This is a genomic window from Pseudorhodoferax sp. Leaf274 (genome assembly GCF_001422445.1).
Classification (GTDB): Bacteria; Pseudomonadota; Gammaproteobacteria; order Burkholderiales; family Burkholderiaceae_C; genus Pseudorhodoferax.
In genome coordinates this window covers 55061-112731 of record NZ_LMNA01000004.1, presented here as the reverse complement: position 1 = coordinate 112731, position 57671 = coordinate 55061, and the positions used below count along the sequence as shown (strand labels likewise).

Below are 57671 nucleotides of genomic sequence, written 5' to 3'. Positions count from 1 at the left end.
TCGTGGCTGCGCGGCGGTCTTGCGCGTGGCCGGTGGGCGTTTGGCCGCCTGTTCCAAGGCTTCCACACGCGCGGCGAGCTGCTCCAGTTCCTCCAGGCGCGGCACGCCCAGTTTGCGCAGCGCCTTGGCCACGCGTTCCTCGAAGATGCCTTCCAGCTTGTCCCACTGGCCGGCGGCGCGCGCACCGAATTCGCTGGCCATGCTGCCCATGCGGGCGCCGGTTTCGTGCAGCCCCTGCTGTGCGGCGTCCTGGGTCTTGCGCTGCATGCCCGCGCCTTCCTTGACGAGGCCTTCGAACACCTTGCTGCCCTCGGCCTGCGCCTTGGCGAAGGCCCCGAGCCCTGCCAGCCAGATCTGCTGGGCTGAGGCGCGGACCGACTCGGCGAACTGCGCGGCCGACGCATCGTCGCCGAAGGGATTGAAGGGATTCGGTTTCTTGGCCATGGCGGGAATCCTCGAATGGATGGATGCAGCCAACTGTAAGCGCCGACTGGCCCGAATCCTGCCTGCGATAATCGCCGGCTCGTTTTGCGGATACCTCCCCATGATCCTTGTCACCGGCGGCGCCGGCTTCATCGGCACCAACTTCGTCCTGGACTGGATTGCCACGGCGGGCGAACCAGTCATCAACCTGGACAAGCTCACCTACGCCGGCAACCTCGACAACCTCTCCAGCCTGGCCGGCGATGCGCGGCACCAGTTCGTGCAGGGCGACATCGGCGACTCGGCGCTGGTCGGCCGGCTGTTGGCCGAGCACCAGGTGCGCGCTGTCGTCAACTTCGCGGCGGAATCGCATGTCGACCGCTCCATCCATGGGCCGGCCGCTTTCATCGAGACCAACGTGGTCGGTACCTTCGGCCTGCTGGAGGCTGTGCGGGCCTATTGGGGTGCGCTGCCGACCGACCGCAAGGCGGCCTTCCGCTTCCTGCATGTGTCCACCGACGAGGTCTATGGCTCTCTCGAGGCGCAGGCGCCCGCGTTCACCGAGCAGCACCGTTACGAGCCCAACAGCCCTTATTCGGCCAGCAAGGCGGCCAGCGACCACTTGGTACGCGCTTACCACCACACCTACGGCTTGCCTGCTGTTACAACCAATTGCAGCAATAATTACGGCCCGTTTCACTTTCCCGAGAAGCTGATCCCGCTGATGATCGTCAACGCCCTGGCCGGCAAGCCGCTGCCGGTGTATGGCGACGGCCAGCAGATCCGCGACTGGCTCTATGTCGGCGACCACTGCAGCGCCATCCGCCGCGTGCTGGAAGCCGGCCAGCTTGGCGAGACCTACAACGTGGGCGGCTGGAATGAGAAGCCCAACCTGGAGATCGTGCACACGGTCTGCGCGCTGCTGGACGAGAAGCGGCCGCGCGCCGATGGCACGTCCTACGCGGAGCAGATCGCTTACGTGACCGATCGCCCTGGGCACGACCGCCGCTATGCCATCGACGCCCGCAAGCTCGAGCGAGAACTCGGTTGGAAGCCGGCCGAGACCTTCGACACGGGCATCCGCAAGACCGTGGATTGGTATCTGGAGCACGCCGACTGGGTCGCGCGCGTGCAGAGCGGCGCCTACCGCGAGTGGGTGTCGACCAACTACGGCGAGCGCGTGACGGCATGAAGATCCTGGTGTTGGGCAAGGGCGGGCAGGTCGGCTGGGAACTGCAGCGCAGCCTTGCGCCGCTGGGCGAGTTGGTGGCGCTGGACTTCGACAGCACTGACCTGTGTGGTGATTTGAGCCGCCCCGAGGAACTGGCCGCGACCGTGCGCAGCGTGGCGCCCAACGTCATCGTGAATGCCGCCGCCCACACGGCGGTGGACAAGGCGGAGAGCGAACCCGAGTTCGCGCGCGCGTTGAACGCGCTGGGCGTGGGCACGCTGGCGCGTGAGGCGCAGGCGTTGGGCGCATGGATGGTCCATTACTCCACCGACTACGTGTTCGACGGCAGCGGCAGCGTGCCTTGGACCGAGAGCAGCCCGACTGGCCCGCTGTCCGTCTATGGCCGCACCAAGCTCGAAGGCGAGCAACTGTTGCAGCAGCATTGCGCCCGCCACCTGATCTTTCGCACGAGCTGGGTTTATGCCGCGCGCGGACAGAACTTTGCCAAGACCATGTTGCGGTTGGCGGCAGAGCGCGAACGCCTGACGGTGGTGGACGACCAGTTCGGTGCGCCGACCGGCGCGGAGTTGCTGGCCGATGTGACGGCCCTGGTGCTGCGCCGTGCGCAAGCGGAGAGTGGCGACGCGCTGGCTGGCCTGTACCACCTTGCGGCCGCAGGCGAAACCTCCTGGCATGGCTACGCGCGCTTTGTGATCGACTTCGCTCAGCAACGTGGGCTGGCACTGAAGGCCACCGGCGAGGCCGTGCAGGCCGTTGCCTCCAGCGCCTTCAAGGTGGCAGCCCCACGACCCGGCAACAGTCGCCTGGACACGCGCAAGCTCCGCGAGACCTTCGGCCTCGTACTGCCGCATTGGCAAACGGGCGTGGCCCGCATGCTCACCGAAACCATGGAGCGCTCCGCATGACGACACAACGCAAGGGCATCATCCTCGCAGGCGGCTCCGGCACCCGACTGCATCCGGCCACGTTGGCGATCAGCAAGCAGCTGCTGCCGGTGTATGACAAGCCGATGATCTATTACCCGCTGAGCACTCTGATGCTGGCAGGTATCCGCGACATCCTGGTGATCAGCACGCCGCAGGACACGCCGCGGTTCCAGCAGTTGCTGGGGGATGGAAGCCAGTGGGGGTTGAACCTGCAGTATGCGGTGCAGCCGAGTCCGGATGGGTTGGCGCAGGCTTTCTTGATCGGAGAGGCGTTTCTTGCAGGCGCAGCCAGTGCCTTGGTCCTGGGTGACAACATTTTCTATGGTCACGACTTGGCCCACCTGCTTGCCGCGGCCAGTGCGGAGAAGCATGGCTCTACGGTGTTCGCGTACCACGTCAACGATCCGGAGCGCTATGGAGTGGTGGCCTTTGACAAGGCAGGCCGGGCCAGCAGCATCGAGGAAAAGCCGGCGCAGCCCAAGAGCAGCTATGCCGTGACAGGCCTGTATTTCTATGACGAACAGGTCGTGGAAATTGCCAAGGCCGTGAAACCCAGCGCACGCGGCGAACTTGAGATCACTGCGGTGAACCAGATTTACCTGGAACGAGGCCAACTCAACGTGCAGGTGATGCAGCGTGGCTACGCTTGGTTGGACACGGGCACGCACGAAAGCCTGCTGGAAGCGGGGCAGTTCATCGCAACGCTGGAAAATCGACAGGGGCTGAAGATTGCTTGCCCCGAAGAGATTGCATGGCGGGCTGGGTGGATCGACGATGTTCAGATCTCTCGACTTGCCGACACCGTGCGCAAGAATGGCTACGGTCAGTACCTGCTGCGATTGGTCAAGGAAGGACGCGCTCGATGAAGATCGTGCCAACAGAAATTCCCGATGTGGTCGTCATCGAACCCAAGGTGTTCGGCGATGCGCGGGGGTTCTTCTTTGAAAGCTTCAATAGCGCTCAATTCGCGGCTGCCGTTGGGCGGCGTGTCGACTTCGTGCAGGACAACCATTCCCGGTCTGCAAAAGGCGTGCTGCGCGGCCTGCACTATCAGATCCATCGCCCGCAGGGCAAGCTGGTGCGCGTCGTTCGCGGCGCCGTGTTCGACGTCGCCGTCGATTTGCGGAGGTCGTCTCCGACCTTCGGGCGTTGGGTGGGCGTGGAGCTCACCGAAGGCAACCAGCGCCAGCTATGGATTCCAGAAGGTTTCGCCCACGGATTCCTGGTCCTGAGCGACACAGCCGACTTCCTGTACAAGACCTCTGAGTACTACGCGCCGGAATACGAGCGCTGTATTGCATGGAACGATCCAGCCATCGGGATCGATTGGCCGCTTGAAGGTCTACCCAACTTGTCGGCCAAGGATCAGCAGGGCCTTCCCCTCGCGGACGCGGACCAGTTCCCATGACGACTTCGTCCGTCGTGGCGGATCCCCACGCGGCGCCTCCCACCTCTCTTTTGGCACTGGTACGCGGAGTCCGCAGGCATCGCCATCTTGTGTTCCAGTTGGCCAAGCGCGAGGTCGTGGGGCGCTACAAAGGCTCGTTCCTTGGCATGGCCTGGTCCTTCTTCAATCCTGTGCTGATGTTGGCGGTCTACACCTTCGTCTTCTCCGTGGCGTTCAAGGCGCGCTGGAGCGTGGGCGCCGAGGAAGGCAAGGCTCAGTTCGCGATCGTGCTGTTCGTGGGCCTGATGGTGCATGGATTGCTGTCTGAAGTGCTCAATCGGGCGCCGGCCCTTGTGCTCGCCAATGCCAATCTGGTCAAGAAGGTGGTTTTTCCTTTGGAGATCCTGCCGCTTGTCAGCGTGCTTGCGGCGCTGTTTCATTGCATGGTGAGCCTGGGAGTCCTGCTGGTGGCGATTCTGTTCTTCACCGGATACCTGCACTGGTCAGCGATCCTGGCCCCCCTGGTGTTCCTGCCGCTGCTGGTGTTGACGACGGGGTTGGCTTGGATCCTGGCCTCGCTGGGCGTCTATCTACGAGACGTCAGCCAGACCGTGGGCATCATCACGTCGGCCATGATGTTTCTGGCGCCGGTGTTCTATCCGGTGACCGCACTGCCGCAAAGCATGCAGGCGTGGCTCTTTCTCAATCCACTGACTTTCATCATCGAGCAGGCGCGCAGCGTCCTGATCTGGGGCAAGGCGCCAGATTGGCTGGGGCTTGGTGTTTACATGCTTGTCGCTGTCTTCGTGGCCTGGGCTGGATATGCCTGGTTCCAGAAGACGCGCAAAGGTTTCGCGGATGTCCTCTGAGTTTTCGGTCCAAGTCGACGGGCTTGGGAAGTGTTATCAGGTCTACGAACTTCCGCGTGATCGCCTGAAGCAGTTCATCGTGCCGCGGCTGCGACGCATGTTGGGTCGCCCATCCGCATCGCCTTACTACCGTGAGTTCTGGGCATTGAAGAACGCTTCGTTTGCTGTCCAAAAGGGTGAAACGGTCGGCATCATCGGGCGCAACGGATCGGGCAAGTCAACCTTGCTCCAGATGATCTGCGGCACTCTGACGCCGTCGCGCGGGTCAGTGCGCACATCTGGTCGTATCGCGGCGCTGCTGGAGTTGGGGTCGGGTTTCAATCCAGAGTTCACTGGCCGAGAGAACGTCTACCTCAACGGCGCCGTGCTTGGTCTTCGCAAGGACGAGATCGATGCCCGTTTCGACGACATCGTGGCATTTGCCGACATTGGTGAGTTCATCTCTCAGCCCGTCAAGAACTATTCGAGCGGCATGGTTGTCCGTCTGGCCTTTGCAGTGCAGGCGCAGTCCAACCCTGACATCCTGATCGTGGACGAGGCACTTGCCGTCGGTGATGCCAAGTTCCAGGCCAAGTGCTTTGCCCACCTCAAGAAGCTCAAGGCGCAAGGTACGTCCATCCTGCTCGTATCGCATTCGACCGAGCAGATCGCCACCCATTGCGACAGGGCCGTGTTCCTGAAATCAGGTGACGTGGTGGCCATTGGCAAGCCGCGTGACGTCATCAACCTGTATCTGGACGACATGTTCGGTGTGGAGCGAGTGGGGGACGTCGAGGCCGCCGCCCTGCCAACTGAGGACGTTGCTGAACAGAGCTATGGGCTGTCGGTCACCGACGACCGCTTCCATCTGCATCCTACGTACAACGCCCATGAATACAGGTGGGGCGATGGTGGCGCCTTGCTGTTGGACCATTGCATGCAAGAGGGTGGACGAGCCGATGTCGGCGCCGTGCATTCCGGGGCCGGGGTCCAACTGAGGCTGTCCATCCGGTTTATCTCGCACATCGTGCGGCCCATCGTGGGGTTCACCATCAAGACGAAAGAGGGCGTGACCCTGTACAACACCAATTCGGAGCTGCAGCGTTGCGGCAGTATCGGCGGTTCCGGCGACGCGGGCCATGCTCTAGGGGTCGCGATCTCCTTCTTGGCATCTTTCGCGCCGGGCGACTATTTCATCTCGATAGGCGTGGCATCTCGCCAGCCCAATGGCGATGTGGTGCCGCACGACCGCCGCTATGACTCCATCCTGCTCACCGTGCTCGCGGCAGAGCACCAGGCTTTCAGCGGCATTTTCGATGTCGGCGCGCAGATGCAGTCGGAGTTCCATGGCGCTGCAGCGGGCGGTGTGGTTGCCAAGGGGGGCGCCGATGCGGCTGCCTGAAGACTATTCGTTCGATGCCCGGACTGGCGTTTGGCGCCGCCCGGAACTCCACGCGTTCGCCTACAGCGACGGCGATGCTGTGGAGCAGCGGATTCTGGGCATCGTGCGTGGGTGCGCAGACCCAAGCATATTTTCTGAAGAGCTTGCAGAGGCGATCAATGACTGGCCGAGTCATTACCACCTCGGGCGCGGTCGCATCAACCTGCTGCGGCCGTTCCGTAGCCTGCTGGCAGGTTCCGTGCTTGAGATCGGCTGCGGCTGTGGCGCCATCACGCGGGCATTGGGTGAGTTTGGTGCAGATGTGGTGGCACTCGAGGGCAGCATCGTCCGCGCGGAGATTGCCGCCGCACGTTGCCGCGGACTTGGCAACGTCTCGGTCGTCTGCGACAGCTTCGACAGCTTCGAGCCTGCAGAACGCTTCGATGTCGTCACGTTGATCGGTGTGCTCGAGTACGCGCGCAAGTATTTCGCAGCGGAGCCAGGACGGGATCCCATCGCGGCGACCCTGGCCCGCGCTCGCACCATGTTGAAGCCGGGCGGAGTCTTGCTGCTGGCAATCGAGAACCAGCTCGGTCTCAAGTACTTCGCAGGCCGACCGGAAGACCACAACGGTGTGCCCATGTACGGCATCGAGGACCTCTATGGCAACTCCGACGCCGTAACGTTCGGTGAGCATGAACTGCGTAGCCTTCTTGGTGCTGCGGGCTGGGACCACCAGCGCTGGTGGTATCCGTTTCCCGACTACAAGTTTCCGATCAGCATCCTGTCTGAGTCCGGCGTGCATGCCTCGGTCGATCTGGCGCCGCTGTTGCAGAACTCGGTGCTTGCCGATCCCCAGCGCGGTGCCACCAGTTTCTCGCTCGAAAGCGCATGGGCGCCCGTGTTCCGCAATCGCTTGGCTGGCGCGTTGGCGAATTCATTTGCGGTCGTGGCCTCCGATCGACCACTCCCAGAGCCGCAGGCACTTGCCTTTCACTACGCCAGTGCGCGTCGCCAGTCTTTCGCGAAAGAGGTTGCCTTTACGCAAGACGCGGCGGACAACATCCTGGTCCAGCACCGCCCACTGGTCGGACCTGAAGGGTTCTGGGAACAGACGGCGGACGGCTTGGCTGTCGAATTCGAGGAGGTCGAATTCGTTTCTGGCCAGCACTGGCAGAAGGAGCTGGTGCGCATCCTGAATCGTCCGGGCTGGTCCATGGAACAGCTGCTGCCTTGGGCCGCGACATGGTTCAGGGCATTCGTCCGGCATGCGGATCTGGCTGCAGATGCCGCACTGGACAAGAACACGCCCATCGACGGCAACCACTTCGATGCCGTGCCGCGCAACTTGATCGTGCGCTCGCCCGACGATGCTGTGTTTTTCGATCAGGAATGGCATTTGAGCGAGCCATGCTCGCTTGGCTTCCTCGTCTTCCGCAGTCTGGGTTTGAGCTTCTTCGGTGTGACATCGGTGGCTCAGGCTGCGCCGGAATGCAGTGTTGCTTTGCAGGACATCCTGCTCGGTTTGGCGAGCGGTATCGGCGTTCCGGTGTCCGAGGACGACCTGGCGGTCTACGTGGCCCAGGAAAATTCCATCCAAGGCCGGGTCGGCATGCGGCCGGCCGCCGCGCTGACGGTCGAGCTTGTCGCCCAGTGGCGTTTGAACGTGCGGGTCGCCAGCTGGAACCCGGAAAACCTCTATCGCCTGGAAGCGGAAGTGGCCCGCAAGGATGGAGATCTGGCGCGACTCGGTGAGGAGATTCACCGGCTTGAGGCTGTTGTGTTGTTGAAGGATGAGCGGCTCAAAGATGTTGGCCTAGAGTTGCAGGCGCTCCACCAAGTTAAGGATGCCCGATCGCCTGAGGTCGCCGATCTGACTGCGGTGATTGCAGCGAAGGATCTGCGACTTTCCGAGGTCGGGCATGAGGTCGCGCGCCTGGAAGCCGAGATCCGTGACAAGCACGAACGCCTTCAAGCGCTCGGGACGGAATTGAACGGCCTGCACGTGTTGATGGGAACCACGGTGGAGGCGAAGGACCAGCGGTTGCAGGAGATCGGCCAGCAATTGGAGGGTGCCCATGAGGTGCTATCGCGTAAGGAAGAGGATCTTGCCCGCCAAGCCTCGGAGATTGCACGACTCGAGGCTGCTGTGCACGAGAAGCAAGAACGGCTCCACGCACTGGGCCTGGAGTTGAACAGCATGCAGGCCGAACATGTTCTGCAGCTGGACATGGTCCATCGGAACGCCTTGCGGGAATCCGAGACATTGCGTGAAAGCCTGGCCGCGCTGCCTGTGCGGATCCATGCGCTTGAACAGGAGATCGCGGCGCAGGCTCAGCGCACTGACGAGGAGCGCCACTACTTCTATGCCGAGGTAGCCAAGCGCGACAAATTGCTGGCCGACGGCCAAGCACGCTACAACGAAGTGAAGGCAGAACAGCAAACCACTGCCGCAGCGCTGCAGGCCCTGAAGCTGACGCGCTGGTTCCGGTTGCGCGACATTCTGCTTACCCATCCTTTTGGTTTCCGCAAGCTGTTGTTGCTTGTCGCCACCGTCGGCGGCGGGCTGCTGCCGCGCCGTTGGCGTTCCAGCCTCGTGCCGCGACTGCAGCGCCTGTTCGGCCTCACCCCCGTAGTGCCCGCTACCAACAACAGCGATTCGAGCGCTTACCAGGTGAAGGTGCCACCAGCCGCCCCCGCTGATGCGCCCAAGATCGTCCATGCGATCGCCAACTTCATGACGGGGGGCTCGTCGCGCCTGGTGATCGACCTGGTCGAGTATTTGGGAAGCCAGTACCGGCAGACCGTGCTGACGAGCTTTAATCCGGACCCGCCTGCCTACGTGGGAGTGGATATCGAAGAGTGCCGTTTTCCTCAGGACATCGGACCGCTCGTCGCGTACTTCCAGCGCACGCGGCCGGACATGGTGCACGTGCATTACTGGGGCGACTGCGACGAGCCTTGGTATGCCACGGTCATCGAGGCGGCGAAACACCTCGGCTTGCCGGTGATCGAAAACGTCAACACGCCAATCGCGCCACACCGATCTGAGGCTGTCGCCCGCTACGTCTACGTGAGTGACTACGTGCGCAACGTCTTTGGCTCACCCGATGCGGAGCACGTGACCGTCTATCCGGGTTCGGATTTCGATCTCTTCACGCGCGGCCCTGCCGAACACGCACCGGCTGATTGCGTGGGCATGGTCTACCGCCTCGAGCGCGACAAGCTCAATGAAGACGCCATCCTGCCTTTCATCCGCATCGCGCAGTTGCGACCACAGACGCGCATCCTGATCGTTGGCGGCGGCAGTCTGTACGAGCCGTACCGGGATGCAGTGCAGGCCGCGGGGGTCGCAGACAACTTCGAGTTCACGGGTTATGTCAGCTACGACCAACTGCCGGCGCTGTACCGACGCATGAGCTTGTTCGTCGCGCCGGTGTGGAAAGAGAGCTTCGGCCAGGTCAGCCCGTTTGCGATGAGCATGAAGGTGCCTGTGATCGGCTACGACATCGGTGCCATCGGTGAGATCGTTGGCGACCGCGCGCTACTGGCGCCGCCCGCCGACGCTGAGCGACTGGCCGGCATCGCTGTCGGGCTGCTCGATGCGCCTGAGAGCATCCATCGGCTGGGCGATGCACAGCAGCGGCGTGCCCAGGAAAATTTCTCGATACAGGCCATGATTGCCAGTTACGCGCGCATCTACGCTGAGGTCAGCGAACAGCCGCGCAAGGATCCCGCGTGAAAGTTGCATTCTTCGTCCACTGCTTTTTTCCTGAGCATTTCTACGGCACAGAGACGTACACGCTGGACCTGGCCAAGTACTACCGTGCGGCTGGCCACGATGTCGTTGTCGTGTCGGCAGTGTTCCAAGGTGAGCCTGCACGCGATGGACTCGTGAGCCGCTATGAGCACCAGGGCATTCCAGTTGTCTGCATCGACAAGAACAGCGTGCCGCACACGCGCGTCAAGGAAACCTACTACCAGCCCGACATGCGTCCTGTGCTGGAAGGCGTGTTGCGCGAGCTCAAGCCAGACGTTGTGCATGTCACGCATCTGATCAACCACACGGCGGCGCTGCTCGAAGTGACGCAGCAGCTTGGCATTGCCACTTACGCCACGTTCACTGATTTTTTTGGGTTCTGCCTTAACAACAAGCTGGAGGCGGCCAACGGCGACCTGTGCGCAGGACCTTCCCCCTCGCGCACGAACTGCATGGCCTGCTACCTCAAGGATGCGGCACGCAGCCCCTATGCAGACCGGTGGGTCCGTCGAGCCACCACGCCGCGCTCGGCGCAGTGGATCGCGAGCGCGGCCAACTTTGGTAGACGCTTGCCGGGTCTGCGCAACGGGCCCGTCGATGGCCTGCTGGAGGACATTGCGCGCCGCCCCGACACACTGCTGGGCTTGTACAACGGTGGGTACAAGGGCGCCGTGGCGCCGACGCGTTTTCTGAAGAAAGCCTATGAGGCCAATGGCATCGCGACCCCGATGCGTGACATCTGGTTCGGCGTGGACATCGACCGCAGTTCCAAGCCCCGCCGCGCGCCCGGCCACCGGCCGGTGATCGGCTTCATCGGCCAGATCGCGCCGCACAAGGGGACAGACCTGCTCATCGAAGCCTTTCGCCGTCTTCCGAAGGACGCTGCGGAACTGCGGATCCACGGGCCGGCCGACCAGGACCCCACCTACATGGCAAGCTTGCGGTCTCTTGCCGAGGGACACAAGGTGTCGTTCCTCGGCACATTTCCATCGGCGCAGATGGCGTCGAAGCTGGCGGAGATGGATGTGCTGGTGATCCCCTCTCGCTGGTACGAGAACAGTCCGTTGGTTCTTCTGAACGCCTTGGCGACCCATACGCCGGTCCTGGTCTCCGACGTGGCAGGAATGACAGAGTTTCTGGAGCCGGGCCGCAACGGATATGCATTCGACAGAGGCAGCGCCGATGCGTTGTTTGTCCGCTTGAGGGACTTGCTCGCAGCGCCGGAGGGGCTCTACGCCCTTGCCGAGACCACCGGCTACGAGAGAACCATCGCAGACATGGCGAAGGACACGCTCGACGTCTATGCCGAGATCCAGGCATGAACTTGGTGTCTTGCATCCGACTGCCGCACCCGCGCGTTTGCGGCTCCTTCCCAAGCTTGTGCTGCCGTGACCCAGAAACTTGATTCCCTGACGTCATTGCGCTTCTTTGCGGCCGCGATGATCGTTGTGCACCATGCGATCGAGCGCGGGCTGGGACCGCAATGGGCGTCCCATTTCGCGCTGGGGCAGGGCGTGAGCTTCTTCTTCGTCCTGTCCGGGTTCGTCCTGGCCTACAACTACCCGGTTCTGCACGGGGCCAAGGACATCGGCCGCTTCCTGCTGGCACGGGTCGCGCGGATCTGGCCTGCGCACATCGCTGCGACCGTGCTGTTCATCGTCTTCATCGGGAACATCTCGTCCCACACCCTGCCGCAGGGCAGCCGTGCCGCCATCACGGCGGCGTACGTGACACTGACGCATGCGTGGCTGCCCCTGGGGTCGTACTACTCGGCTTACAACGCGGTCTCGTGGAGCATCTCGACCGAATTCTTCTTCTACCTAGCCTTCCCGCTCCTGATCTCCAACTGGCAGACTACGTGGAAGATCAAGATGGCTGGACTTGCCGCCGTGACGATGGTCATGTGGTGGTTGAGCAGCCGCTTCGCGGTAGGGCCGCAAGCAGAGTTCATGCGGGGCGGGTTCGCCTACATCAGCCCGCTGGCGCGCATTCTCGAGTTTGCGCTCGGCATCGCGGTCTGCCATGCCTACCGAGACCATGGCGCGCGTGTCCGTGCGGCCATCGGGCGCATGGGGACTGTGCTCGAACTCGGCACTGTTGTCCTGATCGTCTTCGGTCTGTGGGCATCGCGGCTGCTTGCGCACCATCCTGCGGTGCTGGACCTGGTGGGCCGGACGGGGTCGCTGGTGTTGGAGGCCAGCGGCTTCGGCACCTTGATCTATGCGGTCGCCATTTTTGTGTTTGCCCTTCAGACGGGACGTCTGTCGCGCATTCTGGGGACCAAACCATTGGTCTTCCTCGGCGAAATCAGTTTTGCCCTCTACCTGGTGCACACCCTGTTCCTGCTGTATCTCCAGCAGGCTCCTGGCATCTTTATGGGCCTGCCCGCAGACGCGATCTATGCGTGGTACTGGATCTGCGGGTTGGCTGGTGCGGCGCTGCTGCATCTCTGCGTGGAGGTTCCTGCACAACGCCTGATTCGAGGCTGGCGGGACGAGGCCCGTGGCGGCATCTCCCGGTGGCGGCTGATGTCGGCCTTCTGTGCCGTGGTTCTCGTGCTGGTCGTGGCGCAGCCCACGGCGCGATGGTTCTCCATGGAGCCGGCCGCACCGGACCGCAACAAGCTGGCACATCCAGTCGTCTTCGACGAGGCCTACCGCCTGGATGCGATCGAGGTGCAAGGGGGGACCTTGCGGTTTTCATGGACTGCGGCGAAGAGCACCGCATTGGCGAAGCGGGTCGGCGTGCATCTGCTCGACGGCAGCGGCAACATGCTGGGGCAGTTGGACTTCGTCATGGACACTGGCTATCGCCATGCCCCGGTCGGGCAGCAATGGAGCAATTTCGCATCGCGGGAGGGCGTCGATCTGCGGGCGATCGAGATGCTAGGCATCGCGGTGTACGACCACCGTGGGCTGAGCAACACCTCGGCGACGGCGCCGGTCAGGACCGACTGGAACGGCCAGCGTCTGCTGGTGCCGTTGCGGTGAGCGGCGAGATGGCCATGCGGAACATCGGAACCTTGGACAAATGAGATGCAAGAGGCTTACGTGATCGAACCCGGAGAACGGCATGGACGCCGATGGCGTTGGATGGTGCTATGGGGGGGGGCTGGCGTCCTGGCATTGCTCGCCCGGCTCTTCCTGTCATCCGACCGCGACATCCTGGCGCTGAACTCGCCTTACGACGAGTATTGGTTCGTTCACAGCGCCGCACGCCTGGTTTGGGGAGGCAACTACAACCAGATGGCATTTGCGAACCTGCCGGTCTATTCCATCTGGCTGGCGCTGCAGAACGCTCTGGGCCTGCCGGCGCGTCTGGGAATCGACCTGGCGTGGCTGTCCGGCGTCGCATACGCCGCTTATGCGCTGGTGCGGTTTTCCGGGCGTCGGTGGATCGGCGCGGCGTTCTGGCTGCTGTGCGCCTTCCACCCCCTGTTCATTGCCATGTTCGACCGCGCATTGTCGGAGACCCTGCTGGTGGTGCTGATGCCCTGGCTTCTCGGCGCCGCACTGGAGGTGTGGAACACGCGCGCGATGCAGGGAGGGCGCCGCGCGCCGGTGGCGACCTGTGTGCTCGCCCTGTCGTTTGCGCTGGCATTCCATGTCCGCAAGGAAGGTGTGCTGTTCTTCGTGCCCCTGGTCCTGCTCGGGGCGTGCTCGCTGCTGCACCGTGCACAGTGGTGGCCGTCGCTGCGGACCGGTACGCTGGGCATGCGGTTTGTCGGCTTGCCGCTGCTGGCGACCCTGGTGCTCGGCGCCGGACTCGCCGGAATGAACTATCTGCGTTGGGGCGTCGCTGTCCGGTACGAGCTGGCCGCCCCAGGCTACGAGCGTGCCATCGCGGCACTCAACCGCATCGACGCAGGTCCCGGCCTGCTGCATGTGACGGTGACGCGCAAGGCCCGGCAGCTCGCGTATGAGCACAGTCCGACCTTCCGGGAGCTGCAGGGATTCTTCGAAGGCGAGCCAGGCCGCGTGCTGGCAGTGCACACGGCGCAGTTCACTGGCCACGAAGGCGAGATCGGCAACGGCTGGTTCTACTGGGCCGTGCGCGATGCCGGGGCCATGGTGGGCTGGCACAGCAGCGCACGGGCTGCCGAAACGAAGTACCACGCCATCGCCAATGAATTGGAGGCTGCGTTCGATGCAGGCCGCTTGCCGGCCTATCCTGCCTGGACACCTTCGTTCCTCGACCCTGACCTGGGCAAATGGATCGGCCGTGTGCCGGGATCGAGCTGGGGTGCCTTGCGCCTCGTGGTGGACGGTAGCCCTGCGTCCGTTCGACTGCCGGCAGAAAACGCGACACCGCAGCAGATGGCGTCGTTCATCGAGATCGTCGGGCGGCGCAACCCAGTGCCCTCGACCCGCGTGCGGGGCTGGATCATGTTGCCTCCGGGCGCCTCGGTGGGCCTGTCTCAGGGCGGCGCAGAGCCCGTAGGCTGGACGATGTTGTCCGACCTTGGCCGTCGCCCCGACGTTCCTGGTGCATTGGCGTTTAGTCTGGCCGCGCCGGGTGCGGGCGGCGACGATGCGCTGGTGGTGCGCACTGCCGACGGTTCCTTGGGGCGGCTGCCATTCAGTCAGATGCGCGCTGGGGCGATGGCGACCACCCAGGGTGCCGTTGCGGTCACCCTCGGGGTGGATGAACTCGTTGCCGGGCGCCGCGGCGACCGGATCGAACGCTGGCTGTCGCAGCTGCGCGGTGTGCCTGTGACCTGGGACTGGCTCGCCCGACTGGGCCAGCTCTACCAGGGAATCAACATCGCGCTGCTGGCCGTGTTGCTGGTGGCCGTGGTCGCTTGGGGCGTCCGACGCTTCGTGCCCGTGCCGGTCTTGGCTGTCTGCGGCATCGCCGGCACGATGGTGGTCTCCCGTGCTGTCCTGTTCGGCATCCTCGACGCCAGTTCCTGGAACGGCGTGCAGGCGCGCTACATGGCTCCGATGATCCCGGTGTTTGTGTTCATGGTCGCAGTGGCGGTTTCCGCGTTGCCACAATGGCGCCCCTTGCCCAGCGCCGGCCGGCGCTGACGTTCGCTCCATTCGCAAGCGCCGCTTCCACAAACCATGGCACCCTTTCCCATTTTTCTTTCCGTCGTCTACGTTGTCCGCGACCAGGCCGCAGAACTCGCCACGATCCTGGAACGTGCGACGGCGAAGCTCGCACCGCTGGTCAGCGACTACGAACTCATCGTGGTGGACAACGCTTCGCGCGACGACAGCATCGCGGTTCTCAAGGAGCTGACCGGCCCCTCGGGCTTGCCCAATCTGCAGGTCTATGCCTTGACCAAGGATGTCGATGGCGACACCGCGTCGTGCGTCGGCGTGGAGAACGCTTTGGGCGATTTCGTGGCCGTGATCGACCCGTTCCTGGACGACATCGGCTTCCTGCCGCAAATGCTCGACAAGGCTGTGGGCGGCGTCGATGTCGTGTTCGGCAGCAACGGCAGAAAGCCGCGGCAGACCATCCTCTACCGTGCCGCCTACCGCGCTTTCAACGGTTTGTACAAGCTCTTCAACAACGTCCACCTCGAAAAGGACGCTCCACAGTACCGGTTGATGAGCAAGAAGGTCGTGAACTTCATCCTTCAGCATCCGCGGCCCGCCATCACCTACCGGCACCTGCCCGCCACCGGTGGGTTTTCGCGCGTCAACCTGGCCTACATGTCGGAGCCCGCCGCACACCGCACCAAGAACCTCGGTGACAGCATCGACAGAGGCATGCGTCTGCTGGTGTCGACCACGCGGGCCCCCATGCGCATCGTGACGTCGCTGTCGCTCTTTGGCGCGGTCGCCAATCTGGCGTATTCGACCTATGTGGTGGCGGTCGGGCTATTCAAGGCCGATGTCGCGCCGGGCTGGGTCAGCATGTCGCTACAGCAATCGGGCATGTTCTTCCTGATCTCGTTGGTCTTGCTGATCCTGGGCGAGTACATCCTCCACATGAGCAGCCTGTCCAACGAAGGGCCTCCCTACCACGTGGCGCAGGAAATGACGAGTGCGCGCATGACGCGGCGCGAGAAGCTGAACATCGAGGAAGTGGTGCCGGCTGCGGCCAGCGATGGCGCTGCGGTGCACGCCACACCATGAGCCATGCCTGCGACAGTGCGGACGCCGTGGTGGTCGGCGGTGGCTTCTACGGTGCGGCCATCGCCATCTTCCTGGCGCAGAAGGCCGGGTTTGCCAAGGTCGTGCTGCTGGAGCAGGAAGCCGCTCTGCTGACGCGCGCCTCCTACAACAACCAGGCACGGGTGCACAACGGCTACCACTACCCGCGCAGCTTCACCACCGCCTTCCGCAGCCGCGTGAACCTGCCGCGCTTTGTACGGGACTGGCCGCAGGTGGTGAAGACGGACTTCACCAAGCTCTACGCCATCGCAGGCCAGAACTCGCATGTCACGGCGCGGCAGTTCAAACGCTTCTGCCATGAGATCGGCGCCCGCATCGGCCCGGCGTCGCCGGGCCTGCGCGCGCTTTTCAATGCGCGCTTGATCGAAGACGTGTTCCTGGTCGAGGAATATGCGTTCGACTCGACCCGGCTGGCCGATTGGGCCCGCCGGGAACTCACCGCCAGCCGCGTGGACGTTCGTTTGGAAACACGGGCGACGGAGATCACGCGTGCGTCGGACGGTGGCCTGGATGTCGTCGGGGTCGACCGGCGCGGTGAGGCCAGTTGCATCCGGTGTCGCTATGTCTTCAACTGCACCTACAGCGGGCTGAACCAGTTCGGCGGGGACTTCGCTGGCGTCGGCGCGGGGCTGAAGCACGAGGTGACGGAAATGGCGCTCATGGATGTTCCTCCGGTGTTGAAGGACGTCGGTATCACGGTGATGGACGGCGCCTTCTTTTCAGTGATGCCCTTCCCCGCGCGAAACTTGCATACCTTGTCCCATGTTCGCTATACCCCACACTTCCATTGGCGGGACGAAGCTGGGCGGAATCCTTACAGCGTCTTGGCAGATTATCGAAAGGACACGCGTGTGGATTGGATGATGCGCAGCGTCGGGCGCTACTTGCCTTCCATCATGGAAGCGCGCCGTGTCGATTCGCTTTTCGAAGTCAAGACTGTCTTGGTCAAAAGCGAGGGTGATGACGGACGGCCAATATTGTTCGAGAAACACCGTGATCTCCCTGGGTGCTATTCTATTCTGGGGGGGAAAATTGACAATATCTACGATGTCCTGGAAAGGATTAGCGGTGAAATCGAAGTTTAGTGCGGCACTGACAGCCTTGCTGCTCATTGTGCTGTTGACGCTTTCGTTCCACAAAAATATTTTTTCAGTGGTGCCGGCGGAGAGTTTCTCCGCCTTTCAGCATGACTCGGAAACTCTGGTTCTGGGTCGCATCATTGCAGATGAGAATAACAAAGCTCTCCCTTTAGGGGCGGGAATAGGCTTTGTTGGGATTTCTGATTTCATCTATATTCCAGAGTACATACTTCAGTCATACCAATTGATTGGCAGGAAAACTCTTGAGCCATTGACTCTGAGGCCCGCGCCATTGAATGACGACAATTGGACTGAAGGGGTCTCCAGGCACAGTGCGCGCATCGTCGTGCTGGGCTCCGGACTCGACCGCTATGTTGGCCGAAAAGTCGACGTTCAAGGGGATGTTCGGACGATCAAGGCCGTCAAATATAACTATCAGTATGCCAACTTGGACCTGACCGGCGACCTTCTGCGTGTCGATAGAACTGTCGGGAGCGGCGTGACTGTCAAGATATCAGGGGATCCCGTCGACCCTTCAACAATGAAGTTTGTTGCATATCCTCAGCAATATGGCGTTCAAGGCGCACTGTTTTCTGGCATGTACAAAGTTCTTTCCCAGAGCTTGGTGGCGCTAAATTTTCTGAATTCTTTTGCATTTGCAGTCGTTGTTGTTGCCCTGGTTTTTCTGTATTCCAAGGTCATCTCGTTGCAGTTCGCAGTTTTCTTCCTGCTAAGTGTCGCGTTCTCTCCTTGGCTAGTGGCTTTTGGTCGGAATTTATACTGGATTCCTTTTGCGTGGTTCTTGCCGGCAGCTTTGGCTATCTCGCTCTTTTTCTCCCGAACGCCTCGCCAGGAGATCTTGGTTTGTATTTTCTTGTTTTGCGCTTTCGTGTTCAGGTTTTTGGCAGGTTATGAGTATTTGACGAGCGTCATTCTTTTTGCTGCTGCTCCTTTCGTGTATTTGGCTGTGGTGGCGGCTCAGCGCGAAGCGCGTGTTCTGAATTTGAAGAGGGTTGGAGTGATTTTTTCGATAGGAGTGGTTGCTTTCATCGTGGCACTACTCATCCATGCGACTGTACGTGGAGACACCGTGTGGCAGGGGCTGCAGTCGATTTACGAAGTGGATGTGAAGCGCCGCACATACGGAGACCCGTCGCGTTTTGATCCATTGACTGCCGCGTCATTGACATCGTCGCCGGTCGGTGTTTTGATGGTGTATGTCAATAGTTGGACGACGAATTTGGTGAAGACAATTCCAGGAGGTTGGTTTCCTTTTATGCTTCTGTGGGCTACTGCAGTCCTGGTCTACAGGTGGATCGGTCGGAATATTCAATGGCGGGCGGATACGGCGCTCTTCTTTGTGTTCTTGATCGTTCCACTTTCGTGGTTTGTGCTTGCCAAAGGACATTCATTCATTCATACGCAGCTCAATTTTGTGCTTTGGTACTTTGGCTTTGTTGCTGCGCTGCTGCACGTTTCATTTAATGGATTCAAACTTACACTGCTCGGGTTGGGTGTTTGGATGCGAAAACACAGGATGGAAGAGATATGAATCAAGATAAAAGTGCACTGATTGGGTATACGGGATTCGTTGGGGGGACGTTATTGAGGCAAAAAATCTTCGGCCATCGATACCGCTCTACAAATATTGAAGATATTCGAGAGCGCGACTTCGATCTGGTCGTTTGTGCTGGAGCGCCCGCTCAAAAATGGCTGGCCAATCGAGATCCGGCGGATGATCTCCGAAAGATCAATGGGCTGATCGAGTGTTTGAAGGCCACCAAAGCGAAAGAGTTCATACTCATCAGCACCGTTGATGTCTTCAAGAATCCTTTGGGTGTGGATGAGGATAGTGTGGTCGACGAGGAGGGCTTGCACGCCTATGGTCTGCATCGGCGGCTGCTCGAAAAGTTCGTTACTTCGCACTTTGATCGGCACCTCGTTGTGCGCCTGCCGGGCCTCGTTGGCCCCGGCCTCAGGAAGAACGTCATCTACGACTTCCACAACGACAACAACCTCGGGGCGATTGAAAGCCGAGGCGTGTTCCAGTTCTACCCCATGGTCAACCTCTGGTGGGACATCGAGCGTGCGCGCCAGGCCGGCTTGCAGCTGGTGCACCTGACGGCGGAACCGGTCAGCGTCGCCGATGTCGCCCAGCAGGGTTTCGGGAAGTCATTCGCGCAGCAGCTTGCAGGCACGCCGGCGCGCTACGACATGCAGACCCGCCATGCGGAGCTGTTCGGCGGGCGAGGGCGCCATCAGTATTCGGCCCGCGAGACGGTCCAGGCGGTCCGTGCCTACGCGCAGTCCGAACCTCGGGCATCGATGGCGTCGGGGAGCGGTGCATGAGAATCTCCATTTCCAACATTGCCTGGGATGCCGCGGAGGACGCTGCCGTCGCGCGCGTGCTGTCGGCGCACGGCGTGGACGCTATCGATGTCGCTCCCGGCAAGTACTTCCCGGATCCCGAGTCGGCGACCGCGCAGGACATCGACGCCGTGCGGCAGGCTTGGCAGTCGCGCGGCGTCGCTGTCGTGGGCATGCAGGCCTTGCTGTTCGGGTCGACCGGACTGAATGTGTTTGGTCCGCCGCCTGTGCAGGAGGCCATGTTGCGCCGGCTCTCGGCGGTCTGCCGCATCGGTGCGGGACTGGGCGCCGGGCACCTCGTGTTCGGTTCGCCGAAGAACCGCGACAGGACGGGCCTGGACGATGGCCAGGCGCTGCAGGTGGCGGTGGCCTTTTTCCGCCGGCTGGGCGACGAGGCGGCGCGGCATGGTGTGCAGGTGTGCCTGGAGCCCAACCCGCCACGCTACGGCGCCAACTTCATGACCACCAGTGCAGAGACAGCGGCTGTGGTGCAGGCCGTTGCGCATCCAGCCATCCGCATGCAGTTGGACACCGGCGCCATGGCGATCAATGGCGAGGATGCGGCGAGCACGGTGGCGGCGTTCGCGCACTTGGTGGGACACGTCCATGCGAGCGAGCCGGACCTTCTTCCACTTGGCGATGGCACGGCGCCGCACGACGCCGTGCATGCGGCGCTGGTGCGCCATCTGCCGGACCACGTGGTGTGCATCGAGATGCTGGCGACCACGGGCGAGCCGCATCTGGTCTCTGTCGAACGGGCGGTTGCGCGCGCCGTTGCCGTGTACCGGCCCGTCGCGGGGGCGCACGGATGAAGTGGTTGATTCTGGTGCTCGGCATTCTGGCCAATGCGTCGGCCAGCGTGCTGATCAAGGTGGCCATGTCGCCGCCTCGCCGGTTTCCCTCCTTGTCGGAGCCGATGGCCGCCTTGGCGAACTGGCCGTTCTGGTTGGGGCTGGGGCTGTATGGCGCAGCGTTCTTGCTGTACGCAGCGGCATTGGCCCGCCTGCCCTTGAACGTGGCCCATCCGATCCTGACATCCGGCGCGGTCGCGATGGTGGCTCTTTTTTCGTTCGTGTTTTTTCGAGAGCCGTTCCATTGGACGACCGGGGCAGGGATCGCTCTCGTCGTGGCCGGCGTGGTGTTGCTGACGGCGCGTGTCGCTTGAGGGATGGAGATGCAGGATCAGATAGTCCAGGCCGACCGGAGCACCTGGCAGGTGCCTTCGATGGAGGTGGTGCTGTGGCAGGGACGACAGCACCGTTGGTGCGTCGTCATTCCGGTGATCAACGAAGGGCCGCGTATCCGGAGCTTGTTGTCAAGGATGGCGGAACTCCGCATTGCCGGCGTTGCCGACATCCTGATCGTCGATGGCGGCAGCAAGGATGGGTCGTTGGAGCGGAGCATGCTGCTGGAATTCCATGTTCGCGGACTAATCGTCAAGACGGGGCCGGGCAAACTCAGTGCGCAATTGCGCTGCGCTTACGCATTTGCGCTGGACCAAGGCTACGAGGGCATTGTCACGATCGATGGCAATGACAAGGATGATCCCGCAGCGATTCCTGCCTTCATCGACGCCCTGCAAAGCGGCGCTGATTTCGTGCAGGCGTCCCGCTTCGTTGCGGGTGGTGTTGCCGAGAACACGCCGCTGTCGCGCGATCTGGCCATCCGATTGCTGCATGCACCTCTGCTCAGTCTAGCCTCGGGATTTCAATGGACCGACACGACGCAGGGCTTTCGCGCGTACAGCCAGCGCATGCTGCTGGACCCGCGCGTCGCACCTTTTCGCGACGTGTTTCAGACGTACGAACTGCTGGCGTATTTGTCAGCGCGCGTTCCGCGTCTTGGGTATCGATGCGTGGAATTGCCAACTGTCCGGCGGTATCCGAAGGGCGAGGTTCCAACGAAGATCAGTGCGTTCAAAGGCAATCTGTCGGTGCTGAAAATTTTGCTTCGCGCTTGTCGTGGGGCTTACAACCCCAGTGCAAGGTGATGAAGCGGTCCCGAGGTTTGGACGTCGTGCATAGGCGAGCCATAGCGGGGCAGTACTTTTGATTGACCTCCTGCGAACAACTCGCTGTGCCAAAGAGCGAATATGGCCGTGATCGCATTCTTTGAACGCATGGTTGGCGCGTTTGCCGGTATGACTCTGGCGTACTGGGTCTGTGTGCTGTTGCATCTACCTCAGACGATAGGGCAGGTTCTGACGCTTGGAATGGCGATGGCGCTGGGTTGGACTTGCGGACGCCAGGGCGCGCCGTCGATCTGGGCGGAACGTCGTGAGTTTTGCGTCTTGCTGGGGCTGTCACTGTCGGTCGCGGCGGGCACAGCCCTGCTCTATGCCTTCAATCCCGACGACAGCACATTTTTTCACCGCATCGCCTATCTGGGCCTGCATGGCGAACTGTTCGAGCCCGGCTACGACACCAGGCTCGCTTTCGACCGCGTTGCGCCCATCAGTGCCGCGCATCTGACCACGTCCTGGGAATATGCATTGGTCCGTGTCGGGCATGTCGCCGGCTCGGATGTCATCGGCTACCAGATCGGAGGCACGGTGATCTCCATCGTGCTGTATGTCTTTGCCGTCCACTACACCATCACGCATTTCGCGCCCCACGCGGTGGCCTCGACCAAGATCTTGGCGACGCTGTCGGTGCTGGTGTTCCTGTTCTTCGACGCGGACCAGAACCGCCGCATCGGGGCCTGGCTGTTCCTCGGTGGCTGGACGGGCAAGTGCTTTCTGGCGGCCGCGCTGATTGCGCTGTTTCCTGCATTTGACCGCGCGCGTTCGCACGACCGGCCCGCCGATTGGCTTTTTCTGGCATGTCTCGTGGTGTTTCTGATGGGGCTCACGGGCTCTGCGTTGTTCATTCTTCCCATTGGCATGGCGGCTTTGATCGTGGTGGATGGCGCAACCCGTGGCTGGGTACGCGGGCATCTCTGGGCTGCGGCGCTGATGGGGTTGCCGGTACTGGTCGGCCTGGTGTTCGTTGGAAAGTTCGGTCCGCTGCTGGACGACAGCTACTGGCGGGCATGGCAGAACATGCCATTCCTGGAATACGCCAGGCTCACGCTGTCGGCCAGAAGCTTGGTGCTCTACCTGGTGCTGGTGGCATTGCTGTTGTGGCTGCGTGCGCCGTGGCTCCGCGTGGATGCTCTGCGCAGGTTCGCCCTGTACCAAATGGTGCTGGCGTGCGTGCTGCTCAATCCGGTCCTGCTGCCCGTGTTCCAGCGCTTCGTTCCCTCGGATGGCTTCTGGCGCATCTTTTACCTTTTCCAGTATCCGACGATCGCTGCGGTCATCGGAGTGTGGCTGTTCGAGGCCTTGCGGCAGTCTGACGTCAGGCGGTCCATGGTGCCAGCTACGTTGGTCGCGGCAGGCATTCTTGCGGGCGGGAGCGTGCTGTCGCTGCAGACGCAGTGGGGTTATCCGCGGCATCTCAAGGGCATGCTGGCGCCGAAATTGTCGGACGCCGAGTACCGCTCCGCCGCAGCGGCAGTGCTAGGCTGTGATCGCTTCCGGACCCCGTCCGTCGTGCTGGCGCCGGAGCCGTGGGAGGTGACGGCCCAGATGCTGGCGCCCTCGTTGCAAAGCGTTGCCGCCCGCCATATGCGCCACAACTTCAGCAACACTCCGCAGGAGGGGCTGGCGTTGGGCGAGGCGGAGCGCGGCAGGGCAAGGGATTTCGTGTCCGCAGCCGGCGCAGGCTTCGAGCCGGACTTTCGGACGGTGTTGGGCCTGGGCGTTGATATCGTGGTCATGCGGCCTGCGGTGGCGGCCACGACGCCTCTGCCGGGCTTCCGGCAGGTTCATGCCGACAATGACTATGTCGTGTTCTGCCGTGTTTGAGCGGTGCTTGGCGGCATGGCGGCCGGGGTATCGTTCCGCCGTGACGCCGCGTAGGCGTGTTTTGCGATGATTCAACGATGAAAATTCTGATTTTCGGTGGCGGTGGGTTCATCGGCTCGACCATTGCGGACCGGCTGCTCGCAGACGGCCATGCCTTGCGCATCTTCGAGCGGCCGCGCGTGCCGCCCTACCGCAGCTTCAAGCCTGGCGAATCCGTGGAGTGGATCGGCGGAGACCTGTCGAGCACCCACGATGTCGGCGATGCCCTGGCGGGTGTCGATGCCGTCATGCACTTGGTGTCGACCACCCTGCCCAAGGGATCGAATGAAGACCCGGTCTATGACGTGCAGTCCAATGTCGTGGCGAGCCTGCAGATGCTGGAGGCCATGGTGCGCGCAAAAGTGTCGCGCATCGTGTTCATCTCGTCGGGCGGAACGGTCTATGGCACGCCCGCATACCTGCCCATTGACGAGGCGCATCCGACCGAGCCCCTGGTGTCCTACGGCATCACCAAGCTGATGATCGAGAAGTACTTGCGGATCTACCAGCACTCGCATGGGATTCGGCCGGTGATCCTGCGCGTGGCCAATCCGTACGGCGAGAGGCAGCGCATCGAGACGGCCCAGGGCGCGATCGGCGTGTTCGTGCACCGGGCCCTGGCGGGCGAGCCCATCGAAATCTGGGGCGATGGTTCGGTCACGCGCGACTACATCCATGTGCAGGATGTCGCGGATGCGTTCGCTCTGGCGCTGCATTACGAGGGTGCCGACACCTGCTTTAACGTCAGCTCCGGCATAGGTGTCAGCTTGAACGAGATTGTCGTGATGCTGGGCGATGTGCTGGGCCGGCGCATCGCCGTCAACTACAAGCCTGGCCGTCCCTTCGATGTCAAGCTGAACGTGCTCTCGAACGCGCTGGCATGCCGGGAATTGGTGTGGGAGCCGCGTGTCGCGCTGCGTGCCGGGCTAGAGCGGACGGTCCATTGGATGCGCGCACGGTCTCCAACGGCAACGTGAGCGCGACTTCGCTGTGAGAGTGTTGCTGGTGGTGCACCAGTTCTTTCCGCACTTCACGGCCGGAACCGAAGTGCTGACATGGGGGGTGGCGCGGGAACTGCGCAGCCGTGGCCACACCGTCCGCATCGTGACCGGCCATCCTGGCCGGGATGAGCTCAGGGAGTCCGAACGCTGGGTCCGCGACGAGTTCGACGGCTTCGAGGTCGACCGATTCCACCATGCGTACGTGCCTATGCGGGGGCAGCGGTCGATGATCGAAGTCGGCTCCGACAATGTGCTCGCCGCGCACCACTTCGCTGGCATCCTGGCCGCGTTCCGGCCGGACCGGGTGCACTACTTCCACCTGAATCGTCTCGGCACGGGGTTGATTCTTGCGGCCGAGGCTGCGGGCGTGCGCCAGTCGTTCACGCCGACGGACTTCTGGACCATCTGCACCACCGCGCAACTGCGCCTGCCGGATGGTCAGCTCTGCCATGGTCCCAGCCTGCACGCCGGGAACTGCATCAAGCACTTCGCGCAGAACCCGGCTCGTGCTGCTGGGGTGCGCCTTGTCGCGCGGGCATTGCCCACGGCGTGGGCCGATGCTCTGGCGCCGCTCGCGCGCACGCAAGCCGCGGCTCGCCTTCCCTTTGCCGCCGAGGTGCGTGCCTTGGGCGAACGTCTTCCCAAGACGGTCTCGCGGCTGAATCGGCTGCAGTGCATCCTCGCGCCGAATGCATTCATGCGTGCGAAGCTGCTGGAGTACGGCGTGCGCCCTGAGCGTGTGGTCGAATCCGCCTTCGGTGTCGATCTGCCGACGATCGCGCCGACCCGAGAAGGCCGGAGGCCCACTGACGGGCCGCTGCGCGTCGGCTTCATCGGAACCTTGGGGCCGCACAAGGGGGCGCATGTTCTGCTGAGTGCCTTCGCGCTCCTGCCTCGGGGTGCCTGTTCGCTGCGCATCCATGGCAACCCGGCGGACTTTCCCGACTATGTGCAGGAACTCTCCGCGCTGGCGGCCGGCCTGGAGGACATCGTCTTCGCCGGCACGTTCCCGAACCACGCCATCTTTGACGTCATGGCCGACCTGGATGTCTTGGTCGTGCCGTCTCTCTGGTATGAGAACACCCCACTCGTGGTGTACTCCGCGCAGGCCGCAGGAACGATCGTCGTGGCTTCGGACCATCCCGGCATCGCCGCCGTGGTGCGGCACGAGGTCGATGGGTTGCTCTTCCCGTCTGGTGATTCCGCCGCACTTGCGCAGCAGCTGCGCCGGTTGGCAGCCGACCGGGAGTTGTTGGCGCGCCTGGCTGCGAATGTGCGACCGCCGCGCTCGACGTCCGACTACGTCGATGACCTCTTGCGCTTCTGGGTTGCGCTATGAAGGCGAGGGTCTCGGTCATCGTCGTCAACTACAACAGCGGCGCCTTCCTGCTGCGTTGCATCCAGCATTGCCTTCGTCAGACGGTGCTGCCGGACGAGATCGTGGTCGTCGACAACGCCAGCGAGGACGGGTCGCTGGCGGGGGTGCGGGAACTGCCGCGGGTGACGGTGCTGCAGATGGACCGCAACATCGGGTTCGCCGCAGCCAACAACCGCGCGATCGAGCGCTGTGACGCTGAGTTCGTCGTGCTGCTCAATCCGGATGCGTTTCCGGAGCCGGGTTGGCTTGCCGCCCTGTTGGGCGCTGCACAAGCCAGACCCGATGCCGCTGCGTTCGGTTCACGGCAGATGCAGGCTGGCTCCGAGGGGGTACTGGACGGGACGGGCGACCGGTACTTCATCAGCGGGCAGATTCGCCGCGATGGTTACCAGGTGCGGTGCACGGCGGACGATCTGCGACCGCGCGAGATCTTTTCCCCATGCGCCGCCGCCGCGATGTACCGCATGGACGCGCTGCGCGCGATTGGCGGGTTCGACGAAGACTTCTTCTGCTATGCCGAAGATGTGGATCTGGGTTTTCGTTTGCGCCTGCAAGGCCACCGTGCGTGGTACGTGCCTGATGCCGTGGTCTGGCATGTGGGGTCGGCGACGACGGGAGGGCAGCACGGGGACTTCGCCACTTACCACGGGCACCGCAACCTGGTGTGGGTGTTCGTGAAGAACATGCCCAGCGCGCTGTTCTGGGTCCTGCTGCCGTTGCATGTGGCCCTCAACGTCGCGAGTTTTCTGTGGCTGGCCGCCCGTGGTCAGGGCGGCATTGCCTGGCGTGCCAAGCGGGATGCGCTGAAGGGGCTTGCGCGCATGTGGGCAAAGCGGCAGTCCATCGAACGCCATCGCCATGTGACGGTGGCCGAGATCTGGCGCCAGCTTGACCGACGGCTGCTGCCAATGTGTGGGCGACGCAGCTCTTCGCGTGACGCGTCGCCAGGCTCTTAGCCCCGCGACGAGCCCCGCGCGCGAGCCGCCCTGTACCGCCAGAACGCCGCCGACGACCAGACCTTCATCAGGCTGGTGATGTGCCACCACAGATGTCTGTAGTCGCGCTGGCTGGCGCGTTGGGCCTGGTGCTGGACCTGAAGATGGTCGATGGCGCAGATGCGCCAGCCTTTCAGCCACAGGCGTGCGCAGACATCGAAGTCTTCCCCGTACATGAAATAGCGTTGGTCGAACCCCCCAATCTGGCGATAGGCATTAGCGCGAAAGAGCATGAACATGCCGGGAATCCACGCAGGTCGCTTCGGGGCTTGGTAGTTTTTTCGCCGACGGGCCAGGATTTCGCCAAGCGTCAGGATGTTTCGGTGTGGCTCAGGCTGGTCTTGGCCGGGCTCGACAATCCGCGGTGTCAACACACCATCGTTGTCCGTGGCTGCCCGGCGCAACGGCTCCAGCACATCCGCATGCAGGCGAATGTCTGGATTCAAGACCAAAAACCACTCGCTGGTGCAATGCTGGAAGGCGGTGTTGTGGTTGGCTCCGAAACCCCGTGGCGCGTCATTGGTGATCTGCTCTATCGGGATCGCGAAGTTCGCGTGGGTCAGCAGATCCGGCTCCGCTACGTTGACGGTGAGCACGATCTTTTCAATCGACGCGGCGCAATGTTCGGCTAGCTGCGCCAGAAGAGGCAAAACGAGAGCTTGCTGACCATGGCTGACGATGGATACGGTGATCGGTCGATGTGTTGGAGCTGGCATGGTCTAATTTCGCGTCGGGAATTCTAGGTTCCCCGCACCCCATGGTCGTTCTCGTCGTCTTCAGCTTTTTCATCTCCGCCATCGCGGCCTACGTCGTCATCCGGCTCGCGCGCCGCCACGCACGCCGGTACGCCCACGACATGCCGCAGCGCTTTCACCGCGGCCATGTGCCCCGTATCGGCGGCGTGGGCATCTTCTTCGGCCTGGTCCTCGCCTGGGCCTACGCCGGCACCCCCCAGGCCGCCTCCCTCAACGTCGACTGGCGCGCCAACTCCACCTTCCTCTGGCTCATGGCCATGTGCATGGCCCCTGCCGTCTTCGCCGGCATCGCCGAAGACATGACCCAGCGCCTGCGCGCCCGGCTGCGCCTGGGGCTGACGGCGCTGTCCGCCGTCCTGCTGTGCTGGCTGCTCAACCTCAGCGTGCGCCGCATCGGCTTCGCGCCGCTGGACCACTGGCTGCAGACGGTTCCTCTCGTCGCCGTCGTCTTTGCCATGGTCGCCATCGCCGGCCTGCCGCACGCCTTCAACCTCATCGATGGCTACAACGGCCTGGCGGGCATGGTCGCCATCCTGATCAGCCTGGCGCTGGTCCATGTGGCGCTGCAGGTCGGCGACCGGCAACTCGCCGCCATGCTGGTCTGCCTCGTCGGCGCCACGGGCGGCTTCCTGCTCTGGAACTACCCCTACGGCAAGATCTTCGCGGGCGATGGCGGGGCCTATGTGTGGGGGCTTGTGATCGCGGTGGCCTGCGTGCTGCTGGTGCAACGGCATCCGACCGTGTCGCCCTGGTTCCCGATGCTGCTGCTGATCTACCCCGTCAGCGAGACGCTGTTCTCGGTCTACCGCAAGCTGGCGCGCGGCCAGTCGCCCAGCATGGCCGATGCGCTGCACCTGCACCAGCTGATCTTCCGGCGCCTCGTGCGGGTGGTGTTCGAGGACGACGAGGCGAGCGACCTGCTGGCGCGCAACAACCGCACCTCGCCCTACCTGTGGATCTTCTCGCTGCTGACGGTGGTGCCCGCCGTCATGTTCTGGAACAACACGCCCGTGCTGGCCGCGTTCTGCGCGCTGTTCGTGGTGAGCTATGTCGGCGCCTACCTCATGATCATCCGCTTCAAGGTGCCGCGCTGGCTGGGGAAGTGACACACAGCGGCCCCTACAATCCGCGCCAGTTTTCAGCAGCCTCCGGAGTGCCCGCCATGTCCACCCCCACCGAGCCCGACCTGTCCGCCATCGCGCCGCGCGACAAGGCCGAGATCCTGGCCCAGGCCCTGCCGTACATCCGCAAGTTCCACGGCAAGACCATCGTCATCAAGTACGGCGGCAACGCCATGACCGATCCGGCCCTGCAGGCCGACTTCGCCGAAGACGTGGTGCTGCTCAAGCTGGTGGGCATGAACCCGGTGGTGGTGCACGGCGGCGGCCCGCAGATCGAGACGGCGCTCAACCGCCTGGGCAAGAAGGGCCACTTCATCCAGGGCATGCGCGTGACCGACGCCGAAACGATGGAAGTCGTCGAATGGGTGCTGGCCGGCGAGGTGCAGCAGGACATCGTGGGCCTCATCAACCAGGCCGGCGGCAAGGCCGTGGGCCTGACGGGGCGCGACGGCGGGCTCATCCGCGCGCAGCAGCTCAAGCTGGCCGACCAGGCCGACCCGACCAAGCTGCACGATGTCGGCCAGGTCGGCGACATCGTGGGCATCGACCCGAGCGTGGTCAAGGCGCTGCAGGACGACCAGTTCATCCCCGTCATCAGCCCCATCGGCTTCGGCGAGAACAACGAGAGCTACAACATCAATGCCGATGTGGTGGCCAGCAAGCTGGCCACGGTGCTGCAGGCCGAGAAGCTCATGATGCTGACCAACATCCCGGGCGTGCTCAACAAGGCCGGCGCGCTGCTGACCGAACTCACTTCGCGCGAGATCGACGAGCTCATCGCCGATGGCACCATCTCCGGCGGCATGCTGCCCAAGCTGGCCGGCGCGATCGACGCGGCCAAGAGCGGCGTGAACGCCGTGCACATCGTCGACGGCCGCGTGCCGCATGCGATGCTGCTCGAGATCCTGACCGACCAGGCCTACGGCACCATGATCCGCGCGCGCTGAGCGCGCACCACGCCCGCATGCCCGAAGACGCCGCCCTGCCCACCGCAACGTCCGAAGGCAGCGGCGACGATGCCGCGGCCACTGCCGCCCCGCGCAAGCGGCCCAAGCCGGGCGAACGCCGGCTGCAGATCCTGCAGACCCTGGCTGCCATGCTGGAGCAGCCCGGCGCCGAGCGCGTGACCACCGCGGCGCTGGCCGGCCGGCTGCAGGTCAGCGAGGCCGCGCTGTACCGCCATTTCGCCAGCAAGGCGCAGATGTTCGAAGGCCTGATCGAATTCATCGAGCAGAGTGTGTTCCACCTCGTCGGCGCCATCGCGGCCGATGAGGCCGCTGGCGGTGCCCAGCAGGCGCGCAGCATCGTCTCGGTGCTGCTGCAGTTCGGCGAGAAGAACCCCGGCATGGTGCGCGTGATGGTCGGCGACGCGCTGGTGCTGGAGCACGAGCGGCTGCAGAACCGCATGAACCAGTTCTTCGACCACATCGAGTCCAGCCTGCGCCAGTGCCTGCGGCCGGCGTTGGCCGAAGGCGGCGCGGCCACGCCCACCGTGGACGCGAACGTGCAGGCCTCGGTGCTCACGGCCTTTGCCATCGGTCGTCTGCAGCGCTTCGCGCGCTCGGGCTTTCGCCGGCTGCCGACCGAGCAACTCGAAGCCAGCCTGCAGCGCCTGGTGTGACGGCTCTCGGGGTTTTCCCGATGTTCCGCGGCTTTGTCACTTTGCGCCAATCGGCGCGGCCATTTCGCCATTGATGGTCATCGGGGCGCTCCAGATACTGCGCCCACCATGCCCCATCCCCTCTTTCAACACCTGCGCCTGCCCGTCATCGCCTCGCCGCTGTTCATCATCAGCGTGCCGCAGCTCGTGATCGCGCAGTGCAAGGCCGGCATCGTCGGCTCCATGCCCGCCCTCAACGCCCGCCCGGCCGAACTGCTGGACGACTGGCTGGCCGAGATCACCGAGACGCTGGCCGCGCACGACCGCGCCCACCCCGAGGCACCGGCCGCGCCGTTCGCCATCAACCAGATCGTGCACAAGAGCAACGACCGGCTCGACCACGACATGGCCGTCTGCGCCAAGTACAAGGTGCCGCTCACCATCACCTCGCTCGGCGCGCGCACCGAGATCAACGACGCCGTGCACGCCTGGGGCGGCATCGTCATGCACGACGTGATCAACGACCGCTTCGCGCACAAGGCCGTGGAGAAGGGCGCCGACGGCCTGATCGCCGTGGCCAGCGGCGCCGGCGGCCATGCCGGCACCACCAGCCCGTTCGCGCTGATCCAGGAGATCCGCCGCTGGTTCACGGGACCGCTGGCGCTGTCGGGCGCCATCGCGAGTGGCGACGCCATCCTGGCCGCGCAGGCCCTGGGCGCCGACTTCGCCTACATCGGCTCGGCCTTCATCGCGACCGAGGAGGCCCGCGCGGCAGAGGCCTACAAGCAGATGATCGTGGACAGCACGAGCGACGACATCGTCTACTCCAACCTGTTCACGGGCGTGCACGGCAACTACTTGAAGCCCTCCATCCGCAACGCCGGCCTGGACCCCGACCGGCTTGAGACCAGCGACCCCTCGGCCATGAACTTCGGCAGCAACCGCGTCAAGCCCTGGAAGGACGTCTGGGGCTGCGGCCAGGGCATCGGCGCGGTCTCGGCCGTGCAGCCGGCCGGACAGGTCGTGGCCCGCATGGCGCGCGAGTACGCGGCCGCGCGTGCGCGCATCGCCGTGCCGCTGCGCCAGCCTGAAGCCGTCGCAGCGTGAGTGCCGTCCGGCCGCCCGAAGGCGCTCGCACCGAAGGCGAAGCCGAAGGGCTACGGAGGCACGCTCTCGCTCCCGCTGTCTGCGATGCACCGCAGGCCGCCACCAGCCGCAGCCAGGCCATCGCGCTGCTCGACGCAGCACTGGTCGCGGCCGCGCTGGCCCGCAACCCCGCCGCGCAGGCCGTCGACGTGATCGACCTGCACCTGGGCTTCGTGCAGCCTGGCGGCGCCGGCCTGCACGCGCAGGGCGAGGTCACGGGCGGCGGCCGCTCGGTCTGCTTCTGCGAGGCCGAGCTGCGCGACGCCGCCGGCCAGCTGGTGGCCCGCGCCATGGGCACCTTGCGCTACCGCGCCGCCGCCTGAACCTGCTTACCAGAGACCCGACCATGTACCTCACCCAAGGCCTGCACCGTTCGCTGCAACGCCACCCCGAGAAGACCGCGTTGCGCCACCTCGCGCCGGGCGCCGAGCGCAGCCACACCTTCACCCAGCTGCTCGACCAGGTCGCGCGGCGCGCGGCCGTGCTGCGCCAACGCGGCATCGCCCCCGGCGAGCGCGTGGCGCTGCTCGCGCCCAACGACGACGCCATGGTCATGGGCCTCCTGGCCTGCTGGTGGCTGGGCGCCGTCGCCTGCCCGCTCAACACACGCTGGAGCGTGCCCGAACTGCGCTACGCCCTGGCCGACTGCGGCGCGCCGCTGTTGCTGGCCGACGCGAGCTTCGCCGCGCCCTGCGCCGAGCTGGCCGACCTGGCCCAGGTGCTGCCCATGGCCGACTTCGCCGCGCAGGCCGCCGCCACGGCGCCCGTGGACGACGCGCGCGTGGGCGGCGAGGCCCTGGCCGCCATCCTGTACACGGGCGGTACCACGGGCCGCTCCAAGGGCGTGATGCTCACGCACCTGAACTTCTGGTCGGCCTCGATGACGCGCGGCGCCGAACTCAACAACGCGCCCGACAGCGTCTCGCTGCTGGTCGCGCCGCTGTTCCATGTGGCGGGCCTGGGCCGGCTGATCGGCCAGAGCATCGTGGGCGGCAGCTGGGTCACCATGCCGCAGTTCCGCGCCGAGATCGTGCTCGATGCGATCTTCGAACATGGCATCACCGACACCATCGTCGTGCCCACCATGCTGCAGGCGCTGCTGGAGGCGCCCAACTTCGACGCCGCCCGGGTGCAGAGCTTGAACCGCATCGCCTTCGGCGCCGCACCCATGCCGCCCGACCTGCTCGACCGCGCGCTGGCCACCTGGCCGAACGCCGAGTTCTTCCAGGCCTACGGCCTGACCGAGACCTCGGGTGCGGCCTGCATCAACCTGCCGGCGAACCACCGGCCCGGCGCGCCTGCCGAGCGGTTGCGCTCGGTCGGCCGCGCCGGCCTGGGCGCGGAGATCCGCATCCTGGATCCCGAAGGGCGCGACTGCCCGCGCGGCGAGGTGGGCGAGATCGTCATCCGCGGCCCCATGGTCACCAGCGGCTACTGGAAGCTGCCCGAGGTCTCGGCCCAGGCGCTGCGCGACGGCTGGCTGCACACCGGCGACGGCGGCCGCATGGACGAGAACGGCTTCATCTTCATCGCCGACCGCCTGAAGGACATGATCATCAGCGGCGGCGAGAACGTCTATTCCGGCGAGGTCGAGGCCGCGCTGCGCAGCCACGGCGACGTGGTCGATGCCGCCGTCATCGGCGTGCCCGATGCGCGCTGGGGCGAGGCCGTGCACGCCGTGGTGGTGCTGCGCCCGGGCGTGGCCGAAAGCGCCGAACTGGCCGGTGCCATCCAGGCCCAGTGCCGCACGCGGCTGGCGGGCTACAAGTGCCCGCGCAGCCTGGCCTTCGCCCAGGCGCTGCCGCTGTCGGCCGCCGGCAAGGTGCTCAAGACCCAGCTGCGTGCAGAGCACGCCAAGGCGCGCTGATGGACGCCGCCGAAAGCATGCAGCGTTACAACGCCGTGCCCTTCATGCACCTGCTGGGCATCCGGCGCGAGTTCTCCGAGGGCGGGCGCGCGCGCCTGGTGGTCGATGCGCGGCGCGAACTCGAGAACCCGATCCGCGCCATGCACGGCGGCGTGGTCGCCACGCTGCTGGACGTGGTCATGGCCAGCGCGGCCGTCTCCAGGATCGGCTTCGCGCGCACGGCCGTCACGCTGGACATGAACATCAGCTACCTGCAGCCCGGCCGCGGCCGCCTCACGGCCGACGGCGAGGCGCTGGCCATCGGGGCCGACGGCGACACCGTGCAGTGCCGAGCCGAGGTGCGCGACGACGAAGGCCGCTGCGTGGCCCGCAGCATGGGCTCGTTCCGCTACCTGCCGCTGCCGGGCGTGTAGCGGCTGGATGTTGATCGATACGGCCATCGTCCTTCATTGATACGGCCATACCCCGGCAGGCCGCCCGCCCCTAGTCTTGCCGGCGAGTTTTTTCATTCACGCAGGCCCGTCCGAGGCCGCAAGGAGACTGCCATGCCCATCGCCTTCCCATCCCCTGCCACGTCCATTGCACGCCGCTCGGTGCTGCGCGCCGGCATCGGCGCACTGGCCGCCAGTGCCCTGGGCGCGCCGGCCCTGGCCAGCACGGCCTTCCCGACCAGGCCGATCCAGCTGCAGTTGCCGTTCCCTGCCGGCGGCATGTTCGACACCGTGCTGCGCGCACTGGCCGAGGCGGCCGCCAAGGACCTGGGCCAGCCCATCGTGCTCATGCACCGCGCCGGCGCCGGCGGCGTGACGGGCGTGTCCAGCCTGACCAGCATGGGCGATGCCGACGGCTACCTGATCGGCGTGATGCACAACTCGGTGATCCGCTGGCCGCACATGAACAAGGTCAACTGGGACCCGCGCACCGACTTCACCTACCTGATGGGCCTGAACAACCTGACCACCGGCATCGCAGTGGCGGCCGATGCGCCCTGGAAGACGCTGGCCGATCTGCTCGCCGACGCCAAGGCCAGGCCAGGCCAACTGAGCTGGGGCAACGTTGGCGCGATCAGCGCCAACCGCATCTACGGCGAACGGCTGGCGCGCGCCACGGGCACGAAGTTCAACTTCATCCCGTTCAAGGGCGGCAACGAGCAACTGACGGCCGTCGTCGGCCGCCATCTCGACGTGTATGGCGACCCGGGCTTCGGCACCATGGCGCGCAGCGGCAAGCTGCGCGTGCTGGCCACCTTCACCGAGCAGCGCCTGGCGCAGTGGCCGAACGTGCCCACGCTGCGCGAGCTGGGCCACGACCTCGTGGTGCAGTCGCCGTTCGGCCTGGTCGCACCCAGGAACATGGACCCGGCGGTGCGCGCGCGGCTGGAGGCAGCCTTCCAGAAGGCAGCCCACGACCCGGCCTACCGCCGCATCGTCGACGACTTCGACCTGGCGCCCTGGAACATCAGCGGCGAGGAATACCGCAAGTACGCCGTCGCCCAGTACGACCGCGAGAAACAGATGCTCGACGAGATCGGCTTCAAGCCGGAGTGACCTGAGGAGCCGGGGTCGCCGGGGCAGCCGCCCGGCATCCTGCAACCGTACACAACGAAAGAGGAGACAAGACATGAAGAAACCATCCACCCCGCTGCTGCGCCTGTCGGCGCTGGCGCTGGTTGCTGCCGTGGGCACCGCCTGTGGCGGCTCCAGCGACGACGTGGGCGACGTCGCCGTGGCGTTCTCGGCCAGCAACCCCGACGCCGCGCCGTTCCCAAGCGACCGCTACACCGTGGCCGACGCGCGCCAGCTGACGGCCCTGCGCGTCGCACTGCCCAAGCCCGATTGCGCGGTGCGCGTGAACGACTGCTACGACGTCGACGAGCTCAACACGCTGGACGGCTTCTCGCTCATCCCGCGCTTCACGGTGCCCTTCACGGGCGACATCGATCCGGCCAGCGTCACGAGCGACAGCGTCTACCTGCTCGAGCTGTCCAGCGGCCGCAGGATCGCCATCAACCAGGCGGCCTGGGATGCGCCCGCGCGGCTGCTGTCCTTCAAGAGCGACGAGCTGCTGCGGGAGGGCCAGCGCTACCTCATGGTCGTGACCGACCGCGTGCGCGACACGGCTGGCAAGCGCGTGGGCGGCGGTGAATGGACCGAGGCCGGCAGCGGCCTGGCCATCGGCCGCGCCAGCGAAAGCGGAACCTACCGCGAGGCGCTGCGCCAGGCCCTGGCGCTGGCGCCGGCCAACGCCGGCAAGCCTGTGGCCGCCACGCTGTTCACGACGCAGACCGCGACCGCCACGCTGGCTGCCATGGCAGGGGCCGTCAAGGCGCGCAGCGGCACGGGCATCGACTTCATGGTGGCCACGCAGGGCGGCACCGGCACGCGCGCGCTGTTCGGCATCGACCAGATCGCCTCCGGCGTGCACCACCGCCAGACCGGCACCGCGCCGCAGTTCACCGACAGCGCGCTGCGCCTGTCCGCGCTGCAGACCGTGCCGGGCAGCGTGGCGCAGGTCGGTTTCGGCCGCTTCGCCTCGCCGACCTACCTGGACGCCAAGGTGCGCATCACGCCCAACGGCACGGCCGCCATGCCGCAGCTGCTCGGTGAGACCCAGGTGGCCGTGCAGGTCTTCGTGCCTGCGGGCACCAAGCCCGCAGGCGGCTGGCCGGTCGTGCTGTTCGGCCACGGCTTGGGCAACAACATGCACGATTCGCCCTGGGCCATCGCCTCGGTGCTGGCCTCCTACGGCCTGGCGACGGCCTCGATCCACGTGGTCGGCCATGGCGGTGGCGCGCAGAGCACGCTGGAGCTCGCGCTGGCCGGCGGCGGCCAGGCCAGCGTGGCCGTGGCCGGCCGTGGCGTCGACCAGAACGGCGACGGCACGATCACCGCGTTCGAAGGCGCCACGGCACCCGCGCCCTACGGCGTGCTGGGCTCGCGCGACGCGCTGCGCCAGACCGTCACCGACCTCGTGGAGCTGGCGCGCCGCTTCAAGGCCGGCGTCGACATCGACGGCGACGGCGTGGCCGACTTCGACGGCAGCCGCGTGAGCTACAGCGGCCAGTCCTTCGGCGGCGTCTACGGCACCATGCTGCTGGCGGTCGACAAGGACCTCGTGGCTGGCGTGCCCAACGTGGGCGGCGGCAGCCTGATCGAGGCCACGCGCCTGGGCGGGCTGCGCTCGCTGCGCGTGGCCTCGCTGGCAGGCCGCACGCCCTCGCTGATCAACCTGCCGCCCACGGCGACCGGCGCCGCGCAGTTCGACGAGAACCTGCCGTTCCGCGGCCAGCCCGTGCTGACCAAGCATGTGGAAGGCGCGCAGGCCATCGCCAAGTCGTTCGACCAGAGCGAATGGGCGCAGCAGTCCGGCGAGGCCACGGCCTATGCGCCGCTGATCCGCCTGCGGCCGCTGGCCGGCCACGCGGCCAAGCCCATCGTCTACCAGCTGGCCAAGGGCGACACGGTGATGACCAACACCAGTTCGGGCATGGTCGTGCGCGGTGGTGCGCTGGGCGACCGCGTGAGCTGGTTCCGGCACGACCTCGCGTTCAACAACAACAACGCCGTGGCCCGCAATTCGCATGGCTACATGCTGGACATCACGAACCCGGCGGCCTTGCCCTACGCCTTGCAGGCGCAACGGCAGATCGGTGCCTTCCTGTCCAGCGGCGGCACGGACTTCAGCGACGCGGACGGCACGGGGCCGTACTACCAGAACGGTGTCGATCCGGCGGTGCTGGACGCGTTGAACTTCCTGCCCTGACGCCGCACGTGCAGCCGGCACGGTCCGGCTGCGCAAGTGACAGCCTGCGCAGGGCGCGGCTCCTACAATTTGCCGCGCTCCCATGTCCCCTCCGTCCAGCGGCAACACCCGGCAAACCATCTCCATCGGCCAGGTCCAGCAGATCGTGCTGGGCGCGCGCCGTGCCGGCCGCGACTGCCATGCGCTGCTGCAGCGCGCCGGCATCCCTCCCGAACTGCTGGCCTCGCCGCTCGCGCGCGTGAGCCAGGCGCAGTACGCCGCGCTCATCTTCGAACTGCGCCACAGCCTGCGCGACGAACTCTGGGGCCTGTGCCGCCGGCCGCTGCCGCTGGGCAGCTTCGAGGCCGCCTGCCGGCTCGCCGTGGGCTGCCGCACGCTCGAAGAGGCGCTGCGCGCGGGGCTGCGCCACTACCGGCTGCTGCTGTCCGACTTCACGCCGCGTCTGCAGGTCGAGGCCGGCGTGGCCCACATGTCGCTCGCGCCACGCGTGCCGGTCGACCCTCCGCTCGGCTACGCCATGCGGGCGTTCGCGTTCCTGGCCTATGGCCTGGTCTGCTGGCTGGTCGCGCGGCGGCTGCCGCTGCTCGTGGTGGACCAGCCGCGCAGCGAGATCGAGCGCGTGGGCGATGCGCCGCAGCTGTTCCAGGCGCCGCTGCACTACGGGCTGCGCACGGGCTGGCGCTTCGAGGCGCGCTGGCTGCTGCTGCCCATCGTGCAGACGCCCGAGAGCCTGGCCGGCTTCCTGGCCCAGGCACCGGCCAGCCTGCTGCTCAAGTACCGCGACGACAGCAGCCTGGCCGAGCGCATCCGCCGCCTGCTGCGCCGCCACCTGGGCGGCCCCATGCCCTCGCTCGAGGACGTGGGTGCGCAGCTCGCGATGACGCCGCAGACCCTGCGCCGCCGCCTGCGCGAGGAGGGCGCGGGCTTCCGCGCGATCCGCGACGACCTGCTGCGCGACGCCGCGATCGACTACCTCACGCACCCGGGCCTCACGCTGCCCGAGATCGCGGGGCAGCTGGGCTTCTCCGAGGCCAGCACCTTCCACCGCGCGTTCAAGAGCTGGACCGGTCTGGCGCCCGGCGCCTACCGCCAAGAGCGGCTGTCCTGAGCCCTGCGGGTTAACCCGCAACGCTGTGTTTTTTGAGCGTTCGGGCCAATGCCTTCCATCGCTTCAGCCATGGGCCGCGACGCAGCGGCTGCCTAGACTTCTGCGCATGGATTCGCCTGGCTCCATGCCACGGCCGCGCGTGCGGGGCGAACCACCTTCCAGCACAGGAGCACACATGCAACGCAATGTCTACGTCGCCGGCGTCGGGATGATCCCCTTCACCAAGCCCGGCAAGAGCGAGCCCTACACCGTCATGGGCGCGCGCGCCGCCGAGCTCGCGCTCAAGGACGCCGGCGTGCCCTACGACGCCGTGCAGCAGGCCTACGTGAGCTACGTCTACGGCGACTCCACCGCCGGCCAGGCTGCCATCTACGGCGTGGGCCTGACAGGCATCCCGGTGTTCAACCTCAACAACAACTGCTCCAGCGGTTCGTCGGCGCTGTTCCTGGCGCGCCAGGCCGTCGAGAGCGGCGTGGCCGAATGCGCGATCGCGCTGGGCTTCGAGCAGATGGTGCCGGGCGCGCTCAAGGGCGCCTACGAGGACCGTCCCTCGCCCATGGCGCGCTTCGCCGAGACCATGACCGAGCTGCAGGGCTTCGAGCCCACCGCACCGCGCGCGGCGCAGTTCTTCGGCGGCGCGGGCCGCGACTACATCAAGCAGTACGGCATCCGCCCCGACACCTTCGGCCGCATCTCGGTCAAGGCGCGCCAGCACGCCGCGCGCAACCCGCTCGCCGTGTTCCGCGACACCGTGACGCTGGAAGAGGTCATGGCCTCGCCGGCCGTGTTCGACCCGCTCACGCGCCTGCAGTGCTGCCCGCCCACCTGCGGCGCCGCCGCCACCATCGTGTGCTCGGAAGACTTCGCCAAGAAGCACGGCATCGCGCTCAAGGTGCGCATCGCCGCGCAGTCGATGACGACGGACACGCCCAGCACCTTCGACAGCGGCGACATGCGCCGCGTGATCGGCTACGACATGACGGCCGCCGCCGCCAGGCAGGTCTACGAGGCCGCCGGCGTGGGCCCTAACGACGTGGACGTGGTCGAGCTGCACGACTGCTTCACCGCCAACGAACTCATCACCTACGAAGGCTTGGGCCTCACGCCCGAGGGCACGGCCGAGAAGTTCATCCTGGACGGCGACAACACCTACGGCGGCAAGGTCGTCACCAACCCCTCGGGCGGCCTCTTGTCCAAGGGCCACCCGTTGGGCGCCACGGGCCTGGCGCAGTGCTACGAGCTCACGCACCAGCTGCGCGGCACGGCAGACCAACGCCAGGTGGAAGGCGCGCGCCTCGCGCTGCAGCACAACCTGGGCCTGGGCGGCGCCTGCGTCGTGACCCTGTACGAACGCGTCTGACCATGATCGACAAGAAATACATCGGCCACACCCAGCCGGCCTTCACGGTCGCGGTGGAAGCCTCGCGCCTGCGCTTCTTCGCCAAGGCCACGGGCCAACTCGACCCGGTCTACAGCGACCAGTCGGCCGCGCGCGATGCCGGCCACCCCACGCTGCCCGTGCCGCCCACGTTCCTGTTCTGCCTGGAGATGGAGTCGCCCGACCCGGCTGCGCTGCGCAACCTGCTGGGCCTGGACTACCGCCGGCTGCTGCACGGCGAGCAGCGCTTCGTCTACCACCGCATGGTGTACGCGGGCGACCAGCTCACGTTCGAGCAGCGCATCGAGGACATCTACGACAAGAAAGGCGGGGCGCTGGAGTTCGTCGTGCGTGTGACGCGCGTGACCAACCAGCGCGGCGAGCACGTCGCCGACCTCAAGGGCGTCACCGTGATGCGCAACGGCTGAAGGAGACACGCACATGACCACCATCACCTACGACCAGATCGATGTGGGCGACGCACTGCCCGCCTTCGAGACCGAGCCGATCTCGCGCCTCACGCTGGCGCTGTACTGCGGCGCCTCGGGCGACCACAACCCCATCCACGTGGACACCGACTTCGCCAAGGCCGCCGGCCAGGCCGACGTGTTCGCGCACGGCATGCTGTCCATGGCCTACCTGGGCCGCCTGCTGACCCACTGGGTGCCGCAGACCGCGCTGCGCGAGTACGGCGTGCGCTTCGTCGCCATCACGCAGGTGGGCGCCAAGGTGCGCTGCGAAGGCCGCGTGACCGAGAAGTTCGAGCAGGACGGCGAGCGCCGCGTGCGCGTGGAGCTGTCCACCACCGACCAGAACGGCCAGGCCAAGCTGGCCGGCGACGCCGTGATCGCGCTCGCCTGATCCCTTCCAGAAAGAAACAAGACATGACGCTCAAGCTCCAAGACAAAGTCGCCCTGGTCTCCGGCTCCGGCCGCGGCATCGGCAACTCCATCGCGCTCAAGCTCGCCTCCGAAGGCGCGCGCCTGGTCATCAACGACCTGGACGAAGGTCCGGCCCACGAGACCGTGGCGGCCATCCGCGCGGCCGGCGGCCAGGCCGTGGCCTGCGTGGGCAGCGTGACCGATGCCGACTTCGGCACGCGCTTCGTCGGCACCGCGCTCAAGGAATTCGGCGGCGTGGACATCATCGTCAACAACGCCGGCTACACCTGGGACAACGTGATCCAGAAGATGAGCGACCAGCAGTGGGAAGACATCCTGGCCGTGCACCTGACCGCGCCCTTCCGCATCCTGCGCGCCGCCTCCGACTTCATCCGCGAGGCCGCCAAGAAGGAGGCCGACGCACCGGTGTTCCGCAAGGTCGTCAACATCTCGTCCACCTCGGGCGTGTACGGCAACGCGGGCCAGGCCAACTACGCCGCGGCCAAGGCCGGCATCAACGGCCTGACCAAGGCCATGGCCAAGGAATGGGGCCGCTACAAGGTCAACGTCAACAGCGTGGCCTTCGGCCTGATCCAGACGCGGCTGACGCAGCCGCTCACGGCCGGCGAGGCCAGCGTGGACATCGGCGGCCGCACCATCGCGGTCGGCGTGCAGCCGGACCGCCTGAAGGCGGCTGAAGCCACGATCCCGCTGGGCCGTGGGGGCACTCCCGAAGAGGCCGCCGGCGCCGTGTACATGTTCTGCATCCCCGAGTCGAACTACGTGAGCGGCCAGGTGCTGGTCTGCGGCGGAGGCCGGCCATGAGCTTCGGCGCCGTTGCACGCCCCTGGATGACCGACGAGCTGCAGATGGTGCGCGACACCGCGCGCCGCTTCTTCGAGACCGAGTGCGTGCCCAACCAGAAGAAGTGGCAGGAGCAAGGCCATGTGGACCGCAGCATCTGGCGCCGCGCCGGCGAGCTGGGCCTGCTGTGCGCTGGCGTGCCGGAAGAGTACGGCGGCGGCGGCGGCAGCTTCCTGCACGAGGCCGTGGTCTGCGAGGAGCAGATGCGTGCGCTGGTCAACAGCTTCTCGATCAACGTGCACAGCGGCATCGTGGCCCACTACCTGCTGGCCTACGGCACCGAGGCACAGAAGAAGCGCTGGATCCCCGGCATCGCGCGCGGCGAGACCGTGGCGGCCGTGGCCATGACCGAGCCCGGCGCGGGCACCGACCTGCAGCGCATCACGACCAGCGCCGTCAAGGACGGCCAGGACTACGTGATCAACGGCGCCAAGACCTTCATCACGAATGGCCTGCTCGCCGACATCATCGTCGTGGCCGTGAAGACCGACCCCACGGCGCGCGCCAAGGGCGTCTCGCTGGTTGTCATCGAGACGCAGGACCTGAAGGGCTTTCGCCGTGGTCGCCTGCTCGAGAAGATCGGCCAGCAGGGCCAGGACACGGTCGAGCTGTTCTTCGACGACATGCGCGTGCCGCAGGCCAACCTGCTCGGCGGCGAAGAGGGCAAGGGCTTTGCCCACCTGATGATGCAGCTGCCGCGCGAGCGCCTGCTGCTGGCCATCGGCAACGCCGCCATCATGCAGCGCGCCGTGGACGACACGCTGGCCTACACGCGCGACCGCAAGATCTTCGGCGACACGCTGCTGCACCTGCAGAACACGCGCTTCAAGCTGGCCGAGTGCCAGACCAAGGCGTCGCTCGCGCGCAGCTTCGTCGACGACTGCGTGGCCCGACTGGCCCGCGACGAGCTCGACGTGCCCACCGCCGCCATGGCCAAGTGGTGGATCAGCCAGGCCACCTGCGAGGTGGTGGACGAGTGCCTGCAGCTGCACGGCGGCTACGGCTACATGCAGGAGTTCCCGATCGCCCGCATGTACACCGACGTGCGCGTGGCCCGCATCTACGGCGGTGCCAACGAGGTGATGAAAGAGATCATCGCCCGCGCGATGGAAAACGGCTGAGCCCATGCAGCACACCGAGCCCTGGTTGAAGCACTGGCCGCGCGGCTTCCCGCACGCGCTGGCCGTGCCACAGACCACGCTGTGGGACAACCTGGCGACCAGCGCCGCGCGCTACCCCGCGCGGCCCGCCATCGTCTACTACGACAGCGTGCTGACCTATGCCGAGTACCTGCGGCAGGCCGACGCCCTGGCCGGCCACCTGCAACGCGCCGGCGTGGCCCGGGGCGACCGCGTGCTGCTCATGAGCCAGAACTGCCCGCAGTTCGCCATCGGGTTCTTCGCCGTGCAGCGCTGCGGCGCGGTGGTGGTGCCCGTCAACGCCATGTGCACGGCTGGCGAGGTCGACCACTACCTCGAGGACAGCGGCGCGCGCCACGCCATCGCGGCGCAGGAGTTGCTGCCCGCCATGCAGCCCGCGCTGGCCCGCGGCGCGCTGCGCGAGGTGGTGGTCATCTGCTATGCCGATGCACTGGCGGCGCCGACCGCGCTGAACGTGCCCGAGGTGGTGCGCGCGCCGCGCCTGCCGCTGGCACAGGCGGGTTGCGTGGCCTGGGCCGACGCGTTGGCCGGCTCACCCGCCACGCCCGTGGACAGCCGCTGCGACGACCTGGCGGCGCTGCCCTACACCTCGGGCACCACCGGCCGGCCCAAGGGCTGCATGCACACGCACGCGAGCCTCACCGCGTCGAGCGTCGGTGCCTGCCTGTGGCGTTCGCTGCATGCCGAATCCGTGGTGCTGGGCGTGGCGCCCATGTTCCACCTGCTGGGCATGCAGAACGCCATGCTGATGCCGGTCTGGCAGGGCGCCACCGTGGTCATGCTCGCGCGCTGGGACGCCGCGGCCGCGGCCGCGCTGATCGAGCGCTACCGCGTCTCGGTCTGGGCCTCGCCGCCGGCCATGCTGATCGACTTCTTCGCGCATCCGGAGGCGCACCGCAGGGACCTGTCGAGCCTGGCCATGCTCAACGGCGGCGGCGCGGCCATGCCCGAGGCGGTGTCCAGCATGCTCAAGGAGCGCTTCGGCATCACCTACATCGAGGGCTACGGCCTGACCGAGACGGCCTCGTTCCTGCACTGCAACCCGCAGCAGGCCAGCAAGCGCCAATGCCTGGGCATCCCGACCTTCGGCGTGCATTCGCGCATCGTCGACCCCGAGACGCTGGCCGTGCTGCCCCCCGGCGAGACGGGCGAGCTGGTCAGCCGCGGTGCGCAGGTCATGCAGGGCTACTGGCGCGACGACGCGGCCAACCGCGCGGCGTTCATGGAGATCGACGGCGAGCGCTACTTCCGCACCGGCGACCTGGCTTCGATGGACGCCGACGGCTACTTCTTCATGCGCGACCGCTTGAAACGCATGATCAACGTCAGCGGCTACAAGGTCTGGCCGGCCGAGGTGGAGAGCATGCTCTATGAGCATCCCGCCATCCACGAGGCCTGCATCGTCGCGCGGCCCGACGCCAAGCAGGGCGAGGCGGTCTGCGCCGTGGTGGTGCTGCGGCCCGGCCAGCTGCTGACCGAGGCAGGGTTGATCGCCTGGTGCCGCGAGCGCATGGCGGTGTACAAGGCCCCGCGTGCGGTGGAGTTCCGCGCGGCCCTGCCCAAGTCCAACACCGGCAAGGTGGCCTGGCGCGAGATCCAGGAAGCCTTCGCCCGGGGCTGACGACACCGACACCAAGGAGACAAGACACATGCATGAGACCGAGATCACGCGCCGCCAGGCCCTGGCCTTCACCGCGCTCGCCGTTGCCGGGGTGCCGGCGCTGGCGCAGCAGGACTTTCCGAACAAGCCGCTGCGCATGGTGGTGCCCTACGCGCCCGGCGGCGGCACCGACACCATCGGCCGCCTGCTCGCGACCAAGCTCGGCGAGAACTGGAAGGCCACCGTGGTGGTGGAGAACAAGCCCGGCGCGGGCGGGGTGATCGGCAACGACATGGCGGCCAAGGCACCGGCCGACGGCTACACCATCCTCATGGCCATCACGGTCATGGTGCAGCACCCGGCCATGATGCCCAAGCTGCCCTACGACCTGCTCAAGGACTTCGCCCCGCTGGCCGTGGCCGCGCGCTCGGCCGACCTGCTGCTGGTGCACCGCGACGTGCCGGCCAACACGGTGGAGGAGTTCGTCAGGCTGGCCAAGGCCGATCCGCGCACCTACGCGCTGGGCTCGTACGGCAACGGCACCTCGGGCCACATCCACGCGGCCATGCTGAACAGCCAGGCCGCGCTGGACCTGTCCATCGCCCACTACAAGGGCGCCGGCCCGCTGATGGCCGACCTGCTGGGCGGCCAGATCAAGGCGGCCTTCCTGGACTCCACCACGGCCGCGGCCCAGGTGAACGGCGGGCGCGTGAAGGTGCTGGGCGTGACGGGCGCGCGCCGCTCGCCGCTGGCCCCGAATGCGCCGACCTTCACCGAGCTGGGCTACAAGTCGTTCGAGCCCTACGGCTGGTTCGCGCTGTTCACGCAGGCGGGCACGCCACCGGCGATCACCAGGAAGCTGTCGGACGAATTCATCGCCATCCTGGCCCAGCCCGAGGTGCGCAAGCGCCTGGAGGAGCTGGGCCTGCTGCCGGGCGGCGAGCCGGTGGCCGAGTTCGCCAAGGAGATGCGCCGCGACCTCGACATCTGGGGCAAGGTCATCCGCGAAGCCAACATCAAGATCGACCAATGAGCACTGAATTTTTCAACTTCAAGGGCCACCACGTGTTCGTGGCTGGCGGCTCCTCCGGCATCAACCTGGCGATTGCCGACGCCTTCGCACAGGCCGGCGCCAGGGTGGCCATCGCCAGCCGTTCGGCCGAGCGCATCGCGGGTGCCGTGGCGCAGTTGCGCGCCCACGGTGGCGAGGCCGAGGGCTACAGCGCCGACGTGCGCGATGCCGAAGCCATCGAGGCGGCGCTGCGCGCCGCACATGAGCGCTTCGGCCCCATCGATGTGCTGGTCTCCGGCGCGGCCGGCAACTTCGTCGCGCCGGCGCTGGGCATGTCGTCCAAGGGTTTCAAGACCGTGGTCGACATCGACCTGATCGGCGGCTTCAACGTGGTGCGCGCGGCGCATGCGTACCTGCGCAAGCCGGGTGCCTCGGTGCTCAACATCTCGGCGCCGCAGGCCGCCAATCCCACCAGGCTGCAGGCCCACGTCTGCGCGGCCAAGGCCGGGCTGGACATGATGGTGCGCGTGCTGGCGATGGAGTGGGGCGCCGACGGCATCCGTGTCAACTCGCTGGTGCCCGGCCCGATCGCCGGCACGGAGGGCATGCGCCGGCTGGCGCCCGATGCCGCGGCCGAGAAGCGCGTGACCGACTCCGTGCCGCTGGGCCGCATGGGCAGCACGCAGGAGATCGCCAACATGGCCATGGTGCTGGCCTCGCCGCTGGCCAGCTACGTGACCGGCGCCATCCTCAATGTGGACGGCGGCAGCTCGCTGCCCGGTGGCCGCGACCTGGGCGCCACGCCGCAATGACAAGGACCTATCGATGAGCAAGATCCGCTTCGAACAACAGGGCGCCACCGCCATCCTGACGCTGGACGACGCACCCGTGCGCAACGCGCTGTCGCCCGCCATGCGCGTGGAGGTCGCAGAGGTGGTGGAGCGCGTGCGCACCGACGCCGCCATCCGCGCCCTCGTGATCGCTGGCGCCAATGGCCATTTCTGCTCGGGCGGCGACCTGCGCAACATCGCCAACGCGGGCCTGGACAACGCCGGCTGGCGCGACCGCCTGCACCTGCTGCACAGCTGGCTGGCCAAGCTGCTGAGCCTGGACAAGCCCGTCATCTGCGCCGTCGACGGCGCGGCCTACGGCGCCGGCTTCGGCCTGGCGCTGGCGGGCGACTTCCTGATCGCCACGCCCCGCGCGCGCATGAGCGTGTCCTTCCTCAAGGTCGGGCTGGTGCCCGACTGCGGCATCTTCTACACGCTGCCGCGCGTCGTCGGTCCGCAGCGTGCGCGCGAGCTCATGCTGTCGGCGCGCGAGGTCGGCGCCGAGGAGGCCTTGCGCCTGGGCCTGGCGATGGAGGTGGTCGAGGCCGACCAGCTGCTGCCGCGCGCCTTGGCGCTGGCCAAGAGCTTCGAGGGCGCCTCGCCCATGGCCGTGAGCCTGATCAAGCGCGCCTGCGCGTCCACCGGCGATCTGGTCGGCCAGCTGAGTCTGGAGGCCGATGCCCAGGCCCTGGCGATGGGCTCGCCCGAGCACAAGACGGCCATCCAGGACTTCCTGCACAAGCGCCCGCCCCGGTTCTCCTGGCCCGCGTAGCGCGCCCGCCGCCATTCGGCGTATGGGGCGTGCCGCGCCGGCGGGGCGACAATGCGCCGCTTTGCCGTGGGGCGGTGCGCATGGTGCGCCCGTCGTCATGCGGGCGTCCGGGTGCCGATCCATGTGCAGGTCTCTGGGGTGGCTGTGGTTGGTCTGTCTGTGGCTCTGGGCTGGCCCGGCGCCCGCCGTGGTCTTGCAGGTCACGCCCGGACAGGGCCAGCTGTTGCTGCACGATGCCGCCTCGGTGCTCGAAGACCCCACGGGCCGGCTGACGCTGGACGCGGTGCGCGGCCAGCGGTTCGCGCCGCCTGCGGGCGGGCTGTCCAGCTTCGGCTTCACGGCATCAAGCTACTGGTTCCGCTTCACGCTCGACAACCCCGGCACCGCCACGCTGCCGCGGCTGCTGGTGCTGCGCACCAACTGGCTGGACACGGTGGACCTCTACGTGCCCGGCGCAGACGGGCAGGTCGTGCACCGCCGCTTCGGCGACACGCTGCCGTTCCAGGAGCGCGAATACGCCACGCCGCAGTTCCTGGTCGACCTGCCGGTCCCACCGGGCCAGCAGACCTACTACCTGCGCATCACCAGCACCCAGGCCTTCATGGCGCCCATGGAGCTCTGGGAGCCCCAGGCCTTCCACGACAGCGACCGGCTGTGGTCGGCCTACTACGGCATGTTCTACGGCATCCTGGCCGTGATGGTGCTCTACAACGCCTTCATCTGGACGTCCACGCGCGACCGCAACTACCTGGCGTACTGCGCCTACCTGCTGTCGTTCTTTCTCATGAACGCCGCCTACAACGGCTTCGCCTACCAGTACTTCTGGCCCCAGTCGCCGCGCTGGAGCAACTGGGCGCACACGCCCTTCATCTTCGCGTTCCAGGTGGTGGCGCTGTGGTTCACGATGCACTTCCTGGAGTCGCGCACGCGCACGCCGCGCGTGCACCGGCTGATGCAGCTGTACCTCGGGTTGACGCTGGCGGCCTGGGTGGCCGTGACGCTGGCTGGCGACCCCGTGGCCTACAACGCGGCGCCGGTGTATTGCATCTTCCTCGGCACGCCGCTGATCCTGGCGGCCGGCCTGCGCGCCTGGTGGCGCGGCTACCGGGCGGCGCGCTTCTTCGTGCTGGCCACCATGGCCAGCCTCACGGGTGCCTTCGTCACCGCGCTCACGGTGAGCGGCCTGCTGCCCTATACCTTCGCGCGCTTCCACGCGGCCGAGTTCGGCATCCTGGTCGACGTGGTGCTGCTGTCGCTGGCGCTGGCCGACCGCATCAACCTGATGCACCAGGAGCGCCGGGCGGCGCAGGCGCAGGCCACGCGCCAGCGCCTGCAGGCCTCGTTCCTGCTGGAGAAGGCCAACATCCGGCTCGAACACCAGGTGCAGGAACGCACGGCCGAACTGGCACGCGCGCGCGACGAGGCCGAGCAGCTGGCGCGGCTGGACGTGCTGACCGGCGTGGCCAACCGGCGTTCGTTCCAGGAGGTGGCCGAGCGCGAGTTCCTGCGCGCGCGGCGCTACAGCCATGCGCTGGCGGTGCTGGTGTTCGACATCGACCTGTTCAAGCAGGTCAACGACACCCATGGCCATGCAGCGGGCGACATGGTGATCTGCGCCGTGGCGGGCATCGTGCGCGGCGCGGTGCGCGAGGTGGACTTCGTGGCGCGCATCGGTGGCGAGGAGTTCGCCGTGCTGCTGCCCGAGGTGCAGCTGGCGGACGCGCAGCGGACCGCCGAGCGCCTGCGCGAGCTGGTCGCCGACTGGCGCGGCGCATTCGACGGCCGGGTGTTGCGCTGCACGGCCAGCTTCGGCGTCAGCATCGTCGAGCAGGACGACCCCGGCTTCGACACCGTGCTGCAGCGGGCCGACCAGGCCATGTACGCTGCCAAGCAGGCCGGGCGCGACCAGGTGAGCGTGTACGGCGCCCTGTCCTGAGCGCGAGCGCTCAGCCCGGGATCGTGCCGGGCAGCAGGATGCTGCGGTCCACCTTCTGGATGTCGGTGTGGCCGCAGAAGGCCATGGTCACGTCCAGTTCCTTGTGCAGGATCTGCAAGGCCTTGGTCACGCCGGCCTCGCCCATGGCGCCCAGGCCGTAGGCCATGGCGCGGCCGATCATCGTGCCGCGCGCGCCCAGGGCCCAGGCCTTGAGCACGTCCTGCCCGCCGCGGATGCCGCCGTCCATCCACACTTCGGTCTTGCTGCCCACCGCATCGACGATGGGCGGCAGCGCCTCGATGCTGCTGGGCGCGCCGTCGAGCTGGCGGCCGCCGTGGTTGCTGACCACGATGGCGTCGGCACCGGCGTCCACGGCCAGCTGCGCGTCCTCGGCCACCATGATGCCCTTCAGGATCAGCTTGCCGCCCCACTGCTTCTTGACCCATTCGATGTCGGCCCACGACAGGCGCGGGTCGAACTGCTCGTTGGTCCAGGCCGACAGGGAACGCATGTCGCTGACGCCCTTCACGTGGCCCACCAGGTTGCGGAAGGTGCGGCGCTGCGTGCCCAGCATGCCCAGGCACCAGCGCGGCTTGGTCGCCAGGTTGACGATGTTGCGCAGCGTGGGCCGCGGCGGCGCCGTGAGGCCGTTCTTCAAGTCCTTGTGGCGCTGGCCGATCACCTGCAGGTCGAGCGTGAGGACCAGCGCGCTGCACCTGGCGGCCTTGGTGCGCTCGATCATGCGGGCCATGGCGTCGCGGTCGCGCATCATGTAGAGCTGGAACCAGAACGGCGCGGTGGTGTTCTCGGCGATGTCCTCGATGGAGCAGATGCTCATGGTCGACAGTGTGAACGGGATGCCGAACTTCTCGGCCGCGCGTGCGGCGTGGATCTCGCCGTCGGCATGCTGCATGCCCGTCAGGCCCACCGGCGCGATGGCCACCGGCATCCTGGCGGCCTGGCCGACCATGGTCGTGGCCGTGCTGCGGTTCTCCATGTTCACGGCCACGCGCTGGCGCAGCTTGATCTTGTGGAAATCGGCCTCGTTGGCGCGGTAGGTGCCCTCGGTCCACGAACCGGAATCGGCGTAGTCGTAGAACATGCGCGGCACGCGCTTCTCGGCCAGGACCCGCAGGTCCTCGATGGTGGTGATGACGGTCATGGTGCGATTGTCGTGTTCACTTCACCACCATCAGGGTGAACGGCCAGACGTAGGCCTGCATGGTCACGTACAGGCCCACCAGGCAGGCCAGCGCGATCGAGTGGAAGAACACGTAGCGCAGGATCTCGCCTTCCTTGTTGAACCAGCGCGTCGCGGTGGAGGCCACCACGATGGACTGCGCGTCGATCATCTTGCCCATCACACCGCCCGAGCTGTTGGCCGCACCCATAAGGTTGGCCGACAGGCCCAACTGCTCGGCCGCCACCTTCTGCATGCCGCCGAACAGCACGTTCGAGGCCGTGTCCGAACCCGTCAGCGCCACGCCGATCCAGCCCATCAGCGTGCCGAAGAAGGGGTACAGCACGCCCGTGTTGGCGAAGGCCAGGCCCAGCGTGGTGTCGGTGCCCGAGAAGCGCGTGAGCGTGCCCAGCGCCAGCATCAGCACGATGGTCAGCAGCGAGTACTTCACCAGCCAGACCGTCTTGAAGAAGGTGCGCACGATGGCGACCGGGTTGTACTTCATGATGGCGGCGCTGACGAGTGCCGCCAGCAGGATGCCGGTGCCGGTGGCCGACAGCAGGTTCAGCGTGTAGACGGCGGCCTCGGGGTGCGGCGTGGGCACCACCGGCGGCACCTTCATGATCAGGTTGTGCAGGCCCTCGATGGGGAACTTGGGCGCGAAGATGCCGTTGAGCCAGGCCTTCACGGACGGCAGGCCCCAGATGAACACGAACACCGACAGGATGGCCCAGGGCGTCCAGGCGGCGATGAGCGCCTCCCGGGAGTGGCGCACGATGGGCTGCGGTGGCTTGGCCTCGGCGGCACTGACGTCCTTGCCGCGCAGCGCGGGCGAGGTCCAGACCTTCTTCGGCTGCCACACGCGCAGGAAGGCCACCAGGCAGACCATGGAGATGATGGCGGCGATGATGTCCACCAGTTCCGGGCCCATGAAGTTGGACACCAGGTACTGCGGGATCGCGAACGACAGGCCGGTGACCAGGATCGCGGGCCAGATCTCCACCATGCCCTTGCGGCCGGCGAAGGCCCAGACCAGCCAGAACGGCACCAGCAGCGAGAAGAACGGCAGCTGGCGGCCGATCATGGCCGTGACCTGGTGCAGGTCGTAGCCGTGCACCTGGGCCAGCGTGATGACGGGCGTGCCCAGCGCGCCGAAGGCCACGGGCGCGGTGTTCGCGATCAGCGACAGGCCGGAGGCCGCCAGCGGCGAGAAGCCCAGGCCGATCAGGATCGCGGCCGTCACCGCCACCGGCGTGCCGAAACCGGCCGCGCCCTCGAAGAACGCGCCGAAGCAGAACGCGATCAGCAGCAGCTGGATGCGCCGGTCCTCGGTGATGCCCGACAGCGAATCCTGCAGTACCTTGAAGCTGCCGTTCTGCTCGGTCAACTGGTGCAGGAAGATGATGTTCAGCACGATCCAGCCGATGGGCAACAGGCCCGTGAAGCCGCCCAGCATGGCGGCGCGGCCGGCCATGTCGATCGGCATGCCGTAGGCGAACACGGCCACGACGATGGCCGCCACGAGGCCCATGCCGGCGGCGACGTGGGCCTTGATGTGGAAGAAGCCGAGGGCGCCGAGCATCACGACCACCGGAATCGCCGCCAGCGCGGTCGAGATGATCATGTTGCCGAAGGGGTCGTAGATCTGCTGCCAGGTCATGGCGGGTCTCCTGCTGGTTTTGAAGAAAGTGTGGTGCAGAGGATGTGCGGCGCCGTCTGCCAGGGCGCACGGTGCACGGCGCGGCGGACTGTAGGGCCCGCGGCCGTGCCGGGGCGTGAAATGCCGCCAGCATGCATGTGAAGGTTTTTCACGGGGGCGGGCGGCATGTTGTCAGTGCTGTGTCAGCCGGCTGGTGGCGCTGCCGTCGCGCTGCGCGATGCATGGCCGAAAAAAATGGATGCAGCCCGCCGCACAGGCCGGGATCATGGACCAGCGCACGGGCTGGAGCAACCCCGGCGACGACAACAGGAGACACCATGGACCGCAGACAACTGCTGGCCGCCACCCTGGCGCTGGCGGCCGCCGCGCCGGCACGTGCGCAGGCCTTCCCGAACAAGCCGATCCGCCTCATCGTGCCGTTCCCGCCGGGCGGGGGCACCGATTTCATCGCGCGCACCGTGTCCATGCGGCTGGCCGAATCCACGGGCTGGACCGTGGTGGCCGACAACAAGGCTGGCGCCGGCGGCACCATCGGCGTGGCCGAGGCGGCCAAGGCCGAGGCCAGCGGCCACACGCTGGTGCTGGGCCAGCTCGACAACCTGGGCGTGGCGCCGCTGCTCTACAAGAGCCTGCCGTACCAGCCGCAGCGCGACCTGCAGCCCGTCATCAACGTCGCCGACTTCCCGATCATCCTGCTGACCTCCACGGCCTCGCCCTACAGGACGCTGGCCGACGTGGTGGCCGCCGCGCGCGAGCCGGGCCGCATCACCTTCGCCTCGGCCGGCAACGGCACGGTCTCGCACCTGGTGGGCGAGCTGTTCCAGCTGCGCGCGGGCGCGAAGATGCAGCACATCCCGTACAAGGGCTCGGCGCCGGCGCTCGTGGACGTGGTCAGCGGCCAGGTGACGGTGCTGTCGTCGTCCATCCCCTCGGCGCTGTCGCAGGTGCAGGCCGGCAAGCTGCGGCCGCTGGCCGTGAGTTCGGCGCGGCGCAGTCCCATCCTGCCGGACGTGCCGACGATCGCCGAGAGCGGCGTGAAGGACTTCGATGTCAACGTCTGGTACGCGGTGTTCGCGCCGGCCGGCGTGCCCGCGCCCGTGGTCGCGCAGCTCAACGCCGCGCTGCACAAGATGCTGCAGATGCCCGAGCTGCGCACCGCCATCGAGGCCCAGGGCGGCGAGGTGCGGCCCGGCACGCCGCAGGCGTTGGGCGAGCGCCTGGCCGCCGACATCGCGCAGTGGCGCGAGGTGATCGCGGCGGCGAAGATTCAGCTCGAATAGTCAGCCGACTGCGGCGGCCTGGGCTTCCGCGGCGTAGCGCCGCAGCCGCGGGCCGGCGCGCATGACCTGGCCCGGCAGGGTGCGGCCGAGCACGCGCTCGAGTTCGCGCGCGGCCTCGCACAGCGCGTCCAGGTCGATGCCGGTCTGCACGCCCAGCTGCTCCATCAGGTGCACCGTGTCCTCGGTGCAGACGTTGCCGGTGGCGCCGGGCGCGAACGGGCAGCCTCCCGTGCCGCCCAGCGCCGATTCGTAGCGCGTGACGCCCAGCGCCAGCCCTTCCATGACATTGGCCAGGCCCAGGCCGCGCGTGTTGTGGAAGTGCAGCGCCACCGGCAACTGCGGCACGCGCTCGGCCAGGCGCTGCACCGTGCGGCGCACCAGCGGCGGCGTGGCCATGCCCGTGGTGTCGCCCAGCGTGAGGCCGGCGAAGCCGAGTTCGGCGAACTGCCGCGCGATGGCCTCGATCTGGTCGAGCGCCACATCGCCCTCGAACGGGCAGCCGAACGCGCAGGCGATGGCGCCGTGCAGCCGCATGGGCGCGCCGCGCGCCGCGTCGGCGATCTCGCGCATGTCCTGCAGCGAGTCGGCGATGCTGCGGTTCAGGTTCTTGCGGTTGTGGGTCTCGGAGGCCGAGAGGAAGACGACGGCCTCGTCGGCATCGGCGGCCAGCGCGCGCTCCACGCCCTTGCGGTTGGGGGCCAGCACGGACAGCTGCACGCCCGGGCGGCGGCGCACGGTGGCCAGCAGTTCGGCCGCATCGCGCAATTGCGGCACGGCGCGCGGCGAGACGAAGGAGGTGGCCTCGAAGTGGCGAACGCCGGCGTCCATGAGCCGCTCCAGCAGCGCGACCTTGGTGGCGGTAGGGACGAACTCGGCCTCGGACTGCAGGCCGTCGCGCAGGCCGACTTCGGTGATACGGACCTGCGCGGGGTAGGGCGGTGGGGTGTGCATGGGTCTCCTCTGCCAGGGTGTGCCGGGCAGCATAGCGGCGCGCACGGGCACAGGCTTGGCCGATGGGCAAGGGGGCATCGCCAAATGCGATGCGTGGGCCGCGCGCATGCCGCAACATCGCGCCTGCTTCAGATCCAGGAGGTTTTCATGCAGCTGAGCGGCATCCGCGTCATCGACCTGACGCGCATCCTCTCCGGCCCGTTCTGCACCATGCTGCTGGCCGACATGGGCGCCGACGTCGTCAAGATCGAGACGCCCGAGGGCGACCCGGTGCGCGCCCAGGGCGAGATCGTCGACGGCCTGAGCTGGTACTTCGCCTCGTTCAACCGCAACAAGCGCTCGGTGCAGCTCGACCTCAAATCCGAGGCCGGCATGGCGGCGCTGCGCCGGCTGATCGCGGGGGCCGACGTGGTGGTCGACAACTTCCGCCCCGGCGTGATGGAACGCATGGGCCTGGGCTGGGACCAGCTGCGCGCGCTGGCCCCGGGCGTCGTGCACACCAGCGTGAGCGGCTTCGGCCAGTCCGGCCCCTACGTGGACCGGCCGGCCTTCGACTTCATCGCCCAGGCCATGAGCGGCTTCATGAGCATGAACGGCACGCCGCACACCGGCCCCATGCGCAGCACGCTGCCCATCAGCGACCTGATCGCGGGCTGCTATGCCGCGCTGGGCACGGCCGCCGCGCTGGTGCGGCGGGCGCGCACCGGCCAGGGCGAGCGCGTGGGTGCCTCGCTGGTGGACGGGCTGATCAGCTTCGGCGCCTTCGCCAGCGCCGATTTCCTGGCCAGCGGCCGGCTGCCCGTGCCCACCGGCAACGACCACCTGCTGGTGGCGCCCTACGGCTTGTTCACGGCCAGCGACGGCGAGATCGCGGTGGCGCCGTCCAACGATGCCGTCTACCACAAGCTGCTGCAGGCGCTCGGCATCACGCACCTGCGCGAGGACCCGCGCTTTGCCACCAACGCGCTGCGCCTGCGCCACCGCGCCGAGATCAACGCGCGCGTGAACGCGGCCCTGCTGGCCCACGACAAGGCGCACTGGATCGCCACGCTGAACGCCGCCGGCGTGCCCTGCGGCACGGTCATGAACCTGGCCGAGGTCTACAGCGACCCGCAGGTGCTGTCGCAGCAGATGGTGCTGGAGGTGGAGCACCCCGGCCACGGCCCGGTGCGCATGAACGGCTTTCCGGTGAAGTTCTCCGAGGCGCCATGCGCCGTGCGGCTCCCGGCGCCGGACCCGGGTGCGCACACCGCCGAGGTGCTGCGCGAGGCCGGGTTCAGCGCGGCCGAGATCGCCGCGGTGTCAGCCTAGGGCGGCTGCCTGCAGGTGGGCCAGCAGCAGCCGGCCCGCGCCGTGCAGCCCGTCGCCCGAACGCACGCACAGCTTGAGTTCGCGCCGGGCCCAGTCGTCGGACAGGGCGATGGTGGCCAAGCCATCGCCCGCGTACAGCGCCAGCGCATCGCCCGGCATCACGCCCACGCCGAAGCCGGCCTTGACCATGGCGATCATCGCGTCGTACGAGGTCACCTGGAAACGCATGCGCAGCGGCAGGTTCGCGGCCGTGGCCGCGCGCATCAGCATCTCGTTGCCGGCGCTGCCGCGGTGCATGCCGACCTGGTCGTATTCCAGCGTGTCGGCATAGGCCAGGGTCTTGTGGCCGGCCAGCGGGTGCGCGGCCGGCACCACCAGCACCATGCGGTCGCGCCGGTAGGGGAACACCGTGAGGCCCTGCAGGTCCAGCGCGCTCGTGAAGATGCCGATGTCGGCCGCGTTGTCCAGCACCAGGCGCGTGACGACCGAGCTCACGCGCTCCTCCAGGTCGATCTGCACGCGCGGGTGCTGGCGCGCGAAGCGGGCCAGGTCGTTCGGCAGGAACTGCGTGATCGACGACAGGTTGGCCGCCAGCCGCACATGGCCGGCCGCGCCGCTGGCCTGGTCGAGGATTGCGTCGGCCAGGCCTTCGGCGTTGTGCAGCAAGGTGCGCGCACCGCGCGCCAGGCCGCGGCCGGCCTCGGTCGGCTCGACACCGCGCGCGCGGCGGATCAACAGCGGCGTGCCGACCTGGCGCTCCAGTTCGGAGATGCGCTTGCTGAGCGCGGACGTGGCGATGTGCTCGCGCGCGGCGGCCGCGGCGATGCTGCCCTCCTCGACGACGGCGACGAACAGTTGCAGCGAATAGAGGTTCAGGCGCACCGGTGCTGGGCCTTCAGGGCGTGGGGAGGCGGAATGATAGGAGCGTGGCGGCGGCACAATGCGGGCCTTTTGCAGACCCGCCCCACACCCTTGCCCGAAGCCGCCCCGCCGTCCCAGCAGATTGCCGCCGAACTGGTGGCCGTGCTCGTCGCCGTGACGGAGGGGCAGGCGCGCATCCTGACCACGCACGGCGGCCAGGCGCTGCCCAGCGGGCCGTTCGAGCAGACGCACCGCTCGCTGCAGGCCGGCATGCGCGCCTGGATCGAGCGGCAGACGCACCACCCCATCGGCTACATCGAGCAGCTCTACACCTTCGCCGACCGCGACCGTGCGCGCGGCCAGGCCAGCCGCGCGATCTCGGTCAGCTACCTGGGGCTCACGCGCGAAGCGCCGGCCATGGACGAGGCCAGCGGCTGGCGCGACTGGTACCGCTACTTCCCGTGGGAAGACCGGCGCTCGGACGCGGCCGACGCGCTGCTGGCCGGGCAGATCGTGCCGGCCCTGTCGGCCTGGCGCGACGCCGCACCCGACGACGCCGGGCGGCAGCAGCGCCGCGTGCGCATGGACACGGCCTTCGGCCTGGGCGGCTCGGCCTGGAACGAGGACTTCGTGCTGCAGCGCTACGAGCTGCTGTACGAGGCGCGCCTCGTGCCCGAGGCGCTGGGCCGTGGCCGCGCCGGCGCAGCCCCGCTGCCCACCGGCCAGCCGATGCGCCAGGACTTCCGCCGCATCCTGGCCACGGGCATCGCGCGGCTGCGCGCCAAGATCAAGTACCGGCCCGTGGTGTTCGAGCTCATGCCCGACGCGTTCACGCTGCTGCAGCTGCAGCAGGCCGTGGAGGTGCTGGCCGGCCACGCGCTGCACAAGCAGAACTTCCGCCGCCTGGTGGAGCAGCAGGCGCTGGTCGAGGAGACCGGCGCGCTGGCCCAGGGCGGCTCGGGCCGGCCGGCCATGCTGTTCCGCTTCCGCGACGACGTGCTGCTGGAGCGCGCGATCTCGGGTAGCAAGCTCCCCCTCTCGCGCTGATTGCTCCTGTGTGACGCCTGGGTTACACCTTGGCGCTGGCTTTATGCTCAAGTTGAGTGTAAAAACAGGGCTTACGCCTTTTTTTGCGCCACTAATACTCAGACTGAGCAATACCATGGAGAAGTCTTCCACCACCCGCCAGGCCGCGGCGCCCCTGCCGCTGCCTCCGTTGCCCCAGGTGATGCTGGAGCCGCTCGTGCGCGCCGCACTGCTGGAAGACCTGGGCCGCGCCGGCGATATCACGAGCAACGCCGTGGTGCCGCAGGAGGCGCGCAGCCGCCTGACGCTGGTGGCGCGCCAGGCCGGCGTGCTGGCCGGGCTGGACCTCGCGCGGCTGGCCTTCACGCTGTGCAATCCGGCCATCGCCTGGCAGCCGCTGCTGGCCGACGGCGCGCGGCTGGCGCCGGGCAGCGCGATCGCGCAGATCGAGGGGTCGGCGCGCGCCATCCTCACGGCCGAACGCACGGCGCTCAACTTCCTCGGCCACCTGTCGGGCGTGGCCAGCGCCACCGCGCGCATCGCCGATGCGATTGCGCACACGCCCGCGCGCGTCACCTGCACACGCAAGACGCTGCCGGGCCTGCGCGCGCTGCAGAAGTACGCGGTGCGCGTGGGTGGCGGCAGCAACCACCGTTTCGGGCTCGACGATGCCGTGCTGATCAAGGACAACCACATCGCCATCGCGGGCAGCCTGCGCATTGCGGTGGAGCGGGCGCGCGCGGCCATCGGCCACATGGTGCAGATCGAGCTGGAGGTCGACACGCTGGCGCAGCTGCGCGAGGCGCTGGACCTGCAGGTGCCGATCGTGCTGCTGGACAACATGGACCTGCCCACGCTG

Annotated in this window: 51 protein-coding genes (2 of these 51 running past the window's edge); 45 read left to right on the top strand and 6 right to left on the bottom strand. The window is 66.7% G+C overall.

Features of this window, described 5'->3' with window-relative positions; all coding sequences use genetic code 11:
• On the bottom strand, nt 1-444 hold the 5' portion of the coding sequence (locus tag ASF44_RS08795) for a phasin family protein (RefSeq protein WP_056898843.1). The gene continues 81 nt to the left of window position 1, outside the view; 444 of the gene's 525 nt are visible here — the first part of the coding sequence; it begins with the start codon at nt 442-444; its stop codon lies beyond the left edge, outside the window.
• A gap of 100 nt (nt 445-544) precedes the next feature.
• On the opposite strand from ASF44_RS08795, the gene rfbB reads away from it, so the two are divergent.
• From rfbB to ASF44_RS08695, 21 genes are all read left to right on the top strand, one after another.
• A complete protein-coding gene (gene rfbB, locus ASF44_RS08790; RefSeq protein ID WP_056898842.1) occupies nt 545-1615 on the top strand; it encodes a dTDP-glucose 4,6-dehydratase in 1071 nt (356 codons plus the stop codon).
• Entirely contained in the window at nt 1612-2520 is a 909-nt protein-coding gene (gene rfbD / locus ASF44_RS08785) for a dTDP-4-dehydrorhamnose reductase (RefSeq protein ID WP_056898841.1), read from the top strand. The genes rfbB and rfbD overlap by 4 nt, the downstream gene beginning before the upstream one ends.
• Entirely contained in the window at nt 2517-3407 is an 891-nt protein-coding gene (gene rfbA, locus ASF44_RS08780) for a glucose-1-phosphate thymidylyltransferase RfbA (protein WP_056898840.1), read from the top strand. The genes rfbD and rfbA overlap by 4 nt, the downstream gene beginning before the upstream one ends.
• On the top strand, nt 3404-3949 hold the full coding sequence (gene rfbC / locus ASF44_RS08775) for a dTDP-4-dehydrorhamnose 3,5-epimerase (protein WP_056898839.1): 546 nt from the start codon (nt 3404-3406) through the stop codon (nt 3947-3949). Before rfbA ends, rfbC begins: the two co-directional genes overlap by 4 nt.
• On the top strand, nt 3946-4797 hold the full coding sequence (locus ASF44_RS08770) for an ABC transporter permease (protein WP_056898838.1): 852 nt from the start codon (nt 3946-3948) through the stop codon (nt 4795-4797). The genes rfbC and ASF44_RS08770 overlap by 4 nt, the downstream gene beginning before the upstream one ends.
• Entirely contained in the window at nt 4787-6178 is a 1392-nt protein-coding gene (locus ASF44_RS08765; protein ID WP_056898837.1) for an ABC transporter ATP-binding protein, read from the top strand. The genes ASF44_RS08770 and ASF44_RS08765 overlap by 11 nt, the downstream gene beginning before the upstream one ends.
• Nucleotides 6123-9899: a glycosyltransferase gene (locus ASF44_RS08760; RefSeq protein ID WP_056898836.1), complete on the top strand. Its 3777-nt coding sequence runs from the start codon at nt 6123-6125 to the stop codon at nt 9897-9899. Before ASF44_RS08765 ends, ASF44_RS08760 begins: the two co-directional genes overlap by 56 nt.
• Complete coding sequence (locus tag ASF44_RS08755) at nt 9896-11239, top strand: glycosyltransferase family 4 protein (RefSeq protein WP_056898835.1); 1344 nt, start codon at nt 9896-9898, stop codon at nt 11237-11239. The genes ASF44_RS08760 and ASF44_RS08755 overlap by 4 nt, the downstream gene beginning before the upstream one ends.
• A gap of 66 nt (nt 11240-11305) precedes the next feature.
• A complete protein-coding gene (locus ASF44_RS08750; protein WP_156374409.1) occupies nt 11306-12907 on the top strand; it encodes an acyltransferase in 1602 nt (533 codons plus the stop codon).
• Between the two features lie 45 nt (nt 12908-12952).
• Nucleotides 12953-14947: a hypothetical protein gene (locus tag ASF44_RS08745; protein ID WP_156374408.1), complete on the top strand. Its 1995-nt coding sequence runs from the start codon at nt 12953-12955 to the stop codon at nt 14945-14947.
• Between the two features lie 36 nt (nt 14948-14983).
• The gene (locus tag ASF44_RS08740) at nt 14984-16006 is read left to right on the top strand and encodes a glycosyltransferase (protein WP_056898832.1); all 1023 of its coding nucleotides are present in this window, start codon (nt 14984-14986) and stop codon (nt 16004-16006) included.
• On the top strand, nt 16003-17130 hold the full coding sequence (locus tag ASF44_RS08735) for an FAD-dependent oxidoreductase (protein WP_056898831.1): 1128 nt from the start codon (nt 16003-16005) through the stop codon (nt 17128-17130). Before ASF44_RS08740 ends, ASF44_RS08735 begins: the two co-directional genes overlap by 4 nt.
• On the top strand, nt 17114-18676 hold the full coding sequence (locus tag ASF44_RS31605) for a hypothetical protein (RefSeq protein ID WP_156374407.1): 1563 nt from the start codon (nt 17114-17116) through the stop codon (nt 18674-18676). The genes ASF44_RS08735 and ASF44_RS31605 overlap by 17 nt, the downstream gene beginning before the upstream one ends.
• Complete coding sequence (locus ASF44_RS08730; RefSeq protein WP_056898830.1) at nt 18673-19473, top strand: NAD(P)-dependent oxidoreductase; 801 nt, start codon at nt 18673-18675, stop codon at nt 19471-19473. Before ASF44_RS31605 ends, ASF44_RS08730 begins: the two co-directional genes overlap by 4 nt.
• On the top strand, nt 19470-20303 hold the full coding sequence (locus ASF44_RS08725) for a sugar phosphate isomerase/epimerase (RefSeq protein ID WP_056898829.1): 834 nt from the start codon (nt 19470-19472) through the stop codon (nt 20301-20303). The genes ASF44_RS08730 and ASF44_RS08725 overlap by 4 nt, the downstream gene beginning before the upstream one ends.
• Nucleotides 20300-20656: an SMR family transporter gene (locus tag ASF44_RS08720; RefSeq protein ID WP_056898828.1), complete on the top strand. Its 357-nt coding sequence runs from the start codon at nt 20300-20302 to the stop codon at nt 20654-20656. The genes ASF44_RS08725 and ASF44_RS08720 overlap by 4 nt, the downstream gene beginning before the upstream one ends.
• A 9-nt stretch (nt 20657-20665) precedes the next feature.
• Nucleotides 20666-21481: a glycosyltransferase family 2 protein gene (locus tag ASF44_RS08715; RefSeq protein ID WP_056898946.1), complete on the top strand. Its 816-nt coding sequence runs from the start codon at nt 20666-20668 to the stop codon at nt 21479-21481.
• Between the two features lie 102 nt (nt 21482-21583).
• Nucleotides 21584-23338 carry a hypothetical protein gene (locus ASF44_RS08710; protein WP_056898827.1) on the top strand — a complete coding sequence of 585 codons (1755 nt, stop codon included), beginning with the start codon at nt 21584-21586 and terminating at the stop codon, nt 23336-23338.
• A gap of 77 nt (nt 23339-23415) precedes the next feature.
• Nucleotides 23416-24354, top strand: coding sequence for an NAD-dependent epimerase/dehydratase family protein (locus ASF44_RS08705; protein ID WP_056898826.1), 939 nt, complete (start codon nt 23416-23418; stop codon nt 24352-24354).
• 13 nt (nt 24355-24367) lie between these two features.
• On the top strand, nt 24368-25717 hold the full coding sequence (locus ASF44_RS08700; RefSeq protein WP_056898825.1) for a glycosyltransferase: 1350 nt from the start codon (nt 24368-24370) through the stop codon (nt 25715-25717).
• Nucleotides 25714-26712, top strand: coding sequence for a glycosyltransferase family 2 protein (locus ASF44_RS08695; RefSeq protein ID WP_056898824.1), 999 nt, complete (start codon nt 25714-25716; stop codon nt 26710-26712). The genes ASF44_RS08700 and ASF44_RS08695 overlap by 4 nt, the downstream gene beginning before the upstream one ends.
• Here the strand turns inward: ASF44_RS08695 and ASF44_RS08690 are convergent.
• Nucleotides 26709-27467, bottom strand: coding sequence for a glycosyltransferase family 2 protein (locus ASF44_RS08690; protein WP_056898823.1), 759 nt, complete (start codon nt 27465-27467; stop codon nt 26709-26711). The genes ASF44_RS08695 and ASF44_RS08690 overlap by 4 nt on opposite strands.
• Nucleotides 27468-27508: 41 nt before the next feature.
• Here ASF44_RS08690 and ASF44_RS08685 point away from each other — a divergent pair, with 41 nt between their 5' ends.
• From ASF44_RS08685 to ASF44_RS08590, 20 genes are all read left to right on the top strand, one after another.
• A complete protein-coding gene (locus ASF44_RS08685) occupies nt 27509-28612 on the top strand; it encodes a glycosyltransferase (protein WP_056898822.1) in 1104 nt (367 codons plus the stop codon).
• Between the two features lie 56 nt (nt 28613-28668).
• Nucleotides 28669-29574: an acetylglutamate kinase gene (gene argB, locus ASF44_RS08680; RefSeq protein WP_056898821.1), complete on the top strand. Its 906-nt coding sequence runs from the start codon at nt 28669-28671 to the stop codon at nt 29572-29574.
• A 17-nt stretch (nt 29575-29591) separates the two neighbouring features.
• On the top strand, nt 29592-30248 hold the full coding sequence (gene slmA / locus ASF44_RS08675) for a nucleoid occlusion factor SlmA (protein WP_056898820.1): 657 nt from the start codon (nt 29592-29594) through the stop codon (nt 30246-30248).
• A gap of 108 nt (nt 30249-30356) precedes the next feature.
• The gene (locus ASF44_RS08670) at nt 30357-31334 is read left to right on the top strand and encodes a nitronate monooxygenase family protein (RefSeq protein WP_056898819.1); all 978 of its coding nucleotides are present in this window, start codon (nt 30357-30359) and stop codon (nt 31332-31334) included.
• Nucleotides 31331-31696: a PaaI family thioesterase gene (locus ASF44_RS08665; protein WP_056898818.1), complete on the top strand. Its 366-nt coding sequence runs from the start codon at nt 31331-31333 to the stop codon at nt 31694-31696. Before ASF44_RS08670 ends, ASF44_RS08665 begins: the two co-directional genes overlap by 4 nt.
• A gap of 23 nt (nt 31697-31719) precedes the next feature.
• Nucleotides 31720-33240, top strand: coding sequence for a long-chain fatty acid--CoA ligase (locus ASF44_RS08660; RefSeq protein ID WP_056898817.1), 1521 nt, complete (start codon nt 31720-31722; stop codon nt 33238-33240).
• Nucleotides 33240-33653 (top strand): PaaI family thioesterase, encoded by a 414-nt coding sequence (locus tag ASF44_RS08655; RefSeq protein ID WP_056898816.1) that lies wholly within the window; start codon nt 33240-33242, stop codon nt 33651-33653. The genes ASF44_RS08660 and ASF44_RS08655 overlap by 1 nt, the downstream gene beginning before the upstream one ends.
• A 132-nt stretch (nt 33654-33785) precedes the next feature.
• The gene (locus ASF44_RS08650; protein ID WP_056898815.1) at nt 33786-34787 is read left to right on the top strand and encodes a tripartite tricarboxylate transporter substrate binding protein; all 1002 of its coding nucleotides are present in this window, start codon (nt 33786-33788) and stop codon (nt 34785-34787) included.
• Between the two features lie 73 nt (nt 34788-34860).
• Nucleotides 34861-37002, top strand: a complete 2142-nt coding sequence (locus ASF44_RS08645) for a hypothetical protein (RefSeq protein WP_056898814.1) — start codon at nt 34861-34863, stop codon at nt 37000-37002.
• 82 nt (nt 37003-37084) lie between these two features.
• Nucleotides 37085-38110, top strand: coding sequence for an AraC family transcriptional regulator (locus ASF44_RS08640; RefSeq protein ID WP_056898813.1), 1026 nt, complete (start codon nt 37085-37087; stop codon nt 38108-38110).
• 175 nt (nt 38111-38285) lie between these two features.
• Nucleotides 38286-39470: a lipid-transfer protein gene (locus ASF44_RS08635; RefSeq protein WP_056898812.1), complete on the top strand. Its 1185-nt coding sequence runs from the start codon at nt 38286-38288 to the stop codon at nt 39468-39470.
• A 2-nt stretch (nt 39471-39472) separates the two neighbouring features.
• Complete coding sequence (locus ASF44_RS08630) at nt 39473-39916, top strand: MaoC family dehydratase N-terminal domain-containing protein (RefSeq protein ID WP_056898811.1); 444 nt, start codon at nt 39473-39475, stop codon at nt 39914-39916.
• Nucleotides 39917-39929: 13 nt separating this feature from the next.
• Nucleotides 39930-40349: a MaoC family dehydratase gene (locus tag ASF44_RS08625; RefSeq protein ID WP_056898810.1), complete on the top strand. Its 420-nt coding sequence runs from the start codon at nt 39930-39932 to the stop codon at nt 40347-40349.
• 23 nt (nt 40350-40372) lie between these two features.
• Nucleotides 40373-41194, top strand: coding sequence for an SDR family NAD(P)-dependent oxidoreductase (locus ASF44_RS08620; protein ID WP_056898809.1), 822 nt, complete (start codon nt 40373-40375; stop codon nt 41192-41194).
• Complete coding sequence (locus ASF44_RS08615) at nt 41191-42354, top strand: acyl-CoA dehydrogenase family protein (protein WP_056898808.1); 1164 nt, start codon at nt 41191-41193, stop codon at nt 42352-42354. The genes ASF44_RS08620 and ASF44_RS08615 overlap by 4 nt, the downstream gene beginning before the upstream one ends.
• 4 nt (nt 42355-42358) lie before the next feature.
• Complete coding sequence (locus ASF44_RS08610; protein WP_056898807.1) at nt 42359-44014, top strand: long-chain-fatty-acid--CoA ligase; 1656 nt, start codon at nt 42359-42361, stop codon at nt 44012-44014.
• A gap of 28 nt (nt 44015-44042) precedes the next feature.
• Nucleotides 44043-45026 (top strand): tripartite tricarboxylate transporter substrate binding protein, encoded by a 984-nt coding sequence (locus ASF44_RS08605; RefSeq protein ID WP_056898806.1) that lies wholly within the window; start codon nt 44043-44045, stop codon nt 45024-45026.
• Entirely contained in the window at nt 45023-45817 is a 795-nt protein-coding gene (locus tag ASF44_RS08600; RefSeq protein WP_056898805.1) for an SDR family oxidoreductase, read from the top strand. The genes ASF44_RS08605 and ASF44_RS08600 overlap by 4 nt, the downstream gene beginning before the upstream one ends.
• A 13-nt stretch (nt 45818-45830) precedes the next feature.
• Nucleotides 45831-46607: an enoyl-CoA hydratase/isomerase family protein gene (locus tag ASF44_RS08595; RefSeq protein WP_056898804.1), complete on the top strand. Its 777-nt coding sequence runs from the start codon at nt 45831-45833 to the stop codon at nt 46605-46607.
• A 187-nt stretch (nt 46608-46794) separates the two neighbouring features.
• Nucleotides 46795-48543 (top strand): 7TM diverse intracellular signaling domain-containing protein, encoded by a 1749-nt coding sequence (locus ASF44_RS08590; protein WP_056898803.1) that lies wholly within the window; start codon nt 46795-46797, stop codon nt 48541-48543.
• A 10-nt stretch (nt 48544-48553) separates the two neighbouring features.
• Here ASF44_RS08590 and ASF44_RS08585 read toward each other — a convergent pair whose 3' ends face one another.
• Together ASF44_RS08585 and ASF44_RS08580 are read right to left on the bottom strand one after the other, a co-directional pair.
• Nucleotides 48554-49705, bottom strand: a complete 1152-nt coding sequence (locus ASF44_RS08585; RefSeq protein ID WP_056898802.1) for an alpha-hydroxy acid oxidase — start codon at nt 49703-49705, stop codon at nt 48554-48556.
• 16 nt (nt 49706-49721) lie between these two features.
• The gene (locus ASF44_RS08580) at nt 49722-51383 is read right to left on the bottom strand and encodes an L-lactate permease (RefSeq protein ID WP_056898801.1); all 1662 of its coding nucleotides are present in this window, start codon (nt 51381-51383) and stop codon (nt 49722-49724) included.
• A gap of 317 nt (nt 51384-51700) precedes the next feature.
• Here ASF44_RS08580 and ASF44_RS08575 point away from each other — a divergent pair, with 317 nt between their 5' ends.
• Complete coding sequence (locus ASF44_RS08575) at nt 51701-52663, top strand: tripartite tricarboxylate transporter substrate binding protein (RefSeq protein WP_056898800.1); 963 nt, start codon at nt 51701-51703, stop codon at nt 52661-52663.
• On the opposite strand, the gene ASF44_RS08570 is transcribed toward ASF44_RS08575, so the two are convergent.
• Nucleotides 52664-53614 (bottom strand): hydroxymethylglutaryl-CoA lyase, encoded by a 951-nt coding sequence (locus tag ASF44_RS08570; protein ID WP_056898799.1) that lies wholly within the window; start codon nt 53612-53614, stop codon nt 52664-52666.
• 147 nt (nt 53615-53761) lie between these two features.
• Here ASF44_RS08570 and ASF44_RS08565 point away from each other — a divergent pair, with 147 nt between their 5' ends.
• Complete coding sequence (locus ASF44_RS08565) at nt 53762-54925, top strand: CaiB/BaiF CoA-transferase family protein (protein WP_056898945.1); 1164 nt, start codon at nt 53762-53764, stop codon at nt 54923-54925.
• Here the strand turns inward: ASF44_RS08565 and ASF44_RS08560 are convergent.
• A complete protein-coding gene (locus tag ASF44_RS08560) occupies nt 54917-55807 on the bottom strand; it encodes a LysR substrate-binding domain-containing protein (RefSeq protein WP_056898798.1) in 891 nt (296 codons plus the stop codon). The two genes, ASF44_RS08565 and ASF44_RS08560, sit on opposite strands and share 9 nt — an antisense overlap.
• 33 nt (nt 55808-55840) lie before the next feature.
• Between ASF44_RS08560 and ASF44_RS08555 the strand changes: the two genes are divergently transcribed.
• Together ASF44_RS08555 and nadC are read left to right on the top strand one after the other, a co-directional pair.
• Nucleotides 55841-56833, top strand: coding sequence for a hypothetical protein (locus ASF44_RS08555; protein WP_369820911.1), 993 nt, complete (start codon nt 55841-55843; stop codon nt 56831-56833).
• Nucleotides 56834-56948: 115 nt separating this feature from the next.
• A protein-coding gene (gene nadC, locus ASF44_RS08550; RefSeq protein ID WP_056898796.1) for a carboxylating nicotinate-nucleotide diphosphorylase crosses the window boundary here: on the top strand, nt 56949-57671 show its 5' portion. It continues 162 nt past the right edge of the window; the window shows 723 of its 885 coding nt (coding positions 1-723); the start codon lies at nt 56949-56951; the stop codon falls past the right edge of the window.

Coding starts and splice junctions, on each gene's coding strand:
- rfbB (WP_056898842.1), top strand. CDS start 545: ATGATCCTTGTCACCGGCGGCGCCGGCTTCATCGGCACCAACTTCGTC.
- rfbD (WP_056898841.1), top strand. CDS start 1,612: ATGAAGATCCTGGTGTTGGGCAAGGGCGGGCAGGTCGGCTGGGAACTG.
- rfbA (WP_056898840.1), top strand. CDS start 2,517: ATGACGACACAACGCAAGGGCATCATCCTCGCAGGCGGCTCCGGCACC.
- rfbC (WP_056898839.1), top strand. CDS start 3,404: ATGAAGATCGTGCCAACAGAAATTCCCGATGTGGTCGTCATCGAACCC.
- ASF44_RS08770 (WP_056898838.1), top strand. CDS start 3,946: ATGACGACTTCGTCCGTCGTGGCGGATCCCCACGCGGCGCCTCCCACC.
- ASF44_RS08765 (WP_056898837.1), top strand. CDS start 4,787: ATGTCCTCTGAGTTTTCGGTCCAAGTCGACGGGCTTGGGAAGTGTTAT.
- ASF44_RS08760 (WP_056898836.1), top strand. CDS start 6,123: ATGGCGCTGCAGCGGGCGGTGTGGTTGCCAAGGGGGGCGCCGATGCGG.
- ASF44_RS08745 (WP_156374408.1), top strand. CDS start 12,953: ATGCAAGAGGCTTACGTGATCGAACCCGGAGAACGGCATGGACGCCGA.
- ASF44_RS08740 (WP_056898832.1), top strand. CDS start 14,984: ATGGCACCCTTTCCCATTTTTCTTTCCGTCGTCTACGTTGTCCGCGAC.
- ASF44_RS08735 (WP_056898831.1), top strand. CDS start 16,003: ATGAGCCATGCCTGCGACAGTGCGGACGCCGTGGTGGTCGGCGGTGGC.
- ASF44_RS08730 (WP_056898830.1), top strand. CDS start 18,673: ATGAATCAAGATAAAAGTGCACTGATTGGGTATACGGGATTCGTTGGG.
- ASF44_RS08725 (WP_056898829.1), top strand. CDS start 19,470: ATGAGAATCTCCATTTCCAACATTGCCTGGGATGCCGCGGAGGACGCT.
- ASF44_RS08720 (WP_056898828.1), top strand. CDS start 20,300: ATGAAGTGGTTGATTCTGGTGCTCGGCATTCTGGCCAATGCGTCGGCC.
- ASF44_RS08715 (WP_056898946.1), top strand. CDS start 20,666: ATGCAGGATCAGATAGTCCAGGCCGACCGGAGCACCTGGCAGGTGCCT.
- ASF44_RS08710 (WP_056898827.1), top strand. CDS start 21,584: ATGGCCGTGATCGCATTCTTTGAACGCATGGTTGGCGCGTTTGCCGGT.
- ASF44_RS08705 (WP_056898826.1), top strand. CDS start 23,416: ATGAAAATTCTGATTTTCGGTGGCGGTGGGTTCATCGGCTCGACCATT.
- ASF44_RS08695 (WP_056898824.1), top strand. CDS start 25,714: ATGAAGGCGAGGGTCTCGGTCATCGTCGTCAACTACAACAGCGGCGCC.
- ASF44_RS08690 (WP_056898823.1), bottom strand. CDS start 27,467: ATGCCAGCTCCAACACATCGACCGATCACCGTATCCATCGTCAGCCAT.
- ASF44_RS08685 (WP_056898822.1), top strand. CDS start 27,509: ATGGTCGTTCTCGTCGTCTTCAGCTTTTTCATCTCCGCCATCGCGGCC.
- argB (WP_056898821.1), top strand. CDS start 28,669: ATGTCCACCCCCACCGAGCCCGACCTGTCCGCCATCGCGCCGCGCGAC.
- slmA (WP_056898820.1), top strand. CDS start 29,592: ATGCCCGAAGACGCCGCCCTGCCCACCGCAACGTCCGAAGGCAGCGGC.
- ASF44_RS08670 (WP_056898819.1), top strand. CDS start 30,357: ATGCCCCATCCCCTCTTTCAACACCTGCGCCTGCCCGTCATCGCCTCG.
- ASF44_RS08660 (WP_056898817.1), top strand. CDS start 31,720: ATGTACCTCACCCAAGGCCTGCACCGTTCGCTGCAACGCCACCCCGAG.
- ASF44_RS08655 (WP_056898816.1), top strand. CDS start 33,240: ATGGACGCCGCCGAAAGCATGCAGCGTTACAACGCCGTGCCCTTCATG.
- ASF44_RS08650 (WP_056898815.1), top strand. CDS start 33,786: ATGCCCATCGCCTTCCCATCCCCTGCCACGTCCATTGCACGCCGCTCG.
- ASF44_RS08645 (WP_056898814.1), top strand. CDS start 34,861: ATGAAGAAACCATCCACCCCGCTGCTGCGCCTGTCGGCGCTGGCGCTG.
- ASF44_RS08640 (WP_056898813.1), top strand. CDS start 37,085: ATGTCCCCTCCGTCCAGCGGCAACACCCGGCAAACCATCTCCATCGGC.
- ASF44_RS08635 (WP_056898812.1), top strand. CDS start 38,286: ATGCAACGCAATGTCTACGTCGCCGGCGTCGGGATGATCCCCTTCACC.
- ASF44_RS08630 (WP_056898811.1), top strand. CDS start 39,473: ATGATCGACAAGAAATACATCGGCCACACCCAGCCGGCCTTCACGGTC.
- ASF44_RS08625 (WP_056898810.1), top strand. CDS start 39,930: ATGACCACCATCACCTACGACCAGATCGATGTGGGCGACGCACTGCCC.
- ASF44_RS08620 (WP_056898809.1), top strand. CDS start 40,373: ATGACGCTCAAGCTCCAAGACAAAGTCGCCCTGGTCTCCGGCTCCGGC.
- ASF44_RS08615 (WP_056898808.1), top strand. CDS start 41,191: ATGAGCTTCGGCGCCGTTGCACGCCCCTGGATGACCGACGAGCTGCAG.
- ASF44_RS08610 (WP_056898807.1), top strand. CDS start 42,359: ATGCAGCACACCGAGCCCTGGTTGAAGCACTGGCCGCGCGGCTTCCCG.
- ASF44_RS08605 (WP_056898806.1), top strand. CDS start 44,043: ATGCATGAGACCGAGATCACGCGCCGCCAGGCCCTGGCCTTCACCGCG.
- ASF44_RS08600 (WP_056898805.1), top strand. CDS start 45,023: ATGAGCACTGAATTTTTCAACTTCAAGGGCCACCACGTGTTCGTGGCT.
- ASF44_RS08595 (WP_056898804.1), top strand. CDS start 45,831: ATGAGCAAGATCCGCTTCGAACAACAGGGCGCCACCGCCATCCTGACG.
- ASF44_RS08585 (WP_056898802.1), bottom strand. CDS start 49,705: ATGACCGTCATCACCACCATCGAGGACCTGCGGGTCCTGGCCGAGAAG.
- ASF44_RS08580 (WP_056898801.1), bottom strand. CDS start 51,383: ATGACCTGGCAGCAGATCTACGACCCCTTCGGCAACATGATCATCTCG.
- ASF44_RS08575 (WP_056898800.1), top strand. CDS start 51,701: ATGGACCGCAGACAACTGCTGGCCGCCACCCTGGCGCTGGCGGCCGCC.
- ASF44_RS08570 (WP_056898799.1), bottom strand. CDS start 53,614: ATGCACACCCCACCGCCCTACCCCGCGCAGGTCCGTATCACCGAAGTC.
- ASF44_RS08565 (WP_056898945.1), top strand. CDS start 53,762: ATGCAGCTGAGCGGCATCCGCGTCATCGACCTGACGCGCATCCTCTCC.
- ASF44_RS08555 (WP_369820911.1), top strand. CDS start 55,841: ATGATAGGAGCGTGGCGGCGGCACAATGCGGGCCTTTTGCAGACCCGC.